49 protein-coding genes (2 of these 49 cut by a window edge) are annotated in these 57,421 nt (G+C 63.7%); 26 read left to right on the top strand and 23 right to left on the bottom strand.

Features of this window, described 5'->3' with window-relative positions; genetic code table 11:
- The 5 genes from OKW20_RS28160 to OKW20_RS28140 all read right to left on the bottom strand — a co-directional run.
- Positions 1-1,422 carry the 5' portion of a TolC family protein gene (locus OKW20_RS28160; RefSeq protein WP_429177480.1) on the bottom strand. 36 nt of this gene lie to the left of the window's left edge, so the window shows 1,422 of its 1,458 coding nt (coding positions 1-1,422); the start codon lies at positions 1,420-1,422; the stop codon falls past the left edge of the window.
- Positions 1,419-1,649, bottom strand: a complete 231-nt coding sequence (locus tag OKW20_RS28155) for a hypothetical protein (RefSeq protein WP_043613790.1) — start codon at positions 1,647-1,649, stop codon at positions 1,419-1,421. The genes OKW20_RS28160 and OKW20_RS28155 overlap by 4 nt, the downstream gene beginning before the upstream one ends.
- Before the next feature lie 199 nt (positions 1,650-1,848).
- On the bottom strand, positions 1,849-2,238 hold the full coding sequence (locus OKW20_RS28150; RefSeq protein WP_429177478.1) for a hypothetical protein: 390 nt from the start codon (positions 2,236-2,238) through the stop codon (positions 1,849-1,851).
- A gap of 95 nt (positions 2,239-2,333) precedes the next feature.
- Positions 2,334-2,804 (bottom strand): Cu(I)-responsive transcriptional regulator, encoded by a 471-nt coding sequence (gene cueR, locus OKW20_RS28145; protein ID WP_034799282.1) that lies wholly within the window; start codon positions 2,802-2,804, stop codon positions 2,334-2,336.
- A gap of 99 nt (positions 2,805-2,903) precedes the next feature.
- Positions 2,904-5,378, bottom strand: coding sequence for a heavy metal translocating P-type ATPase (locus OKW20_RS28140; protein WP_429177638.1), 2,475 nt, complete (start codon positions 5,376-5,378; stop codon positions 2,904-2,906).
- Positions 5,379-5,741: 363 nt separating this feature from the next.
- Between OKW20_RS28140 and OKW20_RS28135 the strand changes: the two genes are divergently transcribed.
- Positions 5,742-6,041 carry an antibiotic biosynthesis monooxygenase family protein gene (locus tag OKW20_RS28135; protein ID WP_043613796.1) on the top strand — a complete coding sequence of 100 codons (300 nt, stop codon included), beginning with the start codon at positions 5,742-5,744 and terminating at the stop codon, positions 6,039-6,041.
- 271 nt (positions 6,042-6,312) lie between these two features.
- Positions 6,313-7,251 carry an MYG1 family protein gene (locus OKW20_RS28130; protein ID WP_429177476.1) on the top strand — a complete coding sequence of 313 codons (939 nt, stop codon included), beginning with the start codon at positions 6,313-6,315 and terminating at the stop codon, positions 7,249-7,251.
- Positions 7,252-7,317: 66 nt separating this feature from the next.
- Here OKW20_RS28130 and OKW20_RS28125 read toward each other — a convergent pair whose 3' ends face one another.
- Both OKW20_RS28125 and OKW20_RS28120 read right to left on the bottom strand, forming a co-directional pair.
- Entirely contained in the window at positions 7,318-8,313 is a 996-nt protein-coding gene (locus OKW20_RS28125; RefSeq protein WP_429177474.1) for a GlxA family transcriptional regulator, read from the bottom strand.
- Positions 8,314-8,522: 209 nt separating this feature from the next.
- Positions 8,523-8,645: a hypothetical protein gene (locus OKW20_RS28120; protein ID WP_256442640.1), complete on the bottom strand. Its 123-nt coding sequence runs from the start codon at positions 8,643-8,645 to the stop codon at positions 8,523-8,525.
- A gap of 294 nt (positions 8,646-8,939) precedes the next feature.
- Here OKW20_RS28120 and OKW20_RS28115 point away from each other — a divergent pair, with 294 nt between their 5' ends.
- Positions 8,940-9,137, top strand: coding sequence for a hypothetical protein (locus tag OKW20_RS28115; protein WP_043613804.1), 198 nt, complete (start codon positions 8,940-8,942; stop codon positions 9,135-9,137).
- A gap of 174 nt (positions 9,138-9,311) precedes the next feature.
- Here OKW20_RS28115 and OKW20_RS28110 read toward each other — a convergent pair whose 3' ends face one another.
- A complete protein-coding gene (locus tag OKW20_RS28110) occupies positions 9,312-10,334 on the bottom strand; it encodes a LacI family DNA-binding transcriptional regulator (protein WP_429177471.1) in 1,023 nt (340 codons plus the stop codon).
- A gap of 253 nt (positions 10,335-10,587) precedes the next feature.
- Here OKW20_RS28110 and OKW20_RS28105 point away from each other — a divergent pair, with 253 nt between their 5' ends.
- The 7 genes from OKW20_RS28105 (at position 10,588) to OKW20_RS28075 (ending at position 17,867) form a co-directional block, all read left to right on the top strand.
- Positions 10,588-11,922 carry an ABC transporter substrate-binding protein gene (locus tag OKW20_RS28105; protein ID WP_429177636.1) on the top strand — a complete coding sequence of 445 codons (1,335 nt, stop codon included), beginning with the start codon at positions 10,588-10,590 and terminating at the stop codon, positions 11,920-11,922.
- Positions 11,923-12,027: 105 nt separating this feature from the next.
- Positions 12,028-12,975 carry a carbohydrate ABC transporter permease gene (locus OKW20_RS28100; protein ID WP_043613808.1) on the top strand — a complete coding sequence of 316 codons (948 nt, stop codon included), beginning with the start codon at positions 12,028-12,030 and terminating at the stop codon, positions 12,973-12,975.
- Entirely contained in the window at positions 12,972-13,913 is a 942-nt protein-coding gene (locus OKW20_RS28095) for a carbohydrate ABC transporter permease (protein WP_043613810.1), read from the top strand. Before OKW20_RS28100 ends, OKW20_RS28095 begins: the two co-directional genes overlap by 4 nt.
- Positions 13,910-14,098 carry a hypothetical protein gene (locus OKW20_RS28090; RefSeq protein ID WP_034799314.1) on the top strand — a complete coding sequence of 63 codons (189 nt, stop codon included), beginning with the start codon at positions 13,910-13,912 and terminating at the stop codon, positions 14,096-14,098. Before OKW20_RS28095 ends, OKW20_RS28090 begins: the two co-directional genes overlap by 4 nt.
- Before the next feature lie 3 nt (positions 14,099-14,101).
- A complete protein-coding gene (locus tag OKW20_RS28085) occupies positions 14,102-15,199 on the top strand; it encodes an ABC transporter ATP-binding protein (protein WP_192449631.1) in 1,098 nt (365 codons plus the stop codon).
- Positions 15,192-16,187 carry an ABC transporter ATP-binding protein gene (locus OKW20_RS28080; RefSeq protein ID WP_429116513.1) on the top strand — a complete coding sequence of 332 codons (996 nt, stop codon included), beginning with the start codon at positions 15,192-15,194 and terminating at the stop codon, positions 16,185-16,187. Before OKW20_RS28085 ends, OKW20_RS28080 begins: the two co-directional genes overlap by 8 nt.
- 9 nt (positions 16,188-16,196) lie before the next feature.
- Positions 16,197-17,867 (top strand): dihydroxyacetone kinase subunit DhaK, encoded by a 1,671-nt coding sequence (locus OKW20_RS28075; protein ID WP_429177468.1) that lies wholly within the window; start codon positions 16,197-16,199, stop codon positions 17,865-17,867.
- A gap of 69 nt (positions 17,868-17,936) precedes the next feature.
- Here the strand turns inward: OKW20_RS28075 and OKW20_RS28070 are convergent, their stop codons facing one another.
- A complete protein-coding gene (locus tag OKW20_RS28070; protein ID WP_429177466.1) occupies positions 17,937-18,134 on the bottom strand; it encodes a heavy-metal-associated domain-containing protein in 198 nt (65 codons plus the stop codon).
- A 423-nt stretch (positions 18,135-18,557) separates the two neighbouring features.
- Between OKW20_RS28070 and OKW20_RS28065 the strand changes: the two genes are divergently transcribed.
- Complete coding sequence (locus OKW20_RS28065) at positions 18,558-19,850, top strand: NCS2 family permease (protein WP_192449634.1); 1,293 nt, start codon at positions 18,558-18,560, stop codon at positions 19,848-19,850.
- Positions 19,851-19,949: 99 nt separating this feature from the next.
- On the opposite strand, the gene OKW20_RS28060 is transcribed toward OKW20_RS28065, so the two are convergent.
- Together OKW20_RS28060 and OKW20_RS28055 are read right to left on the bottom strand one after the other, a co-directional pair.
- The gene (locus OKW20_RS28060) at positions 19,950-20,270 is read right to left on the bottom strand and encodes a 2Fe-2S iron-sulfur cluster-binding protein (protein ID WP_043613820.1); all 321 of its coding nucleotides are present in this window, start codon (positions 20,268-20,270) and stop codon (positions 19,950-19,952) included.
- 41 nt (positions 20,271-20,311) lie between these two features.
- Positions 20,312-21,565 (bottom strand): cytochrome P450, encoded by a 1,254-nt coding sequence (locus OKW20_RS28055; protein ID WP_429177464.1) that lies wholly within the window; start codon positions 21,563-21,565, stop codon positions 20,312-20,314.
- Between the two features lie 51 nt (positions 21,566-21,616).
- On the opposite strand from OKW20_RS28055, the gene OKW20_RS28050 reads away from it, so the two are divergent.
- Positions 21,617-22,525: an AraC family transcriptional regulator gene (locus OKW20_RS28050; protein WP_429177462.1), complete on the top strand. Its 909-nt coding sequence runs from the start codon at positions 21,617-21,619 to the stop codon at positions 22,523-22,525.
- A gap of 86 nt (positions 22,526-22,611) precedes the next feature.
- Here OKW20_RS28050 and OKW20_RS28045 read toward each other — a convergent pair whose 3' ends face one another.
- The 3 genes from OKW20_RS28045 to puuE form a co-directional block, all read right to left on the bottom strand.
- A complete protein-coding gene (locus OKW20_RS28045; RefSeq protein WP_034799348.1) occupies positions 22,612-23,097 on the bottom strand; it encodes an ureidoglycolate lyase in 486 nt (161 codons plus the stop codon).
- A gap of 71 nt (positions 23,098-23,168) precedes the next feature.
- Positions 23,169-24,188, bottom strand: a complete 1,020-nt coding sequence (gene alc, locus OKW20_RS28040; RefSeq protein WP_429177634.1) for an allantoicase — start codon at positions 24,186-24,188, stop codon at positions 23,169-23,171.
- Positions 24,189-24,198: 10 nt separating this feature from the next.
- On the bottom strand, positions 24,199-25,614 hold the full coding sequence (puuE, locus tag OKW20_RS28035; RefSeq protein WP_429177460.1) for an allantoinase PuuE: 1,416 nt from the start codon (positions 25,612-25,614) through the stop codon (positions 24,199-24,201).
- Between the two features lie 172 nt (positions 25,615-25,786).
- Between puuE and uraH the strand changes: the two genes are divergently transcribed.
- From uraH to xdhC, 4 genes are read left to right on the top strand one after another with little or no spacing between them, the layout of a single operon-like run.
- Complete coding sequence (gene uraH / locus OKW20_RS28030) at positions 25,787-26,158, top strand: hydroxyisourate hydrolase (protein ID WP_104665191.1); 372 nt, start codon at positions 25,787-25,789, stop codon at positions 26,156-26,158.
- 3 nt (positions 26,159-26,161) lie between these two features.
- Positions 26,162-27,643, top strand: coding sequence for a xanthine dehydrogenase small subunit (gene xdhA, locus OKW20_RS28025; RefSeq protein WP_429177458.1), 1,482 nt, complete (start codon positions 26,162-26,164; stop codon positions 27,641-27,643).
- Positions 27,644-27,654: 11 nt separating this feature from the next.
- Entirely contained in the window at positions 27,655-29,994 is a 2,340-nt protein-coding gene (xdhB, locus tag OKW20_RS28020; protein ID WP_429177456.1) for a xanthine dehydrogenase molybdopterin binding subunit, read from the top strand.
- A gap of 18 nt (positions 29,995-30,012) precedes the next feature.
- Positions 30,013-30,879 carry a xanthine dehydrogenase accessory protein XdhC gene (gene xdhC / locus OKW20_RS28015; protein WP_043613907.1) on the top strand — a complete coding sequence of 289 codons (867 nt, stop codon included), beginning with the start codon at positions 30,013-30,015 and terminating at the stop codon, positions 30,877-30,879.
- Positions 30,880-30,891: 12 nt separating this feature from the next.
- Here the strand turns inward: xdhC and OKW20_RS28010 are convergent, their stop codons facing one another.
- Positions 30,892-31,701: an NAD(P)H-dependent oxidoreductase gene (locus tag OKW20_RS28010; protein WP_429177454.1), complete on the bottom strand. Its 810-nt coding sequence runs from the start codon at positions 31,699-31,701 to the stop codon at positions 30,892-30,894.
- A gap of 95 nt (positions 31,702-31,796) precedes the next feature.
- On the opposite strand from OKW20_RS28010, the gene OKW20_RS28005 reads away from it, so the two are divergent.
- Together OKW20_RS28005 and OKW20_RS28000 are read left to right on the top strand one after the other, a co-directional pair.
- On the top strand, positions 31,797-32,723 hold the full coding sequence (locus OKW20_RS28005) for a LysR family transcriptional regulator (RefSeq protein ID WP_429177452.1): 927 nt from the start codon (positions 31,797-31,799) through the stop codon (positions 32,721-32,723).
- 268 nt (positions 32,724-32,991) lie between these two features.
- Positions 32,992-33,612 (top strand): hypothetical protein, encoded by a 621-nt coding sequence (locus OKW20_RS28000; protein ID WP_429177450.1) that lies wholly within the window; start codon positions 32,992-32,994, stop codon positions 33,610-33,612.
- Between the two features lie 187 nt (positions 33,613-33,799).
- Here OKW20_RS28000 and OKW20_RS27995 read toward each other — a convergent pair whose 3' ends face one another.
- Positions 33,800-34,714: a LysR family transcriptional regulator gene (locus OKW20_RS27995; protein WP_429177448.1), complete on the bottom strand. Its 915-nt coding sequence runs from the start codon at positions 34,712-34,714 to the stop codon at positions 33,800-33,802.
- A 147-nt stretch (positions 34,715-34,861) separates the two neighbouring features.
- Here OKW20_RS27995 and OKW20_RS27990 point away from each other — a divergent pair, with 147 nt between their 5' ends.
- Positions 34,862-36,100 carry a urate hydroxylase PuuD gene (locus OKW20_RS27990; RefSeq protein ID WP_043613579.1) on the top strand — a complete coding sequence of 413 codons (1,239 nt, stop codon included), beginning with the start codon at positions 34,862-34,864 and terminating at the stop codon, positions 36,098-36,100.
- Positions 36,097-37,449 carry a guanine deaminase gene (guaD, locus tag OKW20_RS27985; protein WP_429177446.1) on the top strand — a complete coding sequence of 451 codons (1,353 nt, stop codon included), beginning with the start codon at positions 36,097-36,099 and terminating at the stop codon, positions 37,447-37,449. Before OKW20_RS27990 ends, guaD begins: the two co-directional genes overlap by 4 nt.
- A 93-nt stretch (positions 37,450-37,542) precedes the next feature.
- Here the strand turns inward: guaD and OKW20_RS27980 are convergent, their stop codons facing one another.
- Entirely contained in the window at positions 37,543-38,364 is an 822-nt protein-coding gene (locus tag OKW20_RS27980; protein WP_043613575.1) for an IclR family transcriptional regulator, read from the bottom strand.
- A 170-nt stretch (positions 38,365-38,534) separates the two neighbouring features.
- Here OKW20_RS27980 and gcl point away from each other — a divergent pair, with 170 nt between their 5' ends.
- The 4 genes from gcl to OKW20_RS27960 all read left to right on the top strand — a co-directional run bounded on the left by gcl (position 38,535) and on the right by OKW20_RS27960 (position 43,544).
- Positions 38,535-40,319, top strand: a complete 1,785-nt coding sequence (gene gcl / locus OKW20_RS27975; protein WP_429116547.1) for a glyoxylate carboligase — start codon at positions 38,535-38,537, stop codon at positions 40,317-40,319.
- 77 nt (positions 40,320-40,396) lie between these two features.
- On the top strand, positions 40,397-41,212 hold the full coding sequence (gene hyi / locus OKW20_RS27970) for a hydroxypyruvate isomerase (protein ID WP_043613571.1): 816 nt from the start codon (positions 40,397-40,399) through the stop codon (positions 41,210-41,212).
- A gap of 5 nt (positions 41,213-41,217) precedes the next feature.
- Positions 41,218-42,102: a 2-hydroxy-3-oxopropionate reductase gene (gene glxR / locus OKW20_RS27965; RefSeq protein WP_327495020.1), complete on the top strand. Its 885-nt coding sequence runs from the start codon at positions 41,218-41,220 to the stop codon at positions 42,100-42,102.
- A 173-nt stretch (positions 42,103-42,275) separates the two neighbouring features.
- Positions 42,276-43,544, top strand: coding sequence for a glycerate kinase type-2 family protein (locus OKW20_RS27960; RefSeq protein ID WP_429177443.1), 1,269 nt, complete (start codon positions 42,276-42,278; stop codon positions 43,542-43,544).
- 42 nt (positions 43,545-43,586) lie between these two features.
- Here OKW20_RS27960 and hpaH read toward each other — a convergent pair whose 3' ends face one another.
- The 3 genes from hpaH to OKW20_RS27945 form a co-directional block, all read right to left on the bottom strand.
- Positions 43,587-44,390, bottom strand: a complete 804-nt coding sequence (gene hpaH, locus OKW20_RS27955) for a 2-oxo-hept-4-ene-1,7-dioate hydratase (RefSeq protein ID WP_429177441.1) — start codon at positions 44,388-44,390, stop codon at positions 43,587-43,589.
- Between the two features lie 72 nt (positions 44,391-44,462).
- Entirely contained in the window at positions 44,463-45,077 is a 615-nt protein-coding gene (locus OKW20_RS27950) for a LysE family translocator (protein ID WP_429116556.1), read from the bottom strand.
- Positions 45,078-45,290: 213 nt separating this feature from the next.
- The gene (locus OKW20_RS27945; RefSeq protein WP_429177439.1) at positions 45,291-45,950 is read right to left on the bottom strand and encodes a response regulator; all 660 of its coding nucleotides are present in this window, start codon (positions 45,948-45,950) and stop codon (positions 45,291-45,293) included.
- 160 nt (positions 45,951-46,110) lie between these two features.
- Here OKW20_RS27945 and OKW20_RS27940 point away from each other — a divergent pair, with 160 nt between their 5' ends.
- A complete protein-coding gene (locus tag OKW20_RS27940; RefSeq protein WP_429177437.1) occupies positions 46,111-47,817 on the top strand; it encodes a hybrid sensor histidine kinase/response regulator in 1,707 nt (568 codons plus the stop codon).
- Here the strand turns inward: OKW20_RS27940 and pbpC are convergent.
- The 3 genes from pbpC to OKW20_RS27925 form a co-directional block, all read right to left on the bottom strand.
- On the bottom strand, positions 47,807-49,888 hold the full coding sequence (gene pbpC, locus OKW20_RS27935) for a penicillin-binding protein 1C (RefSeq protein ID WP_429177435.1): 2,082 nt from the start codon (positions 49,886-49,888) through the stop codon (positions 47,807-47,809). The two genes, OKW20_RS27940 and pbpC, sit on opposite strands and share 11 nt — an antisense overlap.
- Before the next feature lie 8 nt (positions 49,889-49,896).
- Positions 49,897-55,347: an MG2 domain-containing protein gene (locus OKW20_RS27930; protein ID WP_429177632.1), complete on the bottom strand. Its 5,451-nt coding sequence runs from the start codon at positions 55,345-55,347 to the stop codon at positions 49,897-49,899.
- A 217-nt stretch (positions 55,348-55,564) separates the two neighbouring features.
- Positions 55,565-56,230, bottom strand: a complete 666-nt coding sequence (locus OKW20_RS27925) for a GntR family transcriptional regulator (RefSeq protein ID WP_052201650.1) — start codon at positions 56,228-56,230, stop codon at positions 55,565-55,567.
- A gap of 290 nt (positions 56,231-56,520) precedes the next feature.
- On the opposite strand from OKW20_RS27925, the gene OKW20_RS27920 reads away from it, so the two are divergent.
- On the top strand, positions 56,521-57,421 hold the 5' portion of the coding sequence (locus tag OKW20_RS27920; protein ID WP_429177433.1) for a trans-3-hydroxy-L-proline dehydratase. The gene runs 131 nt beyond the window's last position; the window shows 901 of its 1,032 coding nt (coding positions 1-901); the start codon lies at positions 56,521-56,523; its stop codon lies off the right edge, out of view.

Here is a 57,421-nt window from a genome sequence, read left to right as displayed (position 1 = left end):
TGCTGCCGCCCCTCCAGCCGAGCCACCTGATCCGCCGCCGTGGATGGCGGTCATCAGGTCGGCATCGGCCAGCCAGAAATCGCGCTTCGCGTTGACGGAGAGCACGGTCGAATTGACCTTGGCCCTGACGTCGGCAAGCAGCTCGAAGGTGCTGGTGATCATGCCGTTGTAGCTGAGGGTCGCTTCTTCCTCGATTTTGTTGCGCAGCGGCACGACGTTGTTGCGGTAGTGCCGGGCGATCTCGTAGCGCGAGCGGTAGGCCTCATAGGCCGATCGCGCTTCCGAGCGGATGTTGACCGCCTTTTCCGCCAGCAGGTTTGCCGAGCGCATATGGGCAAGCTCGGACTTGCGCATGCGCGCGCTGCCGCTGTCGAAGATCGGGATCACGAATTCGAGCTCGAACTGGCCAGTTGTCTCGACCTTGGTGCCGTCGTCCTCCTTCTCCCGTTCCGCTTCCGCTCCGGCGATGAGCTCGAGGTCGGTGACATAGCGGGTCGCCTCGGTGAGCTTGTAGGACTTGGCCACCGCTTCGAGATCGAGGCGGGCGATCTGCAGGTCGACGCGGCGCTTCAGTGCTTCCGCCTCGATGCTGTCCTTACGCGCCAGCGTCTTCGGCAGGTTCGGCAGGCGGTTGGGTACCTGGTAATCGACGTCGGAACCCCAGAGACCCATCAGGCGCGTCAAGTTCTCCTTGGCAAGACGCGCCGCAAGCCGGGCTTCGGCCGTCTGGCCGGCGAGTTCGGCGTTGAAGACGTGCTCGCGCGCCTGGTTGCCCTTGCCCATGGCGCCGGTTTCGCCGAGTTTTGCGGCGAGCTCCGAGGAGGCGTCTGCCGACGCCTGTGCCTGGTTCAACTGCGCGACGGTTTCCCAAGCGGCAACCGCTTCGATCCAGGCGCGGCGGGTTTCGGCCGCCAGCTGCAGTGTGCTGAGCGCCGCGTTGAGCTGCGCCTGGCGGAAACGCGCGTCGGCAATGGCGATCGTCTTGTCGCGGGTCAGGAGCGCCAGGATGTTGGTCGTGACGAGCCCCTCGATCGCCTTATAGGCCTGCAGTTCCGGCGTGCCGATCCCGGTGGTGCCGATCGAGACGGTGGGGTTGAGGAACAAGGTCGCCTGCCAGGCATCCGCCGACGCGTCGCCGAGATCGGCATAGGCTGCCTGCAGGCCCTTGTTGTTGAGAAGGGCGATCTGAACGGCCGTGTCGGCGTCGATGGTCTTGCGCTTCAGCAGCGCCTTGACCTCGGCATTGACCTTGTCGGCCTGTTCGCGGTTCTGGATCCAGACGCTCTTCTTGGTCGCGGCCGTCGAGACCTTGGCATCCACGGTGGTGAAGCCGGCGTCCTTGGCCGAGTATTCGGTCACGCAGCCGGCGAGCACGAGAGGCAGAGCGATGGCTGCTGCGAGGTTGAGTTTGCGAAGCCTCATGACGCATCTCCCTTGGCGGTCGACTGCGCGTCGTTGAGCGGTCCCCAGGCCTTGGGGCCTGTCGGTTCGCGGTGCGTGTAGCCCGAAATGGGGCTGCGATACTGCGTGCTTCGAATGCCGCTCGTGCTATTGGCGGGATCGCCAAGGCTCGAGACCTCGGCAGGCAATGTAGCAGCGCATCCGCCCAGGATCATGGGCAGGAGCGCCATGGAAAACAAACGTTTCATGGTCAAACCTGAAATGTGAATGGCAGAGGTCGGCGGTCGACCGGATGAAACCGGGCGCGCCTTGTCGCGGACCGCGCTAGGGGTGGGGCGAGCGTCTCATCGGACACGCGGAATCCACGGCAGCGCTTCGCACCGCCACAGACCCTTTAGTCGGCAAGGACCAAAAGAAGCCCGCGGCAGCGGTCACAGGTTCACGAAATCAGGCTCTTGGGGGGCGATGAAGGCCGTCGAGCTCACCGGGGGTGAGCTGCGGTTGCGGGCCGAAATTGCGGACCGAGCGTGGGAAAGCCGGATGGCTGCCGTCGACATCACCAAGCACCGCGACGGCGGCGCAGAAGGTCTTGCAGCAATCCTTCTTGTCTGCCTTGCCGTTTTCCTGTGCCGGCTTCACCTTGCCCTTGTCGAGGCTCGGGCAATGCTCGGTCGCAGCTTGCATCGGATTGGCGGCTGCCTCGATCTGCATCGAGCCGTGCGCGGCCGCATGCATCATGCCGGAGGCGGTGGAAAAGGGCAGCACGGCCAGCGACAAAGCAATCGCCAGCTTGAGCACTATCAGCAAACGCAGATATGTGGTTCGCACCTTCTCCATGATCGATCCGTAGAAACGCCTTTGATTCCTGTCAATGCTGCTTGCGCCTGGCGCCGTCACGAATGCGTGAGGCCTCCGGGGCTGCACACGCGTCGTCACCCGTGCCGCCGGTTGCGGACCGGATCGATGCCGGCCGTACCGAAGCGGGCGGGCTCGGTTGCCTTCGTCGGCGCGTTCGTGGCGTCGGCGAGATCCTCGAGAATGGGGCAGTCCGGGCGCCCGTCGCCATGACAATGGGCGGCGAGATGCTTGAGCGTCCGGCTCATCGCCTTCAATTCCTCGGCCTTGCGCTCCAGGATCTCGACATGTTCGAGCGCGATCTTCTTGACCTCGCCGCTGGCGCGCTCGCGGTCGCGCCAGAGCGCCAAAAGGTCGGCCATCTGCTCGACGGTGAAACCGAGATCGCGCGAGCGGCGAATGAAGCGCAGCGTATGGACGTCGTTGTCGCCATAGTTGCGATAGCCGGCTTCGCTGCGGTCGGCCTGCGGGATGAGGCCGATCGTCTCGTAATAGCGGATCATTTTCGTCGAGACGCCGGAGGCGCGGGAAGCTTCGCCGATATTCATGATGTCATCCTTGTTACCGCCGTGCGGCCATTCCCTTGAGAATATAAGGGCTCTCCCCGGCTTCCGCCATGCTGGCGAGAGCCGGGGAGACGATCGAAACTAGGCCGCCTGTGCTGCGGCAACCGGGCGAAAGGCCCGAAGCCGGAGCGCATTGCCGAGCACGAAGACGCTCGACAGCGCCATGGCGCCGGCCGCGAAGATCGGCGACAGCAGGAGGCCGTAGACCGGGTAGAGCGCGCCGGCGGCAACCGGGATCAGTACCGCGTTGTAGGCAAAGGCCCAGAACAGGTTCTCCTTGATGTTGCGGATCGTCGCCTTCGACAGCGCAATCGCGTTCGGCACACCCAAAAGATCACCCGACATCAGCACCACGTCGGCGCTTTCGATGGCAACGTCCGTACCGGTGCCGATCGCCAGGCCGACATCGGCTTCGGCGAGCGCCGGCGCATCGTTGATCCCGTCGCCGACGAAGGCCACCGCGCGCCCGCCTTGCTTCAGCTTCTTCAGGGCCGCGACCTTGCCGTCGGGCAGGACTTCGGCGATGACCTCGTCGATGCCGAGCTTGGCGGCAATGGCCTCGGCGGTGCGGCGGTTGTCGCCGGTGATCATCGCGACCTTCAGACCGAGATCGTGCAGCATGCGGATCGCCTGCGGCGTCGTTTCCTTGATCGGGTCGGCGACGGCAATGATCGCCGCAAGCTTGCCGTCGATCGCCGCATAGAGCGGGCTCTTGCCTTCCGAGCCGAGGCGGGCCGCCTGGCTGGCGAAGGCGGACACGTCGAGCTTCAATTGCGTCATCAGCCGGTCGGCACCCACATGGACGGAGCGGCCCGAGACCTCGGCGCTGGCGCCGAATCCGGGGATCGCCTCGAACCTGGCCGGTTCAGCGATATCAAGACCCTTTGCCTTGGCCGCCTCGACGATCGCTTCGGCGATCGGGTGCTCGGAGCGGGTTTCGACGGCGGCGACCAGCGTCAGCACGGTGTCATGGTCGAAGCCTGCGGCGGTTTCGAGGTCGGTCAGTTCCGGCCGGCCCTTGGTCAGCGTTCCGGTCTTGTCGACGGCGATGACGGCGGCGTTGCGCAGCGTCTGCAGCGCCTCGCCCTTGCGGAAGAGCACGCCCATTTCGGCGGCGCGGCCGGTGCCGACCATGATCGAGGTCGGGGTCGCAAGGCCCATGGCGCAGGGGCAGGCGATGATCAGCACGGCGACGCCGTTGACGAGCGCGAAAGTGAGCGCCGGATCGGGACCGAAGACAAGCCAGATGCCGAAGGTCAGAAGCGCAATCGCGATGACGGCCGGCACGAACCAGGCGGTGACACGGTCGACCAGCGACTGGATCGGCAGCTTGGCGCCCTGGGCCTGCTCGACCATCTTGATAATCTGCGCCAGCACCGTATCGGCGCCGACCTTGGTGGCGCGGAAGGTGAAGGAGCCGGTCTTGTTGATCGTGCCGCCGACCACCTCGCTGCCGGCGATCTTTTCGACCGGAACCGGTTCGCCGGTGATCATCGATTCGTCGACATAGGAGTTGCCGTCGAGGACGCTGCCGTCGACCGGAACCCGGTCGCCTGGCCGCACGACAACGCTGTCGCCGGTCTGCACGTCGGACAGCGGGACCTCGATCGTCTCGCCGTTGCGGATGACGCGGGCGGTCTTTGCCTGCAGGCCCATCAGGTGCTTGATCGCCTCGGAGGTCCGGCCCTTGGCGCGCGCCTCCAGGAACCGGCCGAGCAGGATCAGCGTCACGATGACGGCAGCGGCTTCGTAATAGACGTTGGCGGTACCGTCAGGCAGAAGGTCGGGCGCGAAGGTTGCGACGACCGAATAGATCCAGGCGGCGGACGTGCCGATCGCGACCAGCGAGTTCATATCGGGCGCCAGGCGGAAGAGGGCGGGAACGCCCTTCTGGTAGAAGCGCAGGCCCGGGCCGAAGAGCACCAGCGTCGTCAGCACGAACTGCAGATACCAGCTTTCCTGCATGCCGATATTGTTCATGACGAATTCGTGCACGGCCGGGATGAAGTGCGAGCCCATTTCAAGCACGAAGATCGGCAGCGTCAGCACGCCGGCAATCAGCAGCGAGCGCGCAAGCTTGCGGGTCTCCTGTTCGCGCTTCTCGCCTTCGCGGTCGACGCTTTCGTCGCCGGTGATGCGCTTGGCGGCATAGCCGGCAACGCGGACCGCTTCTTCGAGTGCGGCGGCCGTGGCGATACCCCTGGTTACGCGCACCGACGCGCGCTCCGTCGCCAGGTTGACGTTGGCCTCGGTGACACCCGGCACGGTCTTCAGCGCCTTTTCGATGCGCGCGACGCAGGAGGCGCAGGTCATGCCTTCGATGGTGAGCTCGATCGTGTCTTCGGCCGCACCATATCCGGCATTCTCGATCGCCTTGACGATATCGGCGGACTTGGTGCTGGCATCGAAGCGGACGTCGGCGCGTTCGGTTGCGAGGTTGACTGAGGCTTCGGTCACACCAGGCACGGCGCGAATAGCCTTCTCGACGCGCGCCACGCAGGACGCGCAGGTCATGCCCTCGACGGGAATGCTGGCGCTTAATGCCGCGGCGGACATCGCTTCGAGATCGTTCGTTCTAATGGGGGTCACAGATCCCATGATCGTGCTCCTTTCTCTGTCTTTTGTCGCAACATGGGGCTTCCAACGATGGGAAGGTCAAGGGCGAAAAGGAGATTTCTGCGCGCCATCTTCGGAGCGGCCGGGAGACGCCTGTCACCGCAGCAATATTGCCCGCAACGCATGGTCGCAGCGTCCTTGACGCAAGCTTGACCGCGAGGCCCGGGAGACTTGTCAAAGCTCAGGTCGAATGGCTCTCAGGCTTGCTGGCGATCCAAGGCTGCAACCGCACTTTGCCTGCCTCTTGCGAGTGAACCGTATCGGATCCATCCTGTAGAAGTTGCGTCCCATAGGGAGGTTAGGATGACGGCTTACAATTGTGTCCGTTTCCGCGTGAGACCCGGCCAAGAGGAACGGTTCGAGCACCTTTTCCGCAGCGCTCTTCGCGACTTTGAAGGTTTGCGGAAGATGGCGCTCAGCAAGGCTGCGGATGGATCGTATTTCTCAATTGCCGAATGGGAAAGTCTTGAGGCGATCGCTGCGGCACGTCCCATGATGAAGGCGAACCTCGACACGTTCCGCGATACGCTCCTGGAACTCGGTCAGGATCTCGGGGTCACGGACCCGATTTCCGGCGAGGCGATCTTCGAAATGGCGCGTTAGGGCAATGTGGCTGAGAAAGGTGGTTGCAACGGCTCCGCTGGTCGGTCGGCGGGGAGGGAGTTGGCTGCTAAGGTCGCGGATCTGACGGCGGTGATGTCGTCGGGTCGTGAACATGTGGGGCAATGTCAGAAGCGGCGCGACATCTCGCGCCGGATTTGGGAGCGTTGAGAACAGAACACTGCGACGAAGGCGCGATGACGGGTTGAGGTCACCGCAGGCAATGGCTATGTCGTGCCGCACACACGCGTCACGAACCATAAGGCCATTCGGAATGATCCCAGACTTTCTCGTTACCCATTCCGGTGGTTTCCACGCCGACGAACTGCTTTCCAGCGTCATTCTTACGCGGCTTTTCCCCGAGGCTCGCCTCGTTCGCAGCCGGGCGCCGGAATGGCTGAAGCCGGGGACGGACCGCATCATCTACGATGTCGGCGGCCAGTATGATGCCGAGGCTGGGCTGTTCGACCACCATCAGCGCGGGGCGCCGGTGCGAGAGGATGGCCAGCCCTACAGTTCGTTCGGCCTGATCTGGAAGCATTACGGCCGTGCCTATCTGGCAGCGTTCGGTGTTCCCGAGGCCCATGTAGAGGCGGTTCATGCCGCCTTCGATACGCGGTTCGTGCTGCCGATCGATCTGGTCGACAACGGTGCGCTCGATCCTTCCGTTGCCGGGCCCTTGGCGGGGCTGACGCTGTCGGCGCTGCTGGAGACCTTGAAGCCTGTCTTCGACGAAGGCGGCCAGGAGGCCGAGGATCGCAGCTTCCATCAGGCCCTTGCGATCGCACGCGCCTTCGTCGAGGCTGGCGTGTCGCAGCGCGCTGCAAAGCTTCGGGCCGAGGCGCTCGTGCTTGCGCAGATCGCCCTTGCCGGTGAAGGCCGCGTGCTCGAACTGCCGCGGGGCATGCCTTTCCGCCCGGCGATCGTGAAGGCTGGCGCCGACCACCTGCTGTTCGTCGTTCATCCGCGCGAGAACGACTGGTGCCTGACGGGCATTCGCAAGGCCGACGAAGGGTTCGAGCTGCGCGCCGATCTCCCGGCTGCCTGGGCCGGCCTGACGAACGGTGAACTGGAGGCGGCTTGCGGCGTGGCCGGCGCGCGCTTCTGCCACAACGGCCGCTTCATCGCGGCGGCAGCGACGCGAGAGGCAGCGCTCGCCATGGCGGAACTCGCCGTCAAGGAAGCCGCGACAGCAGGTAGCGGTCAGGGCTGAGGAAACCGACGAGCCGACGGCGGCGGCTATGGCCTGTGTGCCTTTAGCCGGGTCGCCTGGGACGGGTCACGCCGAAAGCGTGGCCCTGAACTTGCTCGGTGATTGACCGTAGGTCTTCGCAAAAATCCGCGAGAAATGGCCGGCGTTCTCGAAACCGACTTCGAGCGCGATGTCGATCAGCGGCGCCTTCGTCTGCGTCAGCAGATGTTTGGCGCGTTCCAGCCGAAACTTCCGATAGACCAGCGCTGGCGACATCTTCGCCTTGTCCATGAACAGGCGTTCGAGCTGCCGTCGGGACAGGCCGACGGATGCGGCCAGCTCCGGGATCGACAGCGTGTTGTCCGTGTGCTGCTCCATGATGATGAGGGCGGCGTTCAGGCGCGGGTCGTTGCTCTCGATCGCCAGCGGCTTTCTCGGCTGGACATGAAGATGCGAGCGCGCCTTGTCGATCTGCAGCACCTCGAGCGCATTCCGCTCGGCTTCCTTGCTGATGTGCAGGCGCACGATATGGGCTGCCATGTCGGCGGCACTGCTGCCGCCAGCGCAGGACCCGCGGGTGCGGTCGAGATTGAAGAGACGGTCCGAGCGAACCTTGAGATCGGGGAAGCGCTCGCGGAACGCCTGATAATGAAGCCAGCTCACGCAGACGGTGTGCCCGGCCATCAGGCCCGCTTCGGCAAGCACGAAGGTCCCGGTGCAGAGGCCGATCAGAGGCACCCTGCGCGCCGCCGCCTTCTGAAGGAAGCGGATCGTGTCGTCGTCGATCGGCTGCTTGCTGTTGAGCAGGCCGCCGACCACGACGATGTAGTTGAACCCGGCAGGGTCGACGAGGTCGGATGTCGGCGCCACCTGCACGCCGCAGCTGGAGGCGATGAGGTGCCGCGTGTTGCCCAGGACCTGCCAGTCCGCGCGGATGCGGCCGGACTTGTCGAGCTCGTCGCTCGCGAGCCGCAGCGTGTCGATGAACAGCGCGAATGCGGAAAGGGTGAAGGACCGCGCCAGTACGAAGCCGATCTTGAGACGCTCGGGCTGTGTCTCGCTGGATTTGATGGTCGTCGTCATTTGCCCTTCATGCTCGCGCCGCCAAGATCTCCGGTTCGCTGTTGAGCATGCTCGAACATATCCGGAGAGGTGGCCGCTGGCGGCCGAGACTTGCCTTTCGCTGTCCATGGGAGCCGGGGTTCGGTTCTTCCGGCACCCCATGGTGTGGCGCGGGAGGTCGACGCCCGGATGAGGGCGTCTTCGTCCTCATCATAACGAAGAGGTCGGGCTCAGATTGCTCTCGTCACGACCTGCGCCGCCACGGTTACGAACATTGCGGCCAGTGTCAGCGCCGCACTGAAGCGTGCCACCTTCATTCGCCGTTCGCGTGAGCCGCTCCAATCATAACCCATCTTTTCCCTCCCTTTGTCGCGACTGGGCCGGAACGCGTTTGCTCGGACGTCCGCCGAGCTGCGAGCCTTCCCAGGTCGTGGCTCTGAGTAGCGCTCATGCTGACGCGATGCCGCCGATCGTGTCAAGTTTGCCTCGGCGCGCAACGTTCCGGTGCCAGTCATGGCTCTGCGTCGCAGGCACCTGTGCAAAGGAATTTGCTGTTCGAGGGCGCAAACCCCCCAGTTGTGCGGGGAGCCTCTTTCCGCCGTTGTGATAGTTTTCTCTTTGGTGTGATTATTAAAGGGAGGGCGACGATGCCCGGCACATTCTCTACCGCCGACATGGACGTCATCAAACAGCAGCACGAGGAATGGTGTCGCGCCAACGACACCGACCCGAACAGTCCCGCGGGCATAGAGAAAGCCATGCAGATGCTGGTGAATTATGGCGGCAGCGCCAGCCGGCAACCGCCCGCGCAGCCGGAGACGGTGCGCGCCAAAGCGCGCGCCTGATCACAGCGTCCACCTACATTCTTTAGCAGTCTCGTCCTGTCTTCGATCGCGTCGAGCGAGGGTTGTCGTCGACTGCGTAGGGAATGCGCGCGCGGCGGCGGCGCTATCGCGATCTGGCGTTGCGCCCGATCGCTTGGGGTGCGCACGTCAAAGATGTATGCGCCACGCGGTGGCTTAAAGGTTCTCCTTGAGGAGGACCTCTATCCTGATCTTGTCCTGAGCGGCGTGCGGTTCGCGAAAATCGGTCCGCGCGCGCATGATGCGGATGGCGCTGCGCACCGCGTGGCCCGGATCCTGGGCGATGACGGCGTCGATGCTGGCGTCGTGCAGGCCGCGTTCACTGAAGGGGGTGCGCTCGTGGACGACCACCGTGATCTCCTGCAGATCAGTGAAGGATGCTGCGCCCTCGAGCGGAATCCTCGCCTCGGAACTCAGCACGTAGATCGCCGCAACCTCCTGATTGTTTTCCAGAACTCTCTGGAGAATCTGGGTGGCCCTGCGCGCGTCGCCATGGGTCTCGATCGAGGGAAGACACTGCAGGTGGGGGAACTGTGAGTTGACGACATCGTCGAAGCCAAGGCGCCGCTCGATGCTGTCTAGAGACTGCATCGTCTCGGCCACGATCAGGACTTTTCCGGCCCTCTGGCCGACAAACCGACCGATGATCTTGGCCGCGGTCGCGCCGGCGGCATAGTTGTCGACGCCGACGAAATCTGCGGTCGGCAGCTTTTCCTGCCCGGACAGGAACTGCACGAACTTGACGCCGCGCTCGATCAGGCGGCCGATCGCATCGCGGACCTGCGGCGATTCCGGCGCCATCATCGCGATCCCGTCGAATTCGTTCTCGTCGATGTCGGCGAGATATTTTGCGACCTTGTGCGGGTCGTCGATCGGGATCTGGACGACGTCGAGGTCGACGAGGTCGCCCTTCATCGACACCCGCGCCTCCTCGACCCGGTGGATGAGTTCCGCCAGATAGAGGTCGCCGCTCGTCGGCAGCACGAACCGGAACCGATAGCTCTTGTTGCGGGCCAGGCTGACGGCCGCCGGGTTTCGAATAAACCCAATACGCTCAATGGCTTCGTTGACGCTGCGGACAGCCTTCGGGCTGACATTCGGCCTGTCGTTCAGCACGCGGTCGACGGTTGCGAGGCTCAACCCCGCTGCCTCAGCAAGATCCTTGGCTGTTGGCCGCATGCGGAACTCCCAGTGTGTATCGTCCCCAATCTACTCCACCAAAATGGCCGCGAAATCAAGAATTGATGTGCGCACCTCAAAAATCGCTTGCACTGAGGTGCGCACCTCAGTTATGAATCCTTCAGCGAAGAACGCAGGCCCTGAATGCGGCCGCGCCCGCCGCTCGTGCCAAGAGGATTTAGGTACGCCACCGCCCGGTCAGGGCGCTTCCTTCTGATGGAGGTCGGAAGGTACAAGGGGGAGGAACCCGATGATGAAGCAGATTCTGTTGAGCTCCACAGTCATGGTCGGAGCGTATTTTGCCATTGCGGGTGCGTCCGGTACGCACGCTTCCGCAGCGGAGCTGACGCTTTGCTGGGCCGCTTGGGATCCGGCCAACGCGCTCGTCGAACTCAGCAAGGACTTCGAAGCCAAGAGCGGCAACACGATGAAGTTCGAGTTCGTGCCGTGGCCGAACTTCGCCGACCGGATGCTGAACGAGCTGAATTCCGGTGGCAAGCTCTGCGATCTGATGATCGGCGACAGCCAGTGGATCGGCGGCGCCGCCGAGAATGGCCAATACATCAAGCTCAATGATTTCTTCGACAAGGAAGGGATCAAGATGGACGACTTCATTCCGGCAACCGTCATCGGTTACGCGGAATGGCCGAAGAACACGCCGAACTACTGGGCGCTGCCGGCGTTCGGCGACGTGGTCGGCTGGACCTATCGCAAAGACTGGTTCTCGCGTCCCGAACTCCAGGCGGAGTTCAAGCAGAAATACGGCCGCGATCTCGCCGTGCCGAAGACTTTCGCCGAACTCAAGGACATCGCCGAATTCTTCCAGAAGCGCCAGATCGACGGCAAGACCGTCTATGGCGCTGCAATCTATACGGAGCGCGGCTCTGAAGGCATCACCATGGGCGTGATGGACGTGCTCTACAGCTACGGCTTCGAGTACGGAAATCCGAAAAAAGCCTATGAACTCGACGGTTTCGTCAACTCGGCGGATGCGGTCAAGGGCCTGGAATTCTACAAGGCGCTCTACGATTGCTGCACGCCTCCCGGCCATTCCGACGCCTACATGTCGGAGGACATCGACGCCTACAAGTCCGGCCAGGTCGCCCTGCAGATGAACTTCGCCTTCACTTGGCCCGGCATCCATGCCGACGCCAATGTCGGCGGCGACAAGTCCGGCTACTTCCCCAATCCCGCCGGCCCGACCGGTGTGCAGTTCGCCCAGCTCGGCGGCCAGGGCATCTCGGTCGTCGCGGCGTCCGACAAGCAGAAGGAAGCGCTGGATTACATCAAGTGGTTCGCGCAGCCTGAAATCCAGAAAAAGTGGTGGGCGCTTGGCGGTTACTCCGCACTGCGCTCGGTGGTCGAGGACCCGAGCTTCGCCACAAGCCAGCCCTATGCGCAGACCTTCCTGGATTCGATGGCTATCGTGAAGGACTTCTGGGCAGAACCTTCCTATGCATCTCTGCTCCAGGCTTCCCAGAAGCGCTTCCACGACTATGTCGTAGCAAAGCAGGGCACGGCGAAGGACGCGCTCGATGGTCTCGCTGACGACTGGAAGGACATCTTCGAGGACGAAGGCAAGTATTGACGCAAACACCCGCCGCCTCCCGGCGGAAGCGTCCATGCGGGGCCGGCCGGCCGATCTCTCGCGCCGGCCCCGCATGCCCATTCGTCAATGCCTTAGGGGAATACCATGCTCCATTCTTCGATCGATCGCGCTGCGCACGCGACGCCGCCCGTGCTTGCACGGCGCATCAGAGGGTTGTCGGACCGCGCGATCGCCTGGATTTTCGTCGCACCGTCCATCGTGCTTTTGCTTGCGATCAACATCTTCCCGCTGATCTGGACCGTCCGGCTGAGCTTCACCAATTTTCGCGTGAACCGCCCGAACGAGCCGGTTCAGTTCGTCGGTCTGCGCAACTACCTGAACATCCTGACCGACAAGGACATCTGGCTGACGATGCAGGCCACGGCCCACTTCCTGATCTGGACGATCGTCCTGCAGGTGCTGATCGGCTTTGCTCTCGCCTATCTCATCAACAAGAAGTTCCGCGGCAACGACCTGTGGACGACCATCATCGTGCTTCCGATGATGCTGAGCCCGGCCGTCGTCGGCAACTTCTGGACCTTTCTCTACCAGCCGCAGATCGGCCTCTTCAATTACGCGATCGGGTTCCTGACCGGAGCAGACCCGTCCAGCTTCTCGATGATCGGCGACACGTCGCTGGCGCCCTGGGCAATCATCATCGTCGACACCTGGATGTGGACGCCGTTCGTCATGCTCATCTGCCTCGCCGGGCTGCGCTCCATTCCGAGCAGCATCTATGAGGCGGCGGAATGCGACCGGGCCAGCAGCTGGCGCCAGTTCTGGACGATCACCATTCCGATGGTGCTGCCGTTCCTGATGCTGGCCATCCTCTTCCGCGGCATCGAGAACTTCAAGATGTTCGACCTGGTGGTGCAACTGACGGGCGGCGGACCGGGCTCGATCACGGAGCTGACGTCGATCAACCTGAAGCGCGAAGCCTTCGAGAAATGGCGCACCGGATACGCCTCCGCCTATGCCGTCATCCTCTTCGTGACCGTCTTCGGCCTGGCGTCGATCTATGTCAAAGCACTCAACAAGGTGAAGCAGAGATGAGCAGCTTTTCTGTAACGGAGCCATCCGCACGGCAGAAGTGGTTCGCAGGCGCCCTGGTCGTGCTTTATGCGGTGATCACCATTCTCCCGCTGCTGTGGATCATTGGAACGGGTTTCAAATCGCCATCGGACGCGATCGCCTATCCGCCAAAGACATTCTTCGAGCCGACGCTCGAAGGCTATGTGAACCTCTTCACGACGCGCACCCGCGTTTCGGAAGAACAACTGAAGGAGATGGGCGAACCGAAGACCTGGTACGAGCGTCTCGTTCGCAAGGATGGGCTGATCATCGCTGGCCCGTCGCGCTTCCCGGAGCGCTTCTATAATTCCGTCATCATCGGGTTTGGTTCGACGGTGCTGTGCATCGTGCTCGGGACGGCTGCGGCCTATGCCTTCTCGCGCTTCAAGGTGCCGCTCAAGGACGACCTGCTGTTCTTCATCCTCTCTACACGGATGATGCCGCCGATTGCGGTCGCCATTCCGATCTTCCTGATGTTCCGCTCGCTCGGGCTGAACGACACCCATGCCGGCATGATCCTGCTCTATACGGCAGTCAACCTGTCGCTCTCGGTCTGGCTGCTCAAGGGGTTCATCGACGAGATCCCGATCGAGTATGAAGAGGCGGCGCTGATCGATGGCTACACACGCTTCCAGGCCTTCTACAAGGTTGTGCTGCCCCAGGCGGCGACCGGGATCGCGTCGACGGCGATCTTCTGCCTGATCTTCGCCTGGAACGAATACGCCTTCGCCGTGCTGCTGACGTCCGGCACCGCGCAGACCGCACCACCCTTCATTCCGACGATCATCGGCGTCGGCGGCCAGGACTGGCCGGCAGTGGCGGCCGGCGCGACCCTCTTCCTCGTCCCCGTGATGGTGTTCACGATCCTGCTTCGCAAACACCTCCTGCGCGGCATCACCTTCGGAGCGGTAAGAAAATGACAGCTTTCCTCAACCAGTTGCTCCGCCTTCGCCGTGGCGCATGGGAAATGGTGGCATCGGTGCTCATCGCGCTCGGCGTGGTCATGCTGATGCAGCCGGTCTCGCTCACGCTCTACTCCTTCTCCTTCCTCGTGACGCTGCTTGGGACAGTCATGTTCATCATCGTCAGCCATTTTCCGGAGTGACCCATGGCACAGATCAGAATTGAAAATGTGCGCAAGGAGTTCGGGGCGTTCACGGCTGTCCAGTCTTCGAGCTTCACGGTGGAAGACGGCGAGTTTTTCATGCTGCTCGGCCCATCCGGATGCGGCAAGACGACGACGCTTCGCATGATGGCGGGATTGGAACTGCCGACGAGCGGCCAGATCTATATCGGCGGCGAAGAGGTCGGCATGAAGCGGGCGAGGGAGCGCGATATCGCCTTCGTCTTCCAGATGTTCGCCCTCTATCCCCACATGAACGTGCGCAAGAACATCTCCTATCCGCTCGTCAGCCAGGGCATGAAAAAGGCGGATGTGGCGACGCGCGTCGCCGAGGTGGCAAGGATCCTCAGAATTGAAGGCATCCTCGACAAGCCGGTCGGCGGGCTCTCGGGTGGCGACCGGCAGCGTGTCGCGCTCGGTCGGGCGATTGTCCGTAACCCGAAGGCCTTCTTCATGGACGAGCCGCTCGGCGCGCTCGACGCGGAGTTCCGCGAACATATGGCAGGCGAACTGCGGGCGCTGCACGATCGCATGGGCGCCACCACCGTTTACGTCACCCACGACCAGCTGGAAGCGATGCAGATGGGCGACAAGATCGTCGTCATGAATCACGGCGTCATCGAGCAATTCGGCCGGCCGCAGCAGATCTACGACTGGCCGGCGACGAAGTTCGTCGCCAAGTTCATCGGCTCCCCGTCCATGAACTTTCTGGAGTTCGAGGGCATGATCGGTGTCGGTGGCGACAGCATCGACCTCGGCGGAAAAAAGGTCGCGGTTCCGGCGTCGCGCGAGGGCAGGGCCGGTACGCTGTCGCTCGGTGTGCGTCCCGAGCACGTCCGTTTCGTCGACGACTCCAGCTACAGAGGCCGCGTGATCGCCGTCGAGTATCTGGGCACCACCCAGATCGTCACGATCGAAACGCCCAATGGCGAGATCAAGGCGCGCACGCCCTCCAGTCAGGCAGCCCGCACCGACGAACTTGTCGGTCTCGACTTCAACGCACGGACCTTGACGCTCTTCAATGCGGAGACGGGTCGTGCTCTTGTCTCCGAAGCCAACGAGGGAGTGCTGCGCCGTGGCTGAAGTCATCCTAAGAAACGTGACGAAGACATTCGGCACCCACGCGGCGCTCAACGAGGTCTCGATGACGATCCCGGACGGATCGTTCGTCGTGCTGCTGGGGCCGACCGGTGCCGGAAAGACGACGACGTTGCGCATGGTCTCGGGTCTCGACACGCCCGACAGCGGCGAGATCTTTATCGGCGGGATGTCCATGCAAGGACTGACGCCGGCGCAGCGCAACGTGGCAATGGTCTTCCAGCAATATTCGCTCTACCCGCATCTGTCCGTGCGGCAGAACCTGGAGTTTCCGCTGAAATCCCCGCTTCTGAGAACGCCACAAAAGACGATCGACGAAAAGGTGAACGCCATCGCCGAGGTCCTGCAGATCTCGCACAAGCTCGACAACAAGGCGACGGCCCTGTCCGGCGGTGAGATGCAGCGCGTGTCGATCGGTCGGGCGCTTGTCAGAAACCCGCAGATATACCTGATGGACGAGCCGTTGAGCTCGCTCGATGCGAAGCTTCGGGCCGACCTGCGCGTCGAACTGAAGAACATCCAGGCAAAATCCGGGGCGACGCTTCTCTACGTCACCCACGACCAGATCGAAGCCATGACCATGGCAACGCATATCGGCGTGCTCGAAGAGGGCAGGCTCGTTCAGTTCGGTTCACCACGAGAGGTCTACGAAGCGCCGGTCAGCGTCTACGCCGCGACCCGCCTCGGCCAGCCGCGCATCAACGTCCTGCCTGCCAAGCTTTTTGCGGGGGCGCCGGAGAGGGCGCAGTCGATCGGACTTCGGCCCGAAAACATCGTCCAGGGCGCCGGAGAGGACGCCCTTGTGACCCGTGTCGAACATCTGGGCGACCAGACGCGCCTGCATCTGACGTTCAAGCAGCACAACCTCGTGACGGTCACGGATCCCCACACCGGGTTCCGCGGCGGCGAGACCATCAAGATCCAGCCAGACAAGCCGCTCTTCTTCGACGCGGCCGGAATGCGCATCGCTTAGGAGGCGAACATGAATCAGTTTATCAACCGCAAGGAAAATGCGGTTACGGAAGCGATCGACGGGGTTCTTGCCGCATCCGGCGGCGCGCTCAGCCGCCTCGACGGATATCCGCACATTCGCGTCGTCCTGCGCTCGGATTGGGACAGGAACAAGGTTGCGCTGGTTTCAGGTGGCGGCTCGGGACACGAGCCCGCGCATATCGGCTTCGTCGGCAAGGGCATGCTGACGGCCGCCGTCTGCGGCGATGTCTTCGCATCGCCGAGCGTGGACGCGATCCTCGCCGGTATCCTGGCGGTGACCGGGCCTGCCGGCTGCCTGCTGATCGTCAAGAACTACACCGGTGACCGGCTGAACTTCGGCCTCGCGGCCGAACGCGCCCGCGCCTACGGCCTCAATGTGAGCATGGTCATCGTCGATGACGACATCGCGCTGCCGGACCTTCCGCAGGCACGCGGTGTCGCCGGTACCCTGTTCGTCCACAAGATCGCCGGAGCGCTCGCAGAAAGCGGGGCGGACCTCGATACGATCGCCAATGCGGCGCGCAAGGTCATATCGGGCACGAGCACCATCGGCATGTCGCTCGATACCTGCACGGTTCCCGGTTCGCCGAAGGAACATCGCATCCCCGAGGGGCATGCGGAACTCGGCCTCGGCATCCATGGCGAAGCTGGCGTCGAACAGATTGTGTATTCCGATGCGAGAAGCGCCGTCGCCGCCATGGTCGAGCGGCTGCAGGCGGCGATGGAGGACAAGCCGCACGTGGTGCTCGTCAACAATCTCGGCGGCACGTCGATCCTGGAAATGTCTGTCCTCATGCATGAACTCGCCCAGTCTGATATCGCCGACCGGATCGTGCACCTTGTCGGGCCCGCGCCGATGATGACGTCTCTGGACATGCGTGGCTTTTCCGTCTCCGTCTATCCGGCCGACAAGGCCGAACTGGAGCTGTTGTCCCGGCCCGTGGCGCTTCCTGCATGGCCAGGCGTTTCCGCCGTCAGGCCGGTGAATGTTCTGGCCCTGCCGGATGGCCTGACGCCGATTTCGCCTCTGCCTTCGCGACACGATGCGACGCGGCAGTTCCTGCTTGCCTGCTGCAACCTGCTGATCGATGCGGAAAAGGACCTGAACGCGCTCGATGCCAAGTCCGGCGACGGAGACACCGGCTCGACACTCGCCGGCGCCGCACGGGCACTCATTCAGGCGCTCGATCGCCTGCCGCTTTCCGACCATACGCAGCTCTTCCGCGCCATCGGGCAGGAGCTGAGCCAGACGATGGGCGGTTCTTCGGGCGTGCTTCTGGCGATCTTCTTCGCCGCCGCCGGTGATGGCGCTTCGAGTGGGCTTTCCATCCGCGAAGCGCTAAAGGCCGGGTTGGCGCGCATGCAGGAAATCGGCGGCGCGCAGATCGGCGACCGCACCATGGTCGACGCGCTTTCTCCCGCGCTCGATGCGCTCGACGCGAGCATCGGCGCGGCTGCCAAGGCAGCGCGCGACGGCGCCGACCTGACGGCGACGCTCGTGCGGGCAAGGGCAGGGCGGGCCGCCTATATCAACGCCAAACAGCTCGAAGGGCACATCGATCCCGGCGCCGAAGCCGTCGCCCGCCTGTTCGAGCACCTGGCGCGCCATCCCGATATGCTCGGGCGCCAGCCCGAAGGCGCCGCAGCCGTCGCCGGCTGACAGCCAGACAACGAAACGCCCCGGCAAGCCGGGGCGTTTCGTGACGGGAGGTGTCAGTGGAGCGTGGGCTCAGAGCGCGTGGCTCTCGTAACCGGCCGCCTTCAGGGCGTCTGCGATCGGCCCTGCCGCTGCGGCGGTCTCGACGCTGACTTCCCTCTTGCCGAGATCGACCTTGATCGTTGCCTGCGGGTCGACGCTCAGGATCGCCTTCTGGACGACGCCGGCGCAGTGGCCACAGGTCATGTTGTCGATCTTGTAGTTCTGCATGCTTGTCTCCTTGGTTCGGTTGTGAGACAAACATGGCGTCTCCCACCGTTGGAAGGTCAATAGGGCCTTCGAGATATTTGTTCGCGGCATTTCCAGTCGCACGAATGGTGGAAAATACCCCCCGAGAGCCTAAGCCAACGGCCTCTCAAATTCTCCGAAAAATTTGAAAGTCTTTCATCATCGATCCCGGGAATGGACGGCTAGCGGTCTGCGTCCGGAAGTCGCACAATCCTGGGGCTGTGCAAGAGGCATTCGCGTCGTCCGAGAGAGGGCGGACGATCGCCAGCCGGCACGAAGCCTAAAGCGAAGCGATCGCTCCGGACTGTCCGGGCGTTCGAAATGCACTGGTCGGGAACTGGAGGAGACGGTTTCCCGCTCATTGTCGTTCGGCTGCGTCGTGGTGACGCCGCCAAGGGAGGAAAGATGTTTGAACGACTATTCAAGCTGAAAGAGCATCAGACGACGGCGCGCACCGAGGTGATCGCCGGTATCACGACATTCCTGACGATGTCCTACATCATCTTCGTCAACCCCGACATCCTGTCGAGCACGGGCATGGATAGGGATGCCGTCTTCGTCGCAACCTGTATCGCCGCGGCACTCGGCTCCGCCGTCATGGCGCTCGTCGCCAACTGGCCGATCGGCATGGCGCCCGGCATGGGCCTCAACGCCTTCTTCGCCTTCACCGTGGTCGCAGCCCTCGGCTTCACCTGGCAGCAGGCGCTGGGCGCGGTCTTCATCTCGGGCGTGATCTTCCTGATCCTGACCGTGACGGGGGTCCGAAGCTGGCTGATTGCCGGTATTCCGCATTCGCTTCGAAGCGCGATCGCCACCGGTATCGGCCTCTTCCTCGGCATCATCGCCCTGAAGAACGCCGGCATCGTCGTCGACAATCCGGCAACGCTCGTCGGTCTCGGTGACCTCAAGCAGACCGGTCCGCTTCTCGCCATCCTCGGCTTCTTCGTGATTGCCGTGCTGGACGCGCTGAAAGTTCGCGGCTCGATCCTGATCGGCATCCTGGTCGTCACCGTCCTGTCGATGATCCTCGGCGTCAGCGAGTTCAAGGGCATCGTTTCGGCACCGCCGAGCATCGCGCCGACCTTCCTGCAACTCGACATCATGGGCGCCCTGCATGGCGGCCTGCTGCACGTCATCCTCGTCTTCGTGCTCGTCGAGGTCTTCGACGCGACCGGCACGCTGATCGGTGTCGCCAAGCGCGCCAAGCTGGTGGAAGAGGGCAAGCCGAACCGTCTCGGTCGCGCGCTTCTGGCCGACAGCACCGCGATCGTCGCCGGCTCGCTGATCGGCACCAGCAGCACCACCGCCTATGTCGAAAGCGCCTCGGGCGTGCAGGCCGGCGGTCGCACGGGCCTGACGGCACTCACCGTCTGCGTGCTGTTCCTGGCGGCGCTGTTCTTCTCGCCGCTGGCAGCCGCCGTTCCGTCCTATGCGACGGCCCCGGCTCTGCTCTATGTCGCCGGTCTGATGATGCGCGAACTGACGGAAGTCGACTGGGACGATCTGACCGAGGCGGCACCGGCGGCACTCACCGCCCTTGCCATGCCCTTCACCTACTCGATCGCCAACGGCCTCGCCTTCGGCTTCGTCAGCTACGTCGTGCTGAAGGTCTTCACCGGCAAGTGGAGCGTCATCCACCCGGCAACCCAGCTCGTTGCAGCACTCTTCATCGTGCGCTTCGCGTTCTTCGCCGAATAACGAAAATCGGCCGGGGCATGTCGCCTCGGCCGATCGGAACTTCCCCGTAAGTGCTGACCGGAGCAACGAAATGTTGCTCCGGTCTTTTTCTGTTTCGTCTCAGTATTGGCCGGCGGGCAGATGCACGACGAGCCCATCCAGTTCTGCCGAGACGGTGATCTGACAGCTCAGGCGGCTGCGTTCGTTCGGGTTGACCACGCACTCGATCATGTCCTGTTCCTGGAATTCGGGCGCCGGCAGGCGGTCGCTCCATTCGCCGTCGATGTAACAGTGACAGGTGCCGCAGGCGCAAGAGCCGCCGCATTCGGCGGCAATGGCGTCGATGCCGTTCTGCACGGCGGCGGACATCAGCGACTGGCCGATCTCCGCCTGGATTTCTTTCGTCGTGCCGTCCGCGTCGATGAAGACGATCTTGGGCATGGGTATTCTCCGATTGCGTATGTTGGTGTCGAGGATGGGGATCAGGCGGGCCGGATGGCGATCTTCAGCCGCTTGGGTCCGCGGACTGAAAGCCCGCGCTTGTATTCCGGTTCCCGGTCGACGAGTTCGATGGTCGGGAAGCGGCGAAGCAGGGTGCTGAAGATGATATCCATGTCGAGGCGCGCGAGGTGGTTGCCGAGACAGAAATGCACGCCGCCGCCAAAGGCCAGATGCCGATTGGGCGTGCGGCCGATGTCGAAGGTGTCGGCGTTCTCGAACTGCTTGGGATCGCGGTTGGCGGCGCCATAGAGCAGGCCGAACTTGGTGCCGCGCTCGAAGCGCCGGCCGAAGATCTCGATGTCCTCGACGCAATGGCGGTGGAAGAACGGAAGCGGCGACTCGTAGCGGAACATCTCCTGCACGCCGGTCTGGATCAGCCCGGGTTCGCTCCGCAGCCGCGCCATCTGGTCGGGGAAGCGCAGAAGTGCATGCATGCCGCTGCCGAGCACGTCGATCGTCGAGCCATGGCCGGCCATCAGGATCAGCATGCAGGTTGAGATGAATTCGTCGAAGTTCATCGCGCCCGAGCGCTCCGCCTCTATCAGCACGGAGATCAGGTCGTCCTTCGGCGCCCGCTCGCGCTCGGCCTTCAGCGCCGTCAGATACTCGTAGAATTCGGTGGTGTTGCGCTCGGCGAGTTCCTTGCGCGCATCCGAGCGGTCAACGTCGAAGAACTGCACGATGTTTTCCGACCAGATCCGCAACTGCGGACAGTCCTCGTCCGGAACGCCAAGCAGGCGGCCGATGATGTGGCCGGGCACGTGGGCAGCAAGGTCGTCGACGAAGTCGATCTCGCCACGATCGGCGAGGCTGTCGATCAGCCGGTCGACATAGGCCTGGATCTGGTCGCGGAGCTTGGCGATCATCGCCGGCGTGAACAGCTTGAACACCTGTTTGCGCAGCCGGTCATGCACGGCACCATCGCTGTCGAGCAGGCTGAACTGCACGAAGCGCTCGTGATGCGGCATGTCGTGCCAATTGGCGGCGCGCTGCAGTTTTGCAAGCTCTTCCTTGGTTGCGAGGTCTTCGAGCGAGCGCACCATGCGCTTGTCCATAACGATCGCCGAGACGTCCTCGAAGCGCGAGGCAAGCCAGATGTCGAAGTCCGCGAAGTAGTGCAGCCCCTCCTTCTCGCGCAGCGCGCGATAGGTCGGATAGGGATCGCGAGCAAAATCCGGAGACAGCGGCGCGAAGGTGAAATTCGCGGCGTCGCCGTTCGGCGCGGTTTCGGTCATGGGCAATTCTCCGTGCATAAAGCTGCATGATAACGTCACGGGATCAGCTCTGTGAATGGCGTCCTGTCGCAAGATGATGGACAAAACTCGCATCGGATGCCAGAAAATGGCATGTTGCCCGAAAGCGAAGAGCTCCATTTTCACACCCCGGCAAAATTCGCCGATGCGTTTCCGTATCTGGCGCTGGTGGCCGGAAGCCGGACGACACGTCCTGACGAGGCGCCGATCCGCAAACGGTTCCACCAGCATGTCTTCGTCTACACAACGGGCGGACGCGGGTTGATCGAGGTGCGCGGTCAGCGTTTCCTGGCCGAAACGGGCAGCGTCGCCTGGCTCGATACGGCTCAGGCCTATGCGCATAGCTGCGCGCCAGACAGCGAAAGCTGGCGCTATCTCTGGATGGGGATCGAGGGACACGGGCTTGATGCGCTTTACCAGTTTCTCGGCGTGCAGCAGTCGCCCCTGTTCGTGCCGAGAGATACGGACAGGGCACAGGCGGCGTTCGAAAGTGTGAGCGGATTTCTTGCCGAGCGCTCGCCTGCGACCGACGCCCTGTCGAGCGCCGCGATCGCGGGACTGATGGCGGACATGATCACGCCACGGCTGATTGGGGCCGAGCCGGCTGAGGAGAGGTCCGGTGAAGACCGTTTGCTTCAGGTGCTGTCGGTGATGCGCGACGATCTCGCGAGATCCTGGACGATCGACGATCTGGCGGCGCTTGCGCGGCTGAGCCCATCGCAACTCTTTCGCCGCTTCCGCGACATGGTGGGAACAACGCCGATGGACTGGCTGCGCCACGAGCGCATCAATCAGGCAAAACGCCTGCTGGTGGGTCCCGATGCCAAGGTGTCGGCGGTGGCCGCCGTCTGCGGCTATCCGGATCCCTATCATTTCTCCCGCGATTTCCGGCGGCTGACGGGATACACGCCGACGAAGTTCAGGCGGGATGGCGGCTATTGAGGCCGCAGTCTTATCGTCCGATTTCGGCGGCCAGCGAGGCCCTGGCGCACCGATAACCCGACCGGACGACCGGGTCATGCATTCATTCACACGATCAGGAACGGCTCCTTGAAGAAATGTTCCTCCAGATTGACGCCTTCGCCACCGCGATCGACCACCGCGAAATCCGAGACGTCATCAAGCGGTGTCAGGATGCCGTGCCAGACATTGCGGGCGATGTTGACGCCCTGGCCCGGGGTGGTCTTGAAGGCGATCGGTTCACTCGGGCCTTCGTCGGTTTCCCGGGAGACGACGATCAGAAACGGATTGTCGCTCAAGGGGATGAAGGCCTGGCTGCCGAGCGGATGGCGCTCGACCATGGTGAGTTTCAGCGGCAGCGGATAGGGTACGCCGCGCACCAGACTGATCATCGGCCGGGCCTTTTCGCCTGTCGTATCGATCTTGGCGAGGTCGTGGTAGCGGGTTGCATTGCCGCCGTTGATGGGGAAGTTGTTGGCATTCTCCGTTTCGATCACGTCGCCGAAAGGCGCGAAGGCCTCCCGGGTCAACGGCTGTATGACGATCTCCTTCATGTGACGCTCCTCCGTCCAATGTTGATCGGTTGCATGGAAGTTCGATCGTTTCACCTCCTCGGCGAAACGATCTAGATGCCGGCTTTCGCAATACGCCCGAAGACACGCAGCCGGCTGACGCCGCCGTCGGGGAAGATGTTGAAGCGCACGTGGGTTACCGGCCCAACGGCCGCGAGCGCGCTTGCTTCAAAGGTGTGGATGCTGTTGGCGGATAGCTTCTGCGACGGCAGAACCTCGCGCCAGAACATCGACGATGCGGTGACGGATGCAGCCACTTCGCAAGCCGCCGCTCCGAGGTCTGCCGCCTGCAGCGAACAGGTGTCCGGGTAGTTTCCCTTGAAGTGCGCGGTGTCGACCACGACGCGTTCGATCTCACCGCGAGCGGCCAGCTTCACCACGATCCAGTCGTTGCCGGGCTCGCGCCGCCGGCGGGTCTCCCAGCCATCGCCCATGTTGACGCCACGTCCGGGCGCAAGCAGGCGCTGATGGCCGTAATGCCCATTGGAGTAGGCGATGATGCGCCCGCCGAGCAAGGATGAGGCCAGGTCGACCACCGTGTCGCCGATCGCTGCCCGGTCAAGTGCCGGCGCCCCGTAAACCCGAAGGCGGGCGACGCCGCCGTCGGGATAGATGCGCAGGCGCACATGGCTCCAGATGGAATCCGACCGCGCTTCGAAGTGATGCGGCGCACTCGGGCCGAGCGGCCGAGGGCAGACCAGTTCCGTCCAGATCGTCCGATCGTCCGGGCCATCGGGTGCCAGACAAGCGTCGATGGCACAGGCGCTCGGGTAGTTGCCGGTGAAATGGGCGGTATCGACCTCGAAGCCCCGGATACGGCCGTTCGTCGCCAGTGCCACGATGGCGTGGTCGTTGCCGGGGCCGCGGCGTCGCCGGGTCTCCCAGCCGTCCATCCACTTGCCGTTCTCGTCATAGACACCGGGATGATAGACCGGCGGCGCATCCTGCAGCATGCGCTCGAGCGGCGCGAAGAACTCGTCGGTTGCGAAGACCGGCCGTGCGCCGAGACCGGCGGAGGCAAGGTTGATCGCGTTCAGCGCGAATTCGGGCGGGCTCACGCCGTCGGTCGTCATCACGAGGCCCTCAGCTCGGGAGCATGCCCTTGAGGCGCAGATAGGCGATGCGCTCCACCTGCCTGCACGCCGTCTCGAACTCCGTGTCGCGATCGTTGCCGATCCGGCTTTCGAAGGCTGCGAGGATTTCGTCTTTGCTGCGTCCCTTGACCGCCATGATGAACGGGAACTTGAACTTGTCGACATAGGCAGCGTTGAGCGTGGTGAAGCGCTCGCGCTCGGCATCGGTCAGCGCGTCGAGGCCGGCACCGGCCTGCTCGTTGGTCGAGCTTTCTGTCAGGCGCTTGGCCTGCGCCAGCTTGCCGGCGAGATCCGGGTGGGCGATGAGGACGGCAAGCCGTTCTTCGGCCGAAGCTTCGCGGAAGACTGCGGAAAGGGCGGCGGCAAGGCCGATCGCCGTGTCATTGGCCGGCGAAAGTTCGCCCTGGAAGGCGCGCTTTGCGATCCACTTGGAATGTTCGAAGACGCCGCCGAACTTGGCGACGAAGGCCTCCTCGCCAAGCCGCGACGGGCGATCGTCCCAGGCCTTGTACGGGTAGTTCTCGGCCCAGTGACGGGCGATGTCGACGCGTTTGGCGAGCCAGACCTTCTCGTGACCCTGCACGTAATCGAGGAAGCGGGCGAGTGCCGCGGCGCGGCCGGGCCGGCCGACGAGGCGGCAGTGGAGCCCGATGCTCAGCATCTTCGGCGCGCCGGCGGTGCCTTCGGCGTAGAGCACGTCGAAGCTGTCCTTGAGGTAGCTGAAGAACTGGTCGCCGCTGTTGAAGCCCTGCGGCGTCGCAAAGCGCATGTCATTGCTGTCGAGCGTATAGGGGATCACCAGCTGATGGCGCCCCGCATGCTCGTGCCAATAAGGCAGGTCGTCGGCATAGGCGTCGGAGACATAGTCGAAACCGCCGGCCTCGGTCACGAGGTCGAGCGTGTTGTCGGAACAGCGCCCCGTGTACCAGCCGCGCGGGCGCTCGCCGGTGACGATCGTGTGCAGCCGGATCGCCTCGGCGATCTCCTGACGTTCGCGCTCCGGCGAGAAGTCCTTGTGCTCGATCCATTTCAGGCCGTGCGAGGCGATTTCCCAGCCAGCGTCCTGCATGGCGGCGACCTGTTCGGGCGAGCGCTTCAGGGCCGTGGCAACACCATAAACGGTGGCCGGCACGCCGCGCTCGGTGAACATGCGGTGCAGACGCCAGAAGCCGGCGCGCGCGCCATACTCATAGATCGATTCCATGTTCCAATGGCGCTGGCCCTGCCATGCCTGCGCACCGACGATTTCCGACAGGAATGCTTCGGAGGCCGCGTCGCCATGCAGCACGCAGTTCTCGCCGCCTTCCTCGTAATTGATGACGAATTGCACGGCGATCCGCGCGCCGTCGGGCCATGTGATTTTGAAGTTCGGGCCGTGGCCGTGAAGATCGCGGGGGTATCTCATGAAAGCAGCTCCTCCAGACATTTTCGTCTCTGCATCCAATTTCTAGCGGCATTTGTTTCGAGCCATTCCCCCCAAAAAATTTGAAAGTCTCGAATGATCCGGTCGCTACCAAGCGGGTGGGAATGCCGGAATACTGCGAGGTGGAAAGCTGACTTCGGGAGGAGCGAAAACTATGCAATCTCAGGGTGGAAACGCCGGCCGTTTGACGACGCACGTGCTGGATACGGCCAGCGGCAAACCGGCCGAAGGGCTGCGCATCGAGCTCTACCGGGTCGAGGGCGATCGCCAGACGCATATCAAGTCCGTCAAGACCAATGACGACGGCCGCTGTGACGAGCCGCTCTTGAGCGGCGAGCGCATGCAGACCGGCACCTACGAGCTGCAGTTCCATGCAGGCGATTATCTCGGCGGAGCAGCCAAGCGCGGCGAAAACCCGTTCCTCGACGTGATCCCCATCCGCTTCGGCATCGATAACCAGGGCGCGCACTACCACGTGCCGCTGCTTCTTTCGCCCTATGGCTACTCCACCTACCGCGGGAGCTGAACAATGACGATCCAGATCCGCAACACGATCCGATTCATCCTGAACCATCGGCTGGTCGAACTCTCGGATGTTTCGCCGGTTCAGACCCTGCTCGATTTTCTGCGCATCGACCGCAATCTGAAGGGCACGAAAGAAGGCTGCGCCGAAGGCGACTGTGGCGCCTGCACGGTGCTTGTCGGCCGTTTGCTCGACGGCAAGCTCAAGTATGAATCCGTCAATGCCTGCATCCGTTTCGTAGGCTCGCTTGATGGCTGTCACATCGTGACGGTGGACAGTCTGGCGCAACCCGCCGGTCCGCTGCATCCGGTGCAGCAGGCAATGGTCGATACCCACGCCTCGCAGTGCGGCTTCTGCACCCCGGGCTTCGTGATGTCGCTCTATGGCCTCTGGATGGAGAACCCGAAACCGTCGATCGCCGAAATCGAAAAGGCGCTGCAGGGTAACCTTTGTCGCTGCACCGGCTATGCCGCGATCATCCGCGCCGCCGAGGCGATCTCGACGATTGGCGACGTCGGCAGGGACCCGCTCGTGGCCGAGCGCGACCGGATTGCCGGCGAACTGGCCGCCCTTCAGGATGGCCGCCGGGTGGAAATCGGCTCGGAGACGGAACGTTTCATCCTTCCTGGCTCGGTCGACGATTTCGCCGCCGTGCTCGAAGCCAACCCGAAGGCGACGATCGTCGCCGGTTCGACCGATGTCGGGTTGTGGGTGACGAAATTCATGCGCGACATCTCGCCGGTCATCCACCTGACGCATCTCGAAGAATTGCGCCGCATCACGGTCGATGCCGATGGCGTGACGCTCGGCGCCGGCGTGAGCTACGCCGAAGCCTACCCCGTTATCGTCGAGCACTTCCCTGAACTGACCGAGCTTTGGGATCGCATCGGCGGTCAGCAGGTCCGCAATATGGGTACCGTGGGCGGCAATATTGCCAACGGCTCGCCGATCGGCGACACCCCGCCGGCGCTGATCGCGCTTGGCGCCTCGATCACGCTGCGCAAGGGCGATCGCCGCCGCACGGTGGTGCTCGAGGACTTCTTCATCGCTTATGGCAAGCAGGATCGCGAGCCGGGCGAGTTCGTCGAAAGCGTGCGCATTCCGTTCGTCTCCGACAATGCCCGTGTTGCCGTCTACAAGGTGACGAAGCGTCTGGATGAAGACATCACCGCCGTCTGCGGCGGCTTCAACATTGCCTTCGACGCGGGTCGGGTCACCGACGCCATCATCGCCTTCGGTGGCATGGCCGCGACGCCGAAGCGCGCCGCCCATGTCGAGGCGGTGCTCAAGGGTGCCGAGTGGAACGAGGAGACGATCGAGCGCGCTGTCGCGGTCTTCGCTCAGGACTTCACGCCGCTCACCGACTGGCGCGCCTCGGCGGAATACCGCCAGCTGGTGGCGAAGAACCTGCTTCGCCGCTTCTATCTCGAAACGCAGTCGAGCGGCGGCCAACTCCGTCTCGACCGCACCATTGCTGTCGCGGTTTAAGGGAGGAAGCCATGAACGTGATGCAGCCCATCGACCGCATCCGCGGTGGCGTACACGAAAAGGAACGGCATGAGTCCGGCCATAAGCACGTGTCGGGAACGGCCGAATATATCGACGATATTCCGGAGCCCCAGGGCACGCTGCATGGCTATCTCGGCCTGTCGCAGCGGGCGCATGCCGATATCCTGTCGATCGACTTCGAGGCCGTGAACGCCAGCGAAGGCGTGATCGGCGTCCTGACTGCGGCCGACATTCCCGGCGAGAACGACATCAGCCCGGCGCACAAGCATGACGAGCCGATCTTCGTCACCGACAAGGTGGAGTTCCACGGCCAGCCGATCTTCGCAGTCGTCGCGACCTCACGCGAGGCTGCCCGGCGCGCAGCGGCCAAGGTCAAGATCGAGTATCGCGACCTGCCGCATGTGACCGACGTGCTCGAAGCGGCAGCGGCGAACTATCCGCTGGTCATCGATCCCTTGAAGCTGGAGCGGGGTGATATCGACGCTGGCTTTGCCAAGTCGAAGAACATTCTCGAAGGCGAGATGCGCATCGGCGGCCAGGATCACTTTTACCTGGAAGGCCAGATCTCGTTTGCCATTCCCGGCGAGGACGATGAGGTGCTCGTCTATTCCTCGACCCAGCATCCGGCCGAAACGCAGCACATGGTTGCGACCGTGCTCGGCGTGCCGTCGAACGCAGTCACCGTCAACGTGCGCCGCATGGGCGGCGGTTTCGGCGGCAAGGAAACGCAGGCCAACATCTTCGCGGCCGTGGCCGCGGTCGCTGCCAAGAAATACCGCTGCCCGGTCAAGGTTCGGCCCGATCGCGACGACGACATGAGCGCGACCGGCAAGCGTCATGACTTCCACGTGGACTACAAGCTCGGCTTCGACGACGAAGGTCGCATCGAGGCGGTGGACGCCGTCTTTTCGGCCCGCTGCGGTTACTCGGCCGATCTGTCCGGCCCGGTCACCGACCGCGCGCTGTTCCATGCTGACAATTGCTACTTCTATCCGAACGTCCGCCTGCGTTCGCGCCCGCTGAAGACCAACACCGTTTCCAACACCGCGTTCCGCGGTTTCGGCGGCCCTCAAGGGATGGTCGGCGGCGAACGCATGATCGAGGACATCGCCTATGCCGTCGGCAAGGACCCGCTCGAAATTCGCAAGCTGAACTTCTACGGCGGCGAGGGGCGCAATCTAACGCCCTACCACCAGACGGTGGAAGACAACATCATTGGGCGGATCATCGAGGAACTGGAAACCTCGGCCGATTATGCCAAGCGTCGCGAAGCGGTGATCGCGTTCAACCGCGAGAACAACGTGGTCAAGCGCGGCATCGCGCTGACGCCGGTGAAGTTCGGCATCTCCTTCACCAAGACGGAGTACAACCAGGCCGGCGCGCTCGTGCATGTCTATACGGATGGCTCTATCCATCTGAACCATGGCGGCACCGAGATGGGGCAGGGGCTCTACACCAAGGTCGCCCAGGTGGTGGCCGACGAGTTCCAGGTCGATCTCGACCGGATCAAGGTGACGGCGACGACGACAGGTAAGGTGCCGAACACGTCGGCAACCGCGGCGTCGTCCGGTTCCGATCTCAACGGCATGGCCGCGGCCAACGCCGCCCAGCAGATCAAGGAGCGGTTGGTCAAGTTCGCAGCCGATCGCTGGAACGTCGCCGAGGCCGATGTCGCCTTCGAACCGAACGTGGTGCGGATCGGTGCCGAGCGCCTGAGCTTCAACGAGTTCATCAAGATCGCCTATGGCGCCCGCATCCAGCTTTCGGCCGCCGGCTTCTACAAGACGCCGAAGATCCACTGGAACCGCGCCGAAGGCCGGGGCCGGCCGTTCTTCTACTACGCCTACGGCGCTTCGTGCTCCGAGGTCAGCGTCGATACGCTGACCGGAGAATACCAGGTGGATCGCACCGATATCCTGCACGATGTCGGCCGCTCGCTGAACCCGGCCCTCGACCACGGACAGGTCGAAGGCGCCTTCGTCCAGGGCATGGGCTGGCTGACGACGGAAGAGCTCTGGTGGGATGCGAAGGGCCGTCTGCGCACGCACGCTCCCTCGACCTACAAGATCCCGTTGGCTTCAGATCGGCCGCGCGTGTTCAACACCCGGCTTGCCGAGTGGTCGGTCAACCGCGAAGAGACGATCCGCCGTTCGAAGGCGGTCGGCGAACCGCCCTTCATGCTCGGCATCTCCGTGCTGGAAGCCTTGTCGATGGCGGCCGCGAGCGTTGCGGAGTATCGTATAGCGCCGCGCCTCGACGCGCCGGCAACGCCGGAACGGGTGTTGATGGCGATCGAGCGGCTGCGGGCGGCTGCACGGCAGAAAGGGTAACAGGGGCTAATTGTCATGGTGGCGAGCCGCGAGGATATCAGGGATTTTCTCAGACGCGAGCGCGACTGCGTTCTCGTCGAGGTGACCGGTGCAGCGGGGTCCACACCGCGCGACACCGACGCCTGGATGCTCGTCGCGCCTGAGAGCCTGTTCGGCACGATCGGCGGCGGACAGCTCGAATACATGGCGATTGATCATGGCCGGCGGGCGCTGAAGCGTGGCGACGCGCCGGAGGCGATGACGATCCCGCTCGGACCGGAGATCGGCCAGTGTTGCGGCGGGCGCGTGGCGCTTGCCTTCACACGCATCGATCGGGAGAGAGCAGCCATGCTGATTGAACGTAGCGACCTGGAAATCGCCAGCCGCCCGCATGTCTATGTCTTCGGCGCCGGCCATGTCGGCGATGCCTTGACGATGGCGCTCTCTCTGGTGCCGGTGCGCACCGTTCTCGTCGATACCCGCGAGAACGAGCTTTCGGCCGTTGCCGACATTCCCGGCATCGAGACCTGCCTGACGGCGATGCCGGAGGCGGTGGTGCGCGACGCGCCTCCCGGCAGCGCCTTCGTCATCCTCACCCATGACCATGCGCTCGATTTCCTGATCGCTGCGGAAGCGCTTCGCCGCGACGATGCCTCCTATGTCGGCATGATCGGCTCGAAGACGAAGCGCTCGACCTTCAAGAACTGGCTGTCGCGCGAGATCGGTCGCCCGGATCTCTTCGATAGGCTCGTCTGCCCGATCGGCGGCACGACGGTGAAAGACAAGCGGCCGGCGGTGATTGCCGCGCTTGCCGCCGCTGAAGTGATGGCGGCGGCGCTGAATTTCCGACAGCCTGCGCAAGCGGACATCTCGCGCCGGCCGGCTGCCGCCAAGCTGGCTCGTTAGCAATTCCGCCCGTCAGCGCAGTGCCGCTTCGCTGTTGTGTGCACCGTTGAGGTGGAGCGCAAAGCCGTTGCTGCGCGGGTCGCCGACCTCCGGTCGGAGTTCAAGGGTCGGGATTGCATAGTCCCCGCCGTTCTGGCGGCGATAGGGAATGGGTGCGGTCGTTCCAAGCGTGTGCATCCTCTGCCGTAGACGCTCGGCCGTCGCTTCGAAACCGACCTCGTCCAGACTATCGACGCGGTAGGCGACGAACGGCGGAAGCACGTCGTAACCGGGATAGAACAGGATCCCGTGGTTGATCGGGAAGAGCAGGTCGTCGATCGGCCCGTTGACCCCGCGCTGTGAGTAATGCTCCTCCCAGCCACCCGTCGTCACGACAAGCATGGCGCGTTTTCCCGCCAGCGTGCCCTCGCCGAAGCGCTTGCCCCAGTACTTGTCGCTGTGCTCGCCGACGCCATAGGCAAAACCATAGGCATAGACGCGGTCGACCCAGCCTTTCAGGATCGCCGGCATGGAATACCACCACAGCGGAAACTGCAGGATCAGGGCATCGGCCCAGAGCAGCTTTTCCTGCTCGGCCTTGACGTCGGCGGTGAGTGTGTCTGCGGCAAAGGCCTCCTTCGACGCGCGGCTCGGCTTGAAACGGGCGTCCGGGTCAAGGGCCGGAAAGTCGGCGCGATCAATTTCGGACTTCCATCCCTCGGCATAGAGATCGGTGATACGAACCTCATGGCCTTGGGCCTCAAGGGCGCTGACGGCGACATCGCGCAGCGCGCCATTGAGCGAGCGCGGTTCCGGATGAGCATAAACAATCAGAACTTTCATGGTCGGTCTTCCCTGGTCTCATCAACTGAGACTCTAGGTAGACCGCTGAGTGCCTATGCGGTAGATATTCGAAATGCATAGGATTGTGCCGTAAAATGGATAAATCTGACGTTACGCTCGAACGCATGCGAACCTTTGTGCGCGTCGCCGAGCGGGGCAGCCTTTCGGCCGTTGCCCGTGAGCTCGGCATCGGCCAGTCGACGGTGACGCGGCAGTTGCGGGAGCTTGAGGAAGCGGTCGGCGTGCCGCTCATCAGCCGCACCACCCGTCGCGTCACGTTGACCGACGAAGGCAGCCGCTACTATGCCGACAGCATCCAGATCCTGCGGCTCGTCGAGCAAGCCGGCGACGAAGCGCGCGGCGCCCGTGGTGCGGCTGCCGGTACCATTCGTGTGTCCTGTACGTCGGCATTCGGGGTGCTGCACGTCAGCCGGCTGATCTTTGCCTTCCAGGACAGGCATCCCGACATTGGCGTCGATCTGAGCCTGACCGACGAGCGCATCGACCTCGTGCGGGAAGGCATAGATGTCGCGCTGCGTCTTGGACCGCTCAGCGACAGTTCGATGAAGCTACGGCCGCTTGGGCAAAGCCGGCGTCTGCTTGTGGCAGCCCCGGCATACCTGGCCGCGCGTGGATTTCCGCGCGCTCCAAGCGACCTCTCGGCGCATGAGGGGATCCGCATGTCGAACATCGCCGGCAGTGACAGGCTCAACTTCGAAGCCGCGGACGGGCGGCATCTGTCCGTCCCCTTCGGTGGGCGTCTTCGCGTCGACCACGGGCTGGCCGCCCGGGAGGCTCTCGTCGCCGGCCGGGGCATCGCGCCTGCCCATCGATGGCTCGTTGACGATCTGATTAAAGCCGGCCTGTTGGTGCCGCTACTTTCGGATTTTGCGCTGCCTTCGGTGCCGCTCAGCCTGCTGATCGTGCCGGAACGCTCTGGCATCGCCCGCGTTCGTCTGTTGGTTGATTTCTTGGTCGAGGCGATCGGCAGCCTTCCCGGGATCGAGAGGTCCGGAGCCTAGCTGCTTCGCCCTCGCCTTTTCCCGACGACCTGATCCATAATCCGAACGGATCGGTCGTATGACCCGTGCGCCGTAAGCCATACCACAAATGTGTCGCTTACGCTTTGCTTCCGGATCTGCCTATCATCAGCAGTTTCTAAAATAAGGTTGACGCTGAGGTCGACCTTAGGGGAAGTAACGCGTCCAGGATTTTCTTTAGTGCTTTTCAGACAGATCGCGTTTTACGCAATTGCACAGAGACGGGGACGCATCAGATCGGGAGACGACTATGAAGAAACTGACGCGTGCTCTGCTCTTGTCCACGGCCTTCGCGGTGCTGACGCACTATAGCGCGCCGTTCATGATCGGTGTTGCCCACGCCGATGGGGGTAGCACCAGTGGTGAAGGCAGCACGGGCGGCACCGGTGGCGACGGCGGGACTGGGGGAACCGGTGGAACCGGGGGCGATGGTGGTACGGGCGGCGATGGCGGTACGGGTGGTACCGGCGGTGACGGCGGAACAGGGGGCGATGGCGGCACGGGCGGCACCGGTGGTGATGGCGGGACCGGTGGCGATGGTGGCGGCACAGGCGGCGATGGCGGTGGCACCGGCGGCGACGGTGGCGGTACCGGTGGCGACGGTGGTGGCACTGGTGGTGACGGTGGTGGCACTGGTGGTGACGGTGGTGGCACTGGTGGTGACGGTGGTGGCACCGGCGGAGATGGCGGCGGCACCGGCGGTGATGGTGGCGGTACGGGCGGTGACGGCGGCGGTACCGGTGGCGATGGCGGCGGAACCGGTGGTGACGGAGGCGGGGGCGGTAAGACCAAGCACGCCAACAACGGCTTCGGCAACGGCGGCGGTGACGGCGTTCCCGGCAAGTCGAAGCACAGCGACGTGAAACGCTGATCCCTGGAAAATATCGAAGGCGCGCCGCATCGGCGCGCCCTCTTTGTTATTTTGCGAACCGCATGGGACCACGCCCCGGGCGAACGAACCGGCCCCCACCGGGCGGAGTGGCTGGTAGCCTATAGCGATGCTTAGGCCGTCCCGCCCTGTTCCGAACCTCAAGCCGACGGAGGCGGAACGGGAATGGTCAGGCCAGCATTCCGTTGATGAGGCGCTGACAGCGCTCGGCCATGTAATCGATCATTAGCCGCACTTTCGGGTCCTGGAAACGCTTGTGCGGATAGATCGCCGCAAGCTGCACGCTGAGCGGCGGTGTTTCGGTGAGGATCGGCACCAATGCACCGGAATTGATGTGGGCCTTCACCTCGAAGAGCGGCTTGTTGATGATGCCGCGTCCGTCGAGCGCCCATTGGGTGAGCACGTCGCCATCGTCGGAATCATAGGGGCCGGTGACTTCGAGCTTGCGCACGCCTTCCATCGTCTGGAGCGTCCAGAAATACTCCTTCGAACCGGGATATCTGAGCAGCAGACAGTCGTGCTTGTCGGCGATGAGTGCGTCGGGCGTCTGGGGAATGCCCCGCTTCTCGAAATAGGCCGGTGCCCCGCAGACAACGCGCTCGCAATTCATGATGCCGCGCATGCGCAGGTTCGAATCTTCGAGGATGCCGAGCTTGAAGGCGACGTCGACGCCTTCAGACAGGATATCGACATTGTGGTCCGACAGGCGAAGCCGCACTTCGATGTCGGGATACTTGTCGTGAAACTCCGGAATGCCCGACGCAATCAGGCGCCGACCTATCCCCAAGGGAGCGGTAATCTTGAGCGCCCCCTTTGGATTGTGCGAGAGATCGGCGATCGCGTTTTCCGCTTCGTTGACCGCTTCGAGGATCTTCACCGCGCCATCGTAAAAGACGCGGCCGTGCTCCGTCGCAGTCAGCTTGCGCGTCGTCCGATTGAACAGGCGAACGCCCATGTGGCGTTCCAACTCTTTGATTCTATTGCTTGCAACCGCCGGCGTCACGCGCTGGTCGCGACCGGCCGCCGACAGGGTTCCAAGCTCTACGACGCGTACGAAGACGCGCACATTGTCCAGATAAGACATGCCTTCGTCCCACTCCTCCAGGCTCTCTCTAGCCTATCCATTCCGTCGCTATTTTATAGATTTTTTTGAAAGTGTTGGTGAAGCAGCGACGTTCCCGCGACCTCCAGCAATGACACATAATGGCGAGAGGAGAAATGGGAGAATTTCATGTACGACTATGCCATCGCCTGGGATTGGCTGACCTTTGCCGTGAGATGGCTGCACGTCATCACCGCCATTGCATGGATCGGTTCGTCCTTTTACTTCGTCGCCCTTGACCTCGGTCTGAAGAAACATCCCGGCCTGCCCGTCGGCGCCTATGGCGAAGAGTGGCAGGTGCACGGTGGTGGCTTCTACCACATCCAGAAATACCTGGTTGCGCCGGCCAACATGCCCGAGCACCTGATCTGGTTCAAATGGGAGTCCTACGTCGCCTGGCTCTCCGGCTTCGGCATGCTCTGCCTGGTCTATTATGCAGGCGCCGACCTCTACCTGATCGATCCGAACGTGCTCGATGTCTCGAAGCCGGTGGCAATCGCCATTTCGCTTGCCTCGATCGCCTTTGGCTGGCTCGCCTATGACACCATCTGCAAGTCGCCACTCGGCCGTGACAACACGCGACTGATGGTGCTGCTCTACTTCATCCTGGTCGCGATGGCCTGGGGCTACACGCAGCTCTTCACCGGCCGCGCCGCCTTCCTGCATCTCGGTGCGTTCACCGCAACGATCATGTCGGCCAACGTGTTCTTCATCATCATCCCGAACCAGAAGGTGGTCGTCGGCGACCTGATCGCCGGGCGCACGCCCGACGCCAAGTACGGTGTGATCGCCAAGCAGCGCTCGACCCACAACAACTACCTGACGCTTCCGGTTCTGTTCCTGATGCTGTCGAACCACTACCCGCTGGCCTTCGGTACCCAGTACAACTGGATCATCGCCTCGCTGGTCTTCCTGATGGGCGTCACCATACGCCACTATTTCAACACTCGCCACGCCAACAAGGGCAACCCGACCTGGACCTGGCTCGTGACCGCACTTCTCTTCGTTGCGATCATGTGGCTTTCGACCGTGCCGAAGATTCTCTCGGGCGGCGATGAGACAAAGATTTCCGCCGCGCAGCAGCCGTTCGTGACGGCGGAAGCCTTCCCGAAGGTGCGCGACACGGTGCTTGGCCGCTGTTCCATGTGTCATGCCAAGGAGCCCGGCTGGGAGGGCATGATCGTTCCGCCGAAGGGCGTGACGCTCGAGACCGATGCCGAGATCGCCAATCACGCGCGTGAAATCTACCTGCAGGCCGGCCGCAGCCACGCGATGCCGCCCGCCAACGTGACCGCCGTGTCGGACGAAGAGCGGCAGCTGCTCGTCGCTTGGTACGAGTCTGTCGTGAATGGAGGAAAGACTCAATGACCGATCTCTTGATCCGCGGCCGCGTGCTCACCTTCGTCGAGGAACCGAAGGGCATCGACGACACCGCCTCCTATCGCTATTTCGAAGACGGTGCCGTGCTGGTGCGCGGCGGCAAGGTCGCCGATATCGGCGAACATGCCGAGGTCGCCCGCCGTGCCGGCGCCGGCGTCAAGGTCGCCGACCATCGCCCCCATCTGGTGCTGCCCGGCCTGATCGACACGCACCTGCATTTCCCGCAGACGCAGGCGATCGCCTCCTATGGCGCCCAGCTTCTCGAATGGCTGAACACCTACATCTTCGTCGAGGAGCAGAAGTTCCGCAAACCGGAGCATGCGGACTTCATCGCAGGCCGCTTCATGGACGAGCTTCTTGCAAATGGCACCACCACGGCGGCGGCCTACTGCTCGGTGCATCCGGAAAGTGTAGACGCCTATTTCGGTGCTGCCGAGGCGCGTGGCATGCTGATGATCGGCGGCAAGGTGATGATGGACCGCAACGCGCCCGACGCGCTGCGCGACACGGCGCAGCAGGGCTATGACGAGACGAAGGCGCTGATTGCCAAGTGGCATGGCCGTGGCCGCGCGCACTACGCCATCAGCCCGCGCTTCGCCATCACCTCGACGCCGGAGCAGATGGAGGCGAGCCGCACGCTCGTTGCCGAGCATCCCCAGTGCTACGTGCAGACGCATCTCTCTGAGAACAGAGACGAAATCGCCTTCGCCACCTCGCTCTATCCGGAGGCGAAGGACTATACCGACATCTACGCGCGCTACGATCTGCTGACGCGCAAGACCCTGCTCGGTCACTGCATCTATCTGAGCGATCGCGAGATCTCGGTGCTGGCCGAAACCGGTGCCGTCGGCAATTTCTGCCCGACCTCGAACCTGTTCCTCGGCTCGGGCCTCTTCGACCGCGATCGTTTCGACAAGCTCGGCGCCCGCTGGTCGGTCGCAACCGACGTCGGCGCCGGCACCAGCTTCTCGATGCTTGAAACGATGGACGAGGCTTACAAGGTGCTGCACCTGCAGGGACAGCGGCTGACGCCGTTCAACTCCTTCTACCGCATGACGCTCGGCAACGCCCGGGCGCTCGACCTCGATGACCGTATCGGCTCGCTGCATGTCGGCGCCGATGCCGACATCGTCGTGCTCGACAGCCGCGCCAAGCCGTCGATGGACTTGCGCATGCGGGTTGCCGGTTCGCTTGTCGAGGAACTCTTCATCCTGCAAACGATGGGTGACGACCGTTGTGTCGCCGAGACCTATGTCGCCGGAAAGGCGATGAAGGGAACGGCACGCGCTTCGAAGGATGCAGCCACGACCACGGCAAAGAGCCTCGAAACCGCCTAAGGCGCATTCGCCCTTACTGCAGGGCTCGCCAGCATAGCTTACTAGAACGCCGCGTGTCCGGATTGGACGCGCGGCGTTTCTGTTGGTCGGGGATTAAAGCTCTTCCGGTCGCTTGCCGCCCATCGCCTTGGTCAGTGCATCGGCGCGTTCGCGAACGATGGGGCCGAAGGTCGAGAGCTTCTGGTCGCTCACGCGGACCGACGGACCGGAGATGGATATGCCGGCGATCGTTTCGCCATATTCGTTGAAGATCGGAGCGGCGACGCAGCGCATGCCGAGCGTGTGCTCCTCGTCGTCGACCGACCAGCCGCGGTGGCGGATCTCCTGGATATCCTTCAAGAGCGCCGGCAGCGTATCGCGCGTCTTGTCGGTGAAATGGGCAAGCTCGCGACCGTGGAGCAGTTGGGCGATGTCCTTGTCGGACCAGGTGGACAGGATCGCCTTGCCGATGCCGGAGGCATGCACCGGACCGCGACGGCCCGGGCGGAAGAAGGCGCGCATCGGCGCGTGGCTTTCGACCTGCGAGATGAAGACGACGTCGCCGCCCTCCTCGATGCCGATATTCGCCGTCTCGCCGCTCTCTTCCATCAACCCTTTCAGAAATGGCCGGCTGATGGTTCCGAGCTTGCGGAAGCGCAGATAGGCGTTGCCGATCTCGAATGCCTTGAGGCCGACCGTCCAGGCGCCCGTATCCGGGTCGTTCATCACCATGCCGTGGCCGGAAAGCGTCGTCAGCAGGCGGTGAACCGTGGACGGCGCCATGCCCGTCTCGTCGGCGAGCTGCGTCAAGGTCGAGCCGTCGCCTTCAGCCACAACCGTCAGCAGAGCGAGGCTGCGGTCCAGCACCTGGACGGATGAAGGAGCGGCATTCTCACCCGCCTTGCGCCCGCGTTTTCCCCTGCCGTTGCCGTCCATCGAAACCTCTCTGCAAATCACATCTCTGCCCATCATCCTCTATCAGGCCCCGCTGCGATTTTCTCCGAATTGTTGAAAATCTTTATTTCCACATGATGGAAATGAATTCCATTTGTGTGTTGCGCATCGAGAATTATGGATTATGTTTTCAGGAAATAGGAGGAGTTCCCATGGCAAAGATGCGTGCCGTTGACGCGGCTGTTTACGTTCTGGAGAAGGAAGGCATCGATTGCGCCTTCGGCGTACCGGGTGCCGCCATCAATCCGTTCTACTCGGCGCTGAAGGCGCGCGGTTCGGTTCGCCACATCCTGGCGCGCCACGTCGAAGGCGCTTCCCACATGGCCGAAGGCTATACCCGCGCCAAGCACGGCAATATCGGCGTCTGCATCGGTACGTCGGGCCCGGCCGGCACCGACATGATCACCGGCCTCTATTCGGCCTCGGCGGATTCGATCCCGATCCTTTGCATCACCGGCCAGGCGCCGCGCGCCCGTCTCGACAAGGAAGACTTCCAGGCGGTCGACATCGCCAAGATCGCCGCACCCGTCACCAAGTGGGCGGTCACCGTCATGGAGCCGGCGCTCGTTCCCTTCGTCTTCCAGAAGGCGTTTCACATCATGCGCTCCGGCCGTCCCGGCCCGGTCCTGATCGACCTGCCGGTCGACGTCCAACTGGCTGAGATCGAGTTCGATCCGGACACGTACCAGCCGCTCGAAGCCTACAAGCCCAAGGCGACGCGCGCCCAGGCAGAGAAGGCGATCGCGATGCTGAACGAAGCGGAGCGTCCGCTGATCGTTGCTGGCGGCGGCATCATCAACGCCGACGCCTCCGATCTCCTGACCGAATTCGCCGAAATCACCGGTATCCCGGTCATCCCGACGCTGATGGGCTGGGGCACGATCCCGGACGACCATCCGCTGATGGCCGGCATGTGCGGCCTGCAGACTTCGCATCGCTACGGCAACGCCAACATGCTCGCCTCCGACTTCGTTCTCGGCGTCGGCAACCGCTGGGCGAACCGCCACACCGGCAACGTCCCGACCTATACGGAAGGCCGCAAGTTCGTTCACGTCGATATCGAGCCGACCCAGATCGGCCGCGTCTTCGCACCTGATTTCGGGATTGTCTCGGATGCCGGCGCTGCGCTGAAGCTCTTTCTCGACGTTGCGACCGAATGGAAGACGGCCGGCAAGCTGCGCGACTGGTCCGGCTGGGCCGAAGAGTGCCGCGAGCGCAAGCGTACCATGCTGCGCAAGACGCATTTCGACCAGACGCCGCTCAAGCCCCAACGCGTCTATGAAGAGATGAACAAGGCCTTCGGCCGCGACACCTGCTACGTCTCGACCATCGGTCTCAGCCAGATCGCCGGCGCACAGTTCCTGCACGTCTACAAGCCGCGCAACTGGATCAACTGCGGCCAGGCCGGCCCGCTCGGCTGGACCCTGCCGGCAGCCCTTGGTGTTCGCGCTGCCGATCCGGACCGGACGATCGTCGCGCTCTCGGGCGACTACGACTTCCAGTTCCTGATCGAGGAACTCGCCGTCGGAGCCCAGCACAAGCTGCCTTACCTGCATGTGGTCGTGAACAATTCGTACCTCGGCCTCATCCGCCAGGCACAGCGCGGCCTGAACATGGACTTCGAGGTCAGCCTCGCCTTCGACAACATCAATGCGTCGGGCGATGCGGAGAAGGGCTACGGCGTCGACCACGTCGCGGTTGCCGAAGGTCTCGGCTGCAAGGCGATCCGGGTGCGCAGCCCGAACGAGTTCCAGGAAGCCTTCGACCGCGCCCGTGCCCTGATGGACGAGCACCAGGTTCCCGTCGTCATCGAGTTCATCCTGGAGCGCGTCACCAACATCTCCATGGGCGCCGACATCAATGCCGTCGTCGAGTTCGAGGAACTGGCGCTGCGCGGCGAGGATGTGCCGACCGCGATCACGGCCCTGCTCGACTGAGCCTCGAATAACTGAGGAGATGCGGGCGCTCCGCCGCCCGCATCGCTCACAAGACAAACACAAGGAGGAAACATCGCATGGCGAAGTTCGCTGCGAACCTGACAATGCTGTTCAACGAGGTGCCGTTCCTCGACCGTTTCGCCCTTGCTGCCAAGGCCGGCTTCGAAGGCGTGGAGTATCTGTTTCCCTACGAATTCGAGAAGGTGAGCCTGCGCGCCGAGCTTCAGCGCTACGGCCTGACGCAGGTTCTGCATAACCTGCCGGCTGGCAACTGGGCGAGCGGCGAGCGCGGCATCGCCATCCTGCCGGATCGGGTCGACGAGTTCCGCAAAGGTGTCGCCAGCGCCATCGACTATGCGACGGCACTCGATTGCAAACAGGTCAACTGCCTGGTCGGCATTGCCCCAATCGGCGTCTCCGAGGGGGTGCTTCGCAGCACGCTTGTCGCCAACCTCAAGCTTGCGGCGAGCGAACTGGGCAAGCAGGGCATTCGCCTGCTGATCGAACCGATCAACGACTTCGATATTCCCGGCTTCTACCTCAACACGGTCGAGCAGGCGGCTTCGATCATTGAGGAGGTCGGCAGCGACAACCTGTTCATCCAGTACGACCTCTACCACCAGCAGCGCACGCAGGGCGAGTTGATCGGCACCTACAAGCGTTTTGCCGATCGCATCGTTCACGTGCAACTTGCTGACAATCCGGGCCGCAACGAGCCGGGCACCGGCGAGATCAACTATCCCTTCGTCTTCGACGCGCTTGAAGCAGCCGGCTACGACGGCTGGATCGGCTGCGAATACAAGCCGCGCACCACGACGGCCGAGGGCCTTTCCTGGCTCGGCGCAGAGCGCCAGCGCACCCAATCCGCAGACATCATCAAGATCAGGAGCTAAGCACCATGGCAACAATCGGTTTCATTGGACTGGGTATCATGGGCACGCCGATGGCGCGCCACCTGCAGGATGCCGGCCACACCATCGTCACCTCGAAATTCGTCATTCCGCCGCGCCAGGAGCTGCTCGACAACGGCCTCAAGTTCGTCGAGACGCCGAAGGCGCTCGCCGAAGCGGTCGACACCATCATCCTGATGCTGCCGGATACCCCTGAGGTCAAGGACGTCCTCTTCGGTGAAAACGGCGTAGCCTACGGCCTTTCCAAGGGCAAGCTCGTTATCGACATGAGCTCGATCTCGCCGATCGAGACCAAGGAATTCGCCAAGAAAGTTCGCGAGACCGGTGCCGAATACATCGACGCCCCGGTCTCCGGCGGCGAAGTCGGCGCCAAGAACGCCTCGCTGTCGATCATGGCGGGCGGCGCCCAGGAGAGCTTCGACCGCGCCCTGCCGCTCTTGAAACTGATGGGCAAGAACATCACGCTCGTCGGTGACTGCGGCGACGGCCAGGTGACCAAGGTCGCCAACCAGATCATCGTTGCACTGACGATCGAGGCGGTTTCGGAAGCCCTCGTCTTTGCGTCGAAGGCCGGCGCTGACCCGGCGCGCGTTCGCGAAGCGTTGATGGGCGGCTTTGCCTCCTCGCGTATTCTCGAAGTTCACGGCGAACGCATGATCAAGCGCACCTTCGATCCGGGCTTCCGCATTTCGCTGCACCAGAAGGACCTGAACCTGGCGCTCCAGGGTGCCAAGTCGCTTGGCATCTCGCTGCCGAACACGGCGGCTACTCAGGAACTCTTCAACAACTGCGCCGCCAATGGTGACAGCGGCCTCGACCACTCCGGCCTCGTTCGGGCGCTGGAGCGCATGGCGAACCACCAGGTCGCGTGACACGACCTTGAATGCGCATGACTCGTCCGGCGTCCCATTGTTCCGGACCGGTCATGCGTCCGGGCGGCGGTTGGAGGAACCGCCGCCCGAGACTTTCATTAGGTTCCAACCGTGATTTGAGTTGGGATGACATGTATGGATGGAGCAACGCGACATCCTCCAGGGGGAGACCAATGCCAGCCATCACCGATCCACGCCGTTTCCTCGAAGCGCTGTTCACCTCGGCCGTTGCCGCGGCTGATCCGGAGAAGGTGATTGCCGCCAATCTGCCGGCGCGACCCAAAGGGCGCACGGTGGTCGTCGGCGCCGGGAAGGGGGCTGCCCAGATGGCGGCGGCCTTCGAGCGGCATTGGGATGGCCCGCTCTCGGGCGTGATCGTCACGCGCTATGGCTATGCTGCCCCTTGCGAGAAGATTGAAGTTCTGGAAGCGTCGCACCCGCTGCCGGATGAAAACGGCCTGCTGGCCTCGAAGCGCTTGCTCGCCGAAGTCAGCGGCCTGACGGAGGACGATCTTGTCGTCGCGCTCGTCTGCGGCGGCGGCTCGGCACTCCTGCCTTCGCCGCCACCCGGCCTGACGCTCGAAGACGAGATCGCCGTCAACCGGGCGCTGCTTGCCTCCGGCGCGCCGATCAGCGCCATGAATGCCGTGCGCAAGCACGTCTCGATGATCAAGGGCGGCCGCCTGGCCGCTGCAGCCTATCCGGCCAAGGTCGTCTCGCTGATCGTTTCCGATATTCCGGGCGACGATCCGGCGCTGGTCGCCTCCGGACCAACACTGGCGGACACCAGTACGCGCGAGGATGCACTGACGCTGATCGAGCGCTACAGCCTGGACCTGCCGGCCAAGGTCATGGCCTGGATCAACAGCCCGGATAGCGCCGCGCCATCTCCTGACGATCCGCGTTTTGCCTGCAACGAAGTCCGGTTGATCGCATCCGCTTCCGTCTCGCTCGAGGCTGCGGCGGCCGAGGCGCGTGCCGCGGGCATCGAGGCGATCATTCTTTCCGATGCGATCGAGGGTGAGGCGCGCGACGTTGGCGGCGTGCATGCGGCGATCGCCCGCGAAGTCGCCGGCCGTGGTCGGCCGTTCACCAAACCGGTCGTCGTGCTCTCGGGTGGAGAGACGACCGTCACCATCCGCGGCAAGGGCAAGGGTGGCCGCAACAGCGAGTTCCTGCTGGCGCTGGCGCTTGGCATCGATGGCGCCAAGGGCGTCTCGGCGCTGGCCGCTGATACCGACGGCATCGACGGCTCCGAGGACAATGCAGGCGCCTTTGCGGACGACACCACGATTGCCCGCCTTGTGGCGCAACGGCTGGATGCGGCCGCATTTCTGCAGAAGAACGACAGCTGGTCGGCTTTCGACGCGCTCGGCGATCTCTTCAAGCCCGGACCGACCGGCACCAACGTCAACGATTTCCGCGCCATCCTGGTGCAGTGATACGCGCGTGGCGGGTGCATAGCCTGCCTGTCGCTAGCCACTTCACGCGAAGTGGCAACTCACCGAGCCGTAGACGCCGAAATCGGCGACGATCGTGTCGCCGCTCCTGGCTTCGAGCGTGCGGACGAACGAGCCGGAAAGCACGATCTGGCCGGGCTCGATCGCGTCGCCGCATTGCGCCAGCCGGTTGGCAAGCCAGGCGATGCCGCGGGCCGGATGGTTGAGCACGCCGGCCGCAAGCCCGGTCTCCTCGATCACCGCATTGCGTGACACGATCGCCCCCATCCAGCGCATGTCGACCGTATCGGGACGCACGGCCCGGCCGCCGAGGATGAGGCCGCCATTGGCGGCGTTGTCGGCGATCGCGTCGACGAGGATGCGCGCCTTCTTTGTCTTCGGATCGGTGCGGACGATGCGGCTGTCGAGGATCTCCAGCGCCGGCATCACATAATCCGTGGCGTTCAGCACCTGCACGATGTTGACGCGCGGACCCTTGAGCCCGGTTTTCATGATGAAGGCGATCTCCGCTTCGACGCGCGGCTGGATGAAGCGGTCGGCGGGGATGCTTGCGCCGTCATCAAACAGCATGTTGTCGAAGAGCACGCCGGAATCCGGCGTGTCGATGCCGAGCGCCTGCTGCATGGCGTTGGAGGTCAGCCCGATCTTCCAGCCGATGATGCGGTGGCCGTCGTCGCGTTTGCGCCGGACCAGGGCGGCCTGGATCGCATAGGCGTCGTCGACCGTCATTTCAGGATGCTTGAGCGAGAGGAGCCCGATCTGTTTTCGATCGCGCTCGGCCTGATGCAGGCTCTCGGCCGCCTTGGCGATCTCGGTTGCATTCAGCATGGTGCCCCCCGACTTCAGCGTCTTTTAGGATACACCAAGGTGGCGCCCGGCGCGCGTACCGTCTTTGGGCGATCAGATCGGCTGGCTCGCCAGCATCAGGCCGAGGCCGATGAGGATCGAGCCGCAGGCGCGCGGCACGAGATTGCCGGCCCCTGAGGCCAACCGACCGAGCGTGAAGGAGGCCAGGAAGACCGCGGCGACATCGGCGACCGACAAGGCAAGGTTCACAAACAGGCCGAACATCAGGAACTGCAGCGACATCGGCATCGACGCGGCCGGATCGACGAACTGCGGCAGGAAGGTCACGAAGAACAGGGCGGTCTTGGGGTTGAGGATCTCCACCACGATGCTGTCGCGCAGGACGCCGGGTTTGGCCGCCTCTGCATGGGCGGCATGTTTGCCGACGCCGAGCAGCATGGTCGCGCCGAGCCAGACCAGATAGACGGCGCCGGAAAACTTGATTGCTCCATAGAGAAGCGGTGCATGGTGAAGCAGGGCGGCAAGTCCGAGCGTCGCGGCGGCGATGTGGACGTAGCAGCCGATATGGATGCCGAGCGCCGCCAAAAGGCCGGCCTTGCGGCCATGTGCCAAGGTCTGCGCCGTCATATAGAGAATGGCAGGACCCGGCATGAAGGCGAAGATCGCCGTTGCCAGTGCGAACGAAATCCAATGCTCCAGCGAAGGCATGGCTGCTCCTCCCAAATTAGCCGGCGCGCCCTTCGGCCGACGTCGTAACGTCGAACCAGGCCTGTCCGTGGCGCGATTTGGCGGGAGAACTACGCTTGGTTGTGTCCGGTTGACATACGGCAGGTGCCGTATTTCGGCTTTGGCGAAGGCCACTCCGTTTTGCCGTGGTTAAGGGAAGATGACCGTCGCGGATCGAGGAAAGAAAGCCGGACGTCAGCCGATCGGCAGGCCGATACGCACCGCATAGGCGGCGATCTCCGCCGCATTGTGCAGGCTGAGCTTGCGCATAAGGTTTTCACGATGCTTGCGGGCGGTCAGCGGGCTGATGCCGAGGCGATCGGCGGTTTCGCGCGCTGTCAGCCCTTGCGCGGCGAGAGAAAGGATCTGCATCTCGCGGCGGGTGAGGGGAATAGGGGAGAGCGCCGCATCGATTGTCGGCGGCGGCTGGTGGCTGCGGGGATCGTCGACGGCGAAGCGAACCGACTGGCTGAGATAGATCTCGTTTCTGAGCATTGCGTCGAGCGCCGCATTCAGTTCGGCCGGATCGCCGCTCTTGGTCAGGTAGCCGCTGGCACCGGCGGCGATCGTGGCGCGCACGGTTCGCGGCTCGATGTTTGCTGTCAGCACCAGGATCTTCATGCGCGGCGCGACCGTCCTCAGTTCGCTGATGAACTGTACGCCCGCAACGCCGGGCATGCCGAGGTCGAGGATCACCAGATCAGGACTGCTGGCGCGCACGACGGTCGTAAGCGTCTCGCCGTCGGCAGCCTCTGCAACCACCGATACGTGCTCCATGGTGGAGAGCAGCAGCTTCAGGCCCTCGCGAACGATGGCGTGATCGTCTGCCACCACGATCGTCAGCAGTTGGCGCATGTAAGCAATCCTTCATCGAATTCAGGCAATTCTCCGCGGATATCCGCGTTGCATCGAGAGAGGAGCGGCAATGGAGACTCGCGAACACCTGCAACCTCTCCTGATAGGCTTATTATTTCGTCAATCTTACGCGGTGCTTTTTGCCAATTTCGCAATTCCATTGCCGGTTGCTTATGTTCTGCGCGATCTCGTATCCTGGGATCTGCTGCTTTCCTGGGGTGCCGCACTCTATCTGCTGACATTCGCCCGCATTCTTCTCGACTGGCGATACAGGCGGCAGGGGGATGAAGGGCGGAGGCGAGACTGGAGGCTATGGGCTTGGCGCTTCACGCTGCTTTCGTGGGCTTCCAGCGGCCTCTGGGGCGCGCTCGGGTGGTTTGCCTTCCATCCGGACGAGCCGCAGACACTCGCTTTCATCTGCATCGTGATCACCGGCATTGCCAGCGGCGCGGTGCCGTCGCTGTCGGCGTTTCCGCTAGCCTATGCCGGTTCGCTGGTCGCGATCCTGCTGCCTTTCGCCATCCGTTGCTTCCTCGGCGAGGGGCCGATCTACGACACCTATCTGATCTTCACCATCTGCCTCTTCGGCGTCGATCTCTACTACAGCCGGGTCACCCACAGGACGCTCGCCGAAACGGTGCGGCTACGCTTCGAGAACCTGTCGCTGATTACCAGCCTCCAGGAAGAGCGCGACAAGGCGCAAAGTGCCGATCGTTCGAAGTCGCGGTTCCTGGCTGCTGCAAGCCACGACCTGCGCCAACCGATCCACGCGCTGAGCCTCTTCATCTCGACGCTGGCAGCGCTCGGCCGAAACGGTGATGTTCCGGCGAAGAACGCCCGCGATCTCGCCGACCGCGCGCGCTCGGTCGTCGGCAGTCTCGGCGGTCTGCTCGACGCGCTGCTCGACATTTCCAAGCTCGATGCAGGCATCGTCACCGTCGCGCGCGAGCCGGTATCCTTGCGGCGGTTGCTCTCCGATCTCAAGGCCGAGTTCTCCGGCATCGCCAAAGACCAGGATCTCGGCTGGCGCGTGGTCATGACGGATATCTGGGTCGATACCGATCCGATGATGCTGAAGCGCGTTCTCGACAACCTGCTGTCCAACGCCTTCCGCTACACCAGCACCGGGACGGTCCTGATCGGCTGCCGGCGGCGCGGTGCTGCGGTGGAGGTGCAGGTCTGGGACACCGGCGTTGGCATCCCGGCGTCCGAGCAGGAGGCGATCTTCGAGGAGTTCGTACAGCTTCAAAACCCGGCGCGCGACCGGTCGCAGGGGCTCGGGCTCGGCCTTGCCATCGTCCAGCGTACCGCCGCACTGCTCGGCCATCCGGTCAAGGTGGTCTCGACAGAGGGGCGCGGCTCGATGTTCTCCATCACTTTGCCGGTGGTCGCGTCGCCGTCGCTGGCAAAGCCCGGACGCGCCCACCCGACCGCCGCGACCCAGCATGGGGGCATCGTCGTCATCGACGACGAACGCGACGCGTTGGATGCCACGGCGCTGCTGCTCCGCACGCTCGGCTATGCGGTCTATGCCGGGCGTTCGGCCGCGGCGGCCCGAACGGAGCTTGAGAAGGCTGCGCGCCTGGGAGAGGCGCCGGTCGATCTCGTCCTCACCGACTACCGTCTCGAGGCCGGCAAGACCGGGATCGAAGCAATCCGGGAGATCAGGGCCTATCTTGGGTGGGAGGTGCCGGCGCTGATCCTTTCCGGGGATACGTCGCCGGCGCGGCTGAAGGAAGTGACCGCAAGCGGCCACCGTCTCCTGCACAAGCCGCTCGATGCAGTTCGGCTCGAAGACGAGATCGAAACGCTTCTCGCCGAGCGGCCAGACGACGCGGCGCGCGAGGTCCGCACCGTCACTCGATGAAGACGCGCACGCTGGCGGCGCGCCCGACGGAATCGATCACCGTCAGCGTCGAATAGCCGGCACCATCCGGTTGCCACTGCGTCACCCGCCGGCGGGTGAGTTCCGGCAGCGGTTTGCCGTTCGCAAGCCAGCGGAACGGTGCGCGTCCGCCCTGGAGCTTGAGCGTCAGCGGCGACAGCGCCTGATGGTCCGCGCCGAGCTCGACGCGCGCACCCTCGGGCGGAAACACGATCTGCGGGGCCGGCTCGCGGGCCGAAGCGTTGACGAGGCCACTCGCCGTCAGCGAGAAGCGGCGCTGGCTGATCGGCAGTTCGGCTTGAGATATGCGGATCGCGCCGGCCGGCGCATCGGGCAGCGGCGTGATGCCGAAGCCGGACTTGGCGAAGCCTTCGAAGAGAATGGGAGCGGCGCTGCCATAGCCGGTCAGGCCGGGAACCGCACCGTTGTCGGGTCGTCCGACCCAGACCCCGAGCACATGGCGGCCATCGTAGCCGACCGACCAGGCATCGCGGTAGCCATAGCTGGTGCCGGTCTTGTAGGCGATGCCGCGCTGGCGGCTGCCGGCGGGCGGCAAGACGCCAGAAAGCGCGTCGGAGACATGCCAGACAGCAACCGGCGAAAGTACCGGCTCCGCTTCGATCAGGCCGGCCTTGCCCTCGACGCCGTCGCCGAGCCGGAGCGGAAAGCCGCGATTGGCAAGCGCCGCATAGAGCTGCACGAGATCGCGCAACGAGAGCCCGACGCCGCCAAGGCCGATCGCAAGGCCGGGTGCCTCGCCGGCAGGAAGCGCCGGCTTCACTTCGCCACGGCGAAAGCGCATCATCAGTTCGGCGGGACCGACCGCATCGAGAAGGCGGACCGCCGGCACGTTCAGAGACAGTTGCAGCGCCTCGCGCACGCTGACGTCACCCTGGTAGCTCATGTCGAAATTGCGCGGTCGATAGCCGAAGAAGTCCGCCGGGCGATCCTCGATGATCGTCTCCTGGCTGACGAGTCCTTCTTCGAAGGCAAGGCCGTAGATGAAGGGTTTGAGGGTGGAGCCCGGCGAACGCGTGATGCGGGTCATGTCGATCCAGCCGGAGCGGCTCGCATCGAAATAGTCGGCCGATCCGACCGAAGCGACGATCTCGCCGGTCTTGGCATCGGCCATCAGCATGGCGACCGAAACCTTCGGTCCGAGCTTGGCAGCGCCTTCCCTCGCCACGGCTTCGAGGTTGCGCTGGACGGCAAGGCGCAAGGTCGTCTCATGCCGAACCGCCTTCGGGTCCTTGCGCAACGCGCGTTCGGCAAGGTGGGCGGCATAGGCGGGAAGCTGCAGCCGGCGCGACGGGACGGAGGTGGCGATCGCGCGCTCCGCTTCGCCGTCTCCGATCACATCGGCAACCGCCAGGCGCGTCAGCACCCGTTCGCGCGCAGCGACAGCGGCGGCATGTTTGCGGTCCGGGCGACGCTTTTCCGGCAACTGTGGCAGCGCTACGAGCAGAGCGGCTTCGCCGGCCGTCAGCCGTTTTGGCTCCTTGCCGAGCCAGGAGAGGCTTGCGGCGCGCACGCCTTCGATGTTGCCGCCATAGGGGGCGTGGGTGAGATAGAGATTGAGGATCTGGTCCTTGGATAACCGCCGCTCGATCTGGATCGCGCGGGCGATCTGCAGCAGCTTGGCGGTGATCGAGCGCTGCTGCCGTGGCTCGATGAGGCGGGCGACCTGCATGGAGAGCGTCGAGGCGCCCGAGACGATCCGGCCGTTGCTGACGAATTGCAAAGCAGCGCGGCCGAGCGCCAGCAGATCGACACCGGAATGCTCCCCGAAACGCTGGTCCTCGTAGGCGATCAGCATCTTCAGGAACTGCGGATCGACATCGTCGACGGTCGTCTTCAACCGCCAGAGACCATCCGGCGTTGCGAAGGCGCGCAACAGCTGTCCGTTGGCGTCGTCCACCTCGCGCGAGACGACGTCCGCCTCGCCAAGCGGCGGCGGGAAGGCCTCGTCAGCCTTCTCGATCGCAAAGCCCGTCAGCCCCGTCAGAAGCAGGCAGACGGGCAAGGCGATCAGCAGTTTGCGCCCAATCGACATGATCTTGCCTATTGCGCCGCCAGCACCTCCATCCGCCCGGTTGCCGTGCGGGCCGAAAGCTGCGGCCGGTACATGTCCTCGACGGTTGCGGCCGGATGATCGTAGGTGCCCGGCGTTACCGCACGCACGACATAGGCGAGCGTAACTTCGCGGCCGGATCCGATGCTGCGGTCGAGTGCTGCGACGAAGCGGTCGTTGCGGAACTCCGTGTGGGTCGCGGTGATTTCACCGAGCCACTCGAAATTGCTGAGCTGGGCGCTGTCGACGAGGCTCGGATTGTCGATCTGGAAACCGGCCGGCAGAAGGTCGGTAACCAGCACGCGCGACGGCCAATCGTTGGCTTCCGTAACCTTCAGCACGACGACGTAGCGTTCGTTCTGCCGCGCCTCCATGACGTTCGCCTCGGCACCGTCGAGCGTGTAGTAGGTGCGCTCGATGGTGAAGCCGTCACCGCCGGCCGAAAGCGGCTGGGCAGGGGCGGCGACCGTGGTGACCACGGCGGAAACCGGATCGGCGCCCTGGTTGCGGATCACCACCGGATGGGTGATGAGCGCGTCGCCCGTCATCTGAGCGGCATAGCTGCCGGTCTTCGATGCGCCGTTGACGTCGAGCGCCATGTCCTCGTCGCCATTCTGGATGGCGCGGGCGGCAAGCAGCATCCAGGCCTGTTCCTGGGTGCTGGTATAGGTTTTCTGTTCCCATTCGCGGGCGACCATTTTCGACAGCTCCGGAACGATCGGCGGGACCGGTCGGCTTTCGGCCGCAAGCGCCAGCACCGCCGCGCCGTCACGCAGCGACGAGCCGTAATCGGAGCGCGACAGGCTGACATTGACGAGACCCGTCGACATGTTCGCCGCATTTGCAAACGTGTCCTGCGCCCCTTGAGCATCGCCATACAGCGAAAGCGCTGCGGCGATATGGGCCTTGGCGAGCGGCGTCGGGAAGTCGTTGATCAGCGTGTTGGCGTAATAGCGCAGATCGTTGATCGCCGCCTTGCGATTGCGGGCAAGCACGTAGAGCGCATAGGCGATCTCGTTGCCGCGATCCTTGGCATTGGTGTCGTAGCTGACGCCGTTCTGCAGATTTTCGAGCGCCTGAACCATCGCGGCCTCCGGCACGTCGTATTTCTGCTCGCGAGCCCGGGTCAGGAAGTCGGTGACATAGGCGTCGAGCCACAGGTCGCCGTAGCCCGGCCCCCAGAGGCCGAAGCTGCCCGACGAGGACTGGTTGGAGAGGACACGGTAGATCGCCTCCTGCACCCGCTTGGTCAGGCCCTCGTCGTCGGCAAGGCCGGATTGCTTGGCAAGCTCGCTCAGGTAGAGCAGCGGCAGCGCGCGGCTGGTCGTCTGCTCCGTGCAGCCGTAGGGATAGCGGTCGAGCGTCATCAGCAGCGCCGGCATGTCGAAGGCGGCGGAGCGGGTGACGCTGAGGTTGACCGAGGCGCCCTGCAGGATGCTGTCGGCGAGCAACTGCCCATCGACCGTCAGGCTGCTGTCGGGCGCGATCGACACCACCCGCCGCTCAGTCACCGGCAGGGTTGCCGGACGCACGAGCAAGTCGAGCGACTGCTCGAGCGAAAGGCCGTTGGCGCCGGTCAGCGCCACCGTGACCACGCCGTTGCCGGGATATTGCCCGACCACCGGCAAGGTAATGGAGGAGCGGCCGCCCTGGTCCAGGGTGACCGTGCTGCCCGTGCCCGGTTGCTCGACGGTCGCCTGGCCACTGGTCGTCACATGGATCTGGTAGTCGCCGGCCGGCGCGTCGGTGTTGGCGATATCGAGCCTGAGGTCCGACCGGTCTCCGGGTGCCAGGAACCGCGGCAGGCTGGCGGTGACGACAACCGGGTCGCGGATCACCACGTCGCGCGTGGCGTGGCCGACACCGGATTTCGTCCAGGCGACGGCCATCAGCCGCGCCGTTCCGTTGAACTGCGGGATGTCGAAGCTGACCGTTGCCTTGCCGTCGCCATCGAGCTGCACCGGCCCTTCGAAGAAGGCGACCAGCTTTTCGGTGGGCGGGCTGCCCTGAAGTGCCACCTGGCCGCCATCGCCGCCGGTGCGCAGTTTTCCGGTCGCGCCAAGCGAGCCGTCGATCAGGCGACCGTAGAGGTCGCGGATTTCAAGGCCGAGTTGGCGCTGGCCGAAATACCAGGCTTCGGGGTTCGGCGGCTCGTAGCGGGTGAGGTTGAGAATGCCGACATCGACGGCGGCGATCGTCACATAGGCTTCTTCATTGGCGCCGGCACCGGCGACCTGAAGGCTGATATCGAGCGGCTGGCGCGGCTCCATCTTCTCGGGCGCTGCGAGCGTGACGGCAAGTGCGCGCTCGGCCGGGTCGACCGAAAGCCACTTGATGCCGATGGCGCGCATCGGCATGCGGCTTTCCTGGGCGTCGCCCGGGCGATAGAGCGTGGCCGTGACATAGGCCCCGGCGCCCCAGGCGTCGGTGACCGGCAGCTCGACTTCGCCGCCTTCCGCGGCAATCGATGCCGTCTGCGTCGTGATCAGGTTCTCGGTACCGACGGTCACCAGCAGCTCGCCGGCAAAACGCGGCGAGACCTTGAGCTTGGCCGTGTCGCCGACCGCGTATTTCTCCTTGTCGAGCGCGATTTCCAGACCATCAGGGGTTTCCGTCGAGGTGGCGGCAACGTACCAGCCGGCGTCGAATTCGAGGCTCGAGGTCGGACCATCGACCGCGGCCGTCTCTACTTCCAGGCGATACCGCCCCCAGCCGACGGGCACGGAGATGTCGCCGCCGTCTTCCGTCAGGTCGACGCTGCCGTTGGCCACCTGCTTGGTGGTGACGACGGGTTCGTATTTCCAGGCGCTGCCGTCGCGGTACCAGTGATAGTTCCGCTCGACGCTGATCAGCTTCCAGAGGACCCCGGGCATGGCGAGCTTGGCCCCGGCCGGATCGACGGCGATGACGCGGAACTTGCCGACCGAGTTCTCAGCCAGTTCGCCTTCGAATTCCGGCTTGATGCCGAGCATCGGGCCTTCGGCGCGCACCGGCAGTTTCAGCGAGCGCTCGACGGCGCGGCCACCGGCTTCGCGCATGCGAACGGTCACGGTGGCATTAAGCAGCTGCGTGGTTGAGGGCACTTCGTCGATGAGGACGTCGAAGCTGGATTTGCCTTCCTCGTCGAGCGACGAAAGCTCTTCGAGCGGCAGGCGCGTGTCTTCACTTGCCTCTTCGTCCGCAAGGCCGAAGGAGTAGCCTTTGAAGGCGGCATTCTCGCGCGTCGGCTTGATCGTCACTTCGCCTTCAAGTTCGAGCCCGGCAGCCGGCGCGCCATAGAGATAGCGCCCGTCGACCGCCACACTCGCCGTCTCGCCGACAGCGATTTCCTTGGCGTCGCTGGTCAGATCGAATTCGGTGCGATCCGGCACGAAGTCATCCACGAGGAACTGCTTCTCGCCGATCGCAGGCGACTTCGGATCGGTGAAGATCTGCATCGTCCAGGTGCCGCGCATGGCGTTTGCTTGGGTGTCGAGGTCGAGCGTATGGCCTCCGAGCTTGCCGCCGGCGCTGGTCATGCGGCGGTATTCGACACCATCCGGGCGGAGGAAGACGAAGGTGAGCGGCAGGTTTTCGATCGCCATGCCGTCGACGTCACGGGCAAGCGCTGCCGCATGCACGGTTTCGCCGGCGCGATAGATGCCGCGCTCGGTCCAGGCGAGAATGTCGATGGCGCCCGGAGCCGCGCGTCCGGTGACGCCGCGGTCGGAAAGGTCGAAGCCGGCGCGGCTCATGTCGAGGAAGACGTAATCGTCTTCGCCCTTCTTGGCCGTGATCACCGCAGGCGTCAGGCCGGCCGTGCCACGGATCAGGCCGGCGGTGAAGGTGACACGGCCGTCGTCATCGCTCACGGCCGTGCCGAGGATCTCGTTGTTCTTGGCGACGAGCTGCAGTTCGACACCTTCGATCGGCTCGGCTGTGGCAAGCGAGCGCACGAAGACGTTCAACCCGTCGGTGCCGGCATAGGTGGAGAGGCCGATATCGGAAACGACGAACCACTGTGTCGCGCGCGCGTCCCATTCCTGGTTGACGCCGGTTGTCGGCGCGGCGGTGAGCACATAGACGCCGGGCTTGCGCTGGGGCAGCGCCTCGTCGACCGGGAAGCTGGTGACAACCTCCTTGTTGACGTCACGCTCAATATCGATCGAGCCCTGCCAGACGAGTTCGCCGATCTCATCCTCAATACGCTGGGCGCTGTAGCCATCGAGCTGCGTCAGGAACTGCGAGCTCTGCAGCACCTGGGCGATGCTGCGGTCGCCGACGCGGTAGAGTTTCAGCTTGGCGCTGTCGGTGTTGACAGAGACGAGCGGGATGCCGCGGCGCGCGGTCGACGGCAGCACGAAGCTGTCGCCGGTGAAGCGCACCATCTGCGCACGGTCAGCGACATAGATGTCGAGGGTCACGGGCGCTTCGAGCACTTCGTCGACGGTGGAAGGCAGGCCGCTGCGAACGGTCAGCTTGTAGCGTTCACCATGCGAAAGCCCCTCGACGCAGATCTGGTCGCCCTTGGCCTCAAGCGCCTTTGGCGCAGCACCATTGACGGTGACGAAGGAGGCATAGTCGGCGCCGCTCTTTAGAAGCTGCTCGGAGAACTGCACGCAGGCGCGCGGCGTCGCGGCGTCGGAATCGATCGTATGTTCGACGACGCGGAAGCCCTTGCGCTGCTTAAGGTCGAGATAGGCCGCCTCAACCGATTTTGCCTTCACGAGTTCCAGGCTCGCCCTGTAGGCGTTCAAGGCGGCGCGGAAATTCTCGGCGCCTTCCAGCGATTTCGCCATGACGGCGAGTGCATGTGCCCGGCTCTCGGTGGTGCGGGTGAGTTCATAGCCGTTGATCGCGGCGATGGCCGCCTGGATCGATACGCTTGAATTGTTGGTGATGCGGTTCGCGGTGCGCGCCGCCTCCAGCCAGAGTTCGCCGTCATCCGGATTGATCGCCAGCGCGCCCTGGAAGGCCTTCAGCGCATTTTCGATATTGCCCATGCCGGCCTGGCCGCGCGCCATGTCGATGAGCGTATTGACGCCCATGCCTTGCTGATCGTCGGCGAGCGCCAGATTGGCCTTGGTGTTGCGGGCGTCCTGCAGCAGCTGATCCGACAGGAAATTCAGGCGCGGCGGTGCGCCGATATCGGCTTGTGCGGCCTGCGGCTGCACGACCTTGCCGGCGATGGCACCGGGGAAAGTGTTGAGCTGGTTATAATCGGACTTGAGGAAGCACCACTTCACCTTGGGATTGTAGGTGAACGCGCGGCAGGACCGGTCCGCGATGCATGTCTGCTGGCATTCGTCGAGCGAGACGTTCTGTTCGGTCCTGAGGTCGAAACCGAAATAGTCGCCGTCCTTGGTGATCTCGATCTGCCGTCCACTCTCCTGGGCAACGGCGGGGACGCCGGCGGTCACAAGCGACAGGAAAAGGGTGGAAAGGCCGAAAAACGCGCGCACAGACATCAAGTCCTCCCAACGCTGCCGGTCTCGATAGAGGCTTCACTTTTCAGGCTTCCGCCCCGCTTGTCAACCGAAGAGCAGTCGACGTGCGGCGCAATTTCAGCGGGAGCACTGCTGTGAAGGATCGAGCATCGATCCGGAATGAAACACGATAAAACGATATGTAAATCAAAGTATTATGACGGTCGGCCAAAGCCGCGGGAAAACCGCGCCGCTAGCCTCGTTGGTCTCTGAGGAAGACGGTCAGCGAGCGACCGGCGTCGAGGATATGGTCACGCGTCAAGGCGCTGGCTCGCTCCGCGTCGCGCGCAATGCAGGCATCGAGGATCGCCTTGTGTTCGCGGCGGGCGCGCGCAACGCCCGAGGTCAGCGTCAGCTGCGCCCGCAGGTAACGGTCGATGCGATCGAGCGAGGCGCGGACAATCTGCAGGTAATAGGGGCGACGGGCTGCCTCGTAGAGGCTGTAGTGGAAATTGCGGTTGATTTCGCCCCAACGGTCGGAATTTTCCTCCCGCTCGAACTCCTCGCAATGCTGACGTGCAAGGTCGAGTGTGCGGCGATCGAGATTGGGTATCGCAAGCCGAATGACCTCCGCCTCGATGAGCGCGCGGAACTCGAAGATCTCCTCGATTTCCTCGATCGAGAGGCCGGCGACGACGGCGCCCTTGTAGCGCTCCGTGGTGATCAGCCCATGCTGCTCCAGCCGCGAGAGCGCCTCGCGCACCGGAATGCGGCTGGTGTTGAACATCTGGGCGATGTGGTCCTGCCGCAAATTTTCGCCCTCGGCGAGGTCGCCTTCGATGATCGCCTTGCGCAAGGCCTCATAGACGATATCGGCCGCTGAGGCGGCTTGCCTGACATCGACGGCGTCGAGTTTCATCCTGTTCAAACCCTGCTGGCCAAACCTTGCGGCCTGGCGAATTCGGAAGCGTTTTCGCGCGCTTGGCCAATGGTCATAGGTCCAATTCAGGCGCCGGGCAACAGATGGGTTCGGTTCTCGCAGCAAATTCGAATATTTCAGATTGTATATTGGATCCAATTTTTCTATGACTGTTTTCGCCGGGCGGGCGCGGACGCGCTATCATCTCCGGCGAAGAGCGGAGCGTAGCCGGTGCGAAAGCATGGTGCGCCCGGGTGGCGCCCGTCCACCAGCACGGAAGGAGAAAGGGCATGCGCAGCAACAAGGTCGTTCACATCGTTTCCTGCCACGCGGAGGGGGAAGTCGGCGACGTCATCGTCGGCGGCGTCGCGCCGCCGCCCGGAAACACGCTCTGGGAACAGCGCCGCTTCATTGCCGAGGATCAGACGCTGCGCAATTTCGTGCTCAACGAGCCGCGCGGCGGCGTCTTCCGCCACATCAACCTGCTTGTGCCGCCGAAAGACCCGCGCGCGACGATGGGCTTCATCATCATGGAGCCCGAAGATACGCCGCCGATGTCGGGGTCCAACTCCATCTGCGTTTCGACCGTCCTGCTCGACAGCGGCATCGTGCCGATGCAGGAGCCGGAAACGCGCATGGTGCTGGAAGCGCCGGGCGGTCTAGTCAACGTCGTCGCCCAATGCCGCAACGGCAAGGCCGAACGCATCACCGTCACCAACGTTCCCTCCTTTGCCGACAAACTGGACGCCAAGCTCGAGGTCGAGGGCCTGGGGACGTTGACGGTCGATACTGCCTATGGCGGCGACAGCTTCGTCATCACCGACGCGCGAGCGCTCGGGTTTTCCGTGACGCCAGACGAGGCCCGCGAACTTGCGGAAACCGGTATCAAGATCACCCGCGCGGCCAACGAGCAGCTCGGTTTTACTCATCCGGAAAACCCGGAATGGAACCACATCTCCTTCTGCCAGCTGACGCTGCCGGTCGAGGAGAAAGACGGCGTCCTGCATGGCCGAAACACCGTCGTCATCCAGCCGGCCAAGCTCGATCGTTCGCCGACCGGAACCGGTTGCTCTGCGCGCATGGCGGTGCTGCATGCCCGCGGCGTGATGAAGGTCGGCCAGCGTTTCGACGGCCACTCGATCATCGATTCGACGTTCAATTGCCGCATCGCCGGCGAAACCACCGTCGGCG

It is taken from the genome of Ensifer sp. LBL, assembly GCF_050435225.1.
In the GTDB taxonomy this organism is placed as follows: Bacteria; Pseudomonadota; Alphaproteobacteria; order Rhizobiales; family Rhizobiaceae; genus Ensifer.
This window is presented reverse-complemented; position numbering and strand designations above follow the sequence as displayed.

Bases quoted from the DNA above. Each gene is read 5' to 3' on its own strand.
- OKW20_RS27945 (WP_429177439.1), bottom strand. From the start codon at position 45,950: ATGCGCCAACTGCTGACGATCGTGGTGGCAGACGATCACGCCATCGTT.
- OKW20_RS28090 (WP_034799314.1), top strand. From the start codon at position 13,910: ATGACAGCTTTCCTCAACCAGTTGCTCCGCCTTCGCCGTGGCGCATGG.
- OKW20_RS28135 (WP_043613796.1), top strand. From the start codon at position 5,742: ATGACGGCTTACAATTGTGTCCGTTTCCGCGTGAGACCCGGCCAAGAG.
- guaD (WP_429177446.1), top strand. From the start codon at position 36,097: ATGACCGATCTCTTGATCCGCGGCCGCGTGCTCACCTTCGTCGAGGAA.
- OKW20_RS28060 (WP_043613820.1), bottom strand. From the start codon at position 20,270: ATGCCCAAGATCGTCTTCATCGACGCGGACGGCACGACGAAAGAAATC.
- OKW20_RS28130 (WP_429177476.1), top strand. From the start codon at position 6,313: ATGATCCCAGACTTTCTCGTTACCCATTCCGGTGGTTTCCACGCCGAC.
- OKW20_RS28140 (WP_429177638.1), bottom strand. From the start codon at position 5,378: ATGTCCGCCGCGGCATTAAGCGCCAGCATTCCCGTCGAGGGCATGACC.
- OKW20_RS28010 (WP_429177454.1), bottom strand. From the start codon at position 31,701: ATGAAAGTTCTGATTGTTTATGCTCATCCGGAACCGCGCTCGCTCAAT.
- gcl (WP_429116547.1), top strand. From the start codon at position 38,535: ATGGCAAAGATGCGTGCCGTTGACGCGGCTGTTTACGTTCTGGAGAAG.
- xdhA (WP_429177458.1), top strand. From the start codon at position 26,162: ATGACGATCCAGATCCGCAACACGATCCGATTCATCCTGAACCATCGG.
- OKW20_RS27950 (WP_429116556.1), bottom strand. From the start codon at position 45,077: ATGCCTTCGCTGGAGCATTGGATTTCGTTCGCACTGGCAACGGCGATC.
- OKW20_RS27960 (WP_429177443.1), top strand. From the start codon at position 42,276: ATGCCAGCCATCACCGATCCACGCCGTTTCCTCGAAGCGCTGTTCACC.
- hyi (WP_043613571.1), top strand. From the start codon at position 40,397: ATGGCGAAGTTCGCTGCGAACCTGACAATGCTGTTCAACGAGGTGCCG.
- OKW20_RS27980 (WP_043613575.1), bottom strand. From the start codon at position 38,364: ATGGACGGCAACGGCAGGGGAAAACGCGGGCGCAAGGCGGGTGAGAAT.
- OKW20_RS28095 (WP_043613810.1), top strand. From the start codon at position 12,972: ATGAGCAGCTTTTCTGTAACGGAGCCATCCGCACGGCAGAAGTGGTTC.
- cueR (WP_034799282.1), bottom strand. From the start codon at position 2,804: ATGAATATCGGCGAAGCTTCCCGCGCCTCCGGCGTCTCGACGAAAATG.
- OKW20_RS28055 (WP_429177464.1), bottom strand. From the start codon at position 21,565: ATGACCGAAACCGCGCCGAACGGCGACGCCGCGAATTTCACCTTCGCG.
- OKW20_RS28070 (WP_429177466.1), bottom strand. From the start codon at position 18,134: ATGCAGAACTACAAGATCGACAACATGACCTGTGGCCACTGCGCCGGC.
- OKW20_RS28155 (WP_043613790.1), bottom strand. From the start codon at position 1,649: ATGAAACGTTTGTTTTCCATGGCGCTCCTGCCCATGATCCTGGGCGGA.
- OKW20_RS28110 (WP_429177471.1), bottom strand. From the start codon at position 10,334: ATGCGGCCAACAGCCAAGGATCTTGCTGAGGCAGCGGGGTTGAGCCTC.
- OKW20_RS28115 (WP_043613804.1), top strand. From the start codon at position 8,940: ATGCCCGGCACATTCTCTACCGCCGACATGGACGTCATCAAACAGCAG.
- puuE (WP_429177460.1), bottom strand. From the start codon at position 25,614: ATGAGATACCCCCGCGATCTTCACGGCCACGGCCCGAACTTCAAAATC.
- OKW20_RS28105 (WP_429177636.1), top strand. From the start codon at position 10,588: ATGAAGCAGATTCTGTTGAGCTCCACAGTCATGGTCGGAGCGTATTTT.
- OKW20_RS28100 (WP_043613808.1), top strand. From the start codon at position 12,028: ATGCTCCATTCTTCGATCGATCGCGCTGCGCACGCGACGCCGCCCGTG.
- OKW20_RS27990 (WP_043613579.1), top strand. From the start codon at position 34,862: ATGTACGACTATGCCATCGCCTGGGATTGGCTGACCTTTGCCGTGAGA.
- OKW20_RS28150 (WP_429177478.1), bottom strand. From the start codon at position 2,238: ATGGAGAAGGTGCGAACCACATATCTGCGTTTGCTGATAGTGCTCAAG.
- OKW20_RS28125 (WP_429177474.1), bottom strand. From the start codon at position 8,313: ATGACGACGACCATCAAATCCAGCGAGACACAGCCCGAGCGTCTCAAG.
- pbpC (WP_429177435.1), bottom strand. From the start codon at position 49,888: ATGTCGATTGGGCGCAAACTGCTGATCGCCTTGCCCGTCTGCCTGCTT.
- glxR (WP_327495020.1), top strand. From the start codon at position 41,218: ATGGCAACAATCGGTTTCATTGGACTGGGTATCATGGGCACGCCGATG.
- OKW20_RS28085 (WP_192449631.1), top strand. From the start codon at position 14,102: ATGGCACAGATCAGAATTGAAAATGTGCGCAAGGAGTTCGGGGCGTTC.
- OKW20_RS28120 (WP_256442640.1), bottom strand. From the start codon at position 8,645: ATGGGTTATGATTGGAGCGGCTCACGCGAACGGCGAATGAAGGTGGCA.
- OKW20_RS28045 (WP_034799348.1), bottom strand. From the start codon at position 23,097: ATGAAGGAGATCGTCATACAGCCGTTGACCCGGGAGGCCTTCGCGCCT.
- OKW20_RS28000 (WP_429177450.1), top strand. From the start codon at position 32,992: ATGAAGAAACTGACGCGTGCTCTGCTCTTGTCCACGGCCTTCGCGGTG.
- OKW20_RS28075 (WP_429177468.1), top strand. From the start codon at position 16,197: ATGAATCAGTTTATCAACCGCAAGGAAAATGCGGTTACGGAAGCGATC.
- OKW20_RS27925 (WP_052201650.1), bottom strand. From the start codon at position 56,230: ATGAAACTCGACGCCGTCGATGTCAGGCAAGCCGCCTCAGCGGCCGAT.
- OKW20_RS28005 (WP_429177452.1), top strand. From the start codon at position 31,797: ATGGATAAATCTGACGTTACGCTCGAACGCATGCGAACCTTTGTGCGC.
- xdhB (WP_429177456.1), top strand. From the start codon at position 27,655: ATGAACGTGATGCAGCCCATCGACCGCATCCGCGGTGGCGTACACGAA.
- OKW20_RS27995 (WP_429177448.1), bottom strand. From the start codon at position 34,714: ATGTCTTATCTGGACAATGTGCGCGTCTTCGTACGCGTCGTAGAGCTT.
- uraH (WP_104665191.1), top strand. From the start codon at position 25,787: ATGCAATCTCAGGGTGGAAACGCCGGCCGTTTGACGACGCACGTGCTG.
- OKW20_RS28065 (WP_192449634.1), top strand. From the start codon at position 18,558: ATGTTTGAACGACTATTCAAGCTGAAAGAGCATCAGACGACGGCGCGC.
- alc (WP_429177634.1), bottom strand. From the start codon at position 24,188: ATGACGACCGACGGCGTGAGCCCGCCCGAATTCGCGCTGAACGCGATC.
- hpaH (WP_429177441.1), bottom strand. From the start codon at position 44,390: ATGCTGAATGCAACCGAGATCGCCAAGGCGGCCGAGAGCCTGCATCAG.